Source organism: Parabacteroides goldsteinii (assembly GCF_020091425.1).
Taxonomy (GTDB): Bacteria; Bacteroidota; Bacteroidia; order Bacteroidales; family Tannerellaceae; genus Parabacteroides; species Parabacteroides goldsteinii.
This window is the reverse complement of record NZ_CP081906.1, coordinates 403,701-461,371: the sequence shown is the minus strand read 5'-3', so window position 1 is coordinate 461,371 and position 57,671 is coordinate 403,701. Positions and strand designations below refer to the sequence as shown.

Sequence of the window (57,671 nt, the reverse complement as noted above, 5' to 3'; positions counted from 1 at the left end):
CGGCCTCGAAGGTGTAGAAAGCCAGGTGTTGCCTTATGGCGTCGACAAACTGCATGTGTTCGATGCACCGGGCTTGTTCCCTTACACTTCCCTGCCCCACTCTTCCGTACTGATCAACTTGTTCAAGGAAGAAAAACCTCAGATCTGCCTGATGGGCGCTACCGTTATTGGTCGCGACCTGGGTCCTCGTGTATCATCTGCACTGACCAGCGGTCTGACTGCCGACTGTACTTCATTGGAAATCGGTCCTCACGAAGATAAAAGAGCAGGTATCACTTACGAAAATCTGCTGTACCAGATTCGTCCGGCATTTGGCGGTAACATCGTTGCTACCATCATCAACCCCGAACACCGTCCCCAGATGGCTACCGTTCGCGAAGGTGTGATGAAGAAAGAAATCCTGGACGCAAATTATAAAGGCGAAGTGGTAAAACACGACGTAGCTAAATTCGTTCCGGAAACGGATTATGTAGTAAAGGTGATCGACCGCCACGTAGAAAAGGCAAAACACAACCTGAAAGGCTCTCCGATCGTCATAGCCGGCGGTTACGGAATGGGTTCGAGGGAAGGATTCGACAAATTGTTCGAACTGGCTAAAGAACTTCACGCCGAAGTAGGTGCCAGCCGTGCAGCCGTCGATGCCGGTTTCTGCGATCACGACCGTCAGATCGGCCAGACAGGTGTAACAGTTCGTCCGAAATTATATATCGCTTGCGGTATCTCCGGACAGATACAGCACATTGCAGGTATGCAGGATGCAGGTATCATCATCTCTATCAACAACGACGAGAACGCTCCGATCAACACGATCGCCGACTATGTTATCAACGGCACAGTTGAAGAAGTGATCCCGAAGATGATTAAATATTACAAACAGAACAGCAAGTAAAGAGATGGCAAATTATTATACAGACATACCGGAACTCAAGTATCACTTGAACAATCCGATGATGGAACGTATTTGCGAACTGAAAGAACGCAATTACAGAGATAAAGAAGAGTTCGATTACGCACCGCAGGATTATGCCGATGCAATGGATTCATTCGATAAAGTGCTTGAAATCACCGGGGAAATCACCGGAGAGATCATTGCTCCCAACGCCGAAGGTGTTGACGAAGAAGGTCCTCACTGCGCTAACGGACGTGTGGAATATGCTTCCGGAACAAAACAGAACCTGGATGCCATGGTGAAAGCCGGCCTGAACGGAATGACCATGCCGCGTCGTTTCGGTGGTTTGAACTTCCCGATCACTCCGTACACCATGTGTGCCGAAATCGTTGCCGCCGCCGATGCCGGATTCGGAAACATCTGGTCTCTACAGGATTGTATCGAAACATTATATGAATTCGGAAACGAAGACCAGCATAACCGTTTCATCCCGCGTATCTGCGCCGGAGAAACCATGTCTATGGACCTGACCGAGCCGGATGCCGGTTCTGATTTACAATCCGTCATGCTGAAAGCTACCTTCGACGAAAAAGAAAACTGCTGGCGCCTGAATGGTGTAAAACGATTTATCACCAATGGTGATGCAGACCTTCACCTGGTACTGGCCCGTTCGGAAGAAGGAACGAAAGACGGACGTGGTTTGTCTATGTTCATCTACGACAAGAAGCAGGGTGGTGTAGACGTTCGCCGCATTGAAAACAAGTTGGGTATCCACGGCTCTCCTACTTGCGAATTGGTTTACAAGAATGCAAAAGCCGAACTTTGCGGCGACCGCAAATTAGGTTTGATCAAATATGTTATGGCGTTGATGAACGGTGCCCGCCTGGGTATCGCTGCACAATCTGTCGGTTTGAGCCAGGCTGCCTACAATGAAGGAATGGCTTATGCCAAAGAACGTAAACAGTTCGGCAAAGCGATCATCGACTTCCCGGCAGTTTACGATATGCTGTCTATCATGAAAGCGAAGCTGGATGCCGGTCGTGCACTGTTGTATCAGACTTCACGCTATGTGGATATCTACAAAGCGCTGGATGATATTTCACACGAACGCAAACTGACTCCGGAAGAACGTCAGGAACAGAAGAAATATGCAAAACTGGCTGATTCATTCACCCCGTTGGCAAAAGGTATGAACTCTGAATACGCCAACCAGAATGCGTACGACTGTATCCAGATTCACGGCGGATCAGGTTTCATGTTGGAATATGCTTGCCAGCGTATTTATCGTGATGTCCGTATCACTTCAATCTACGAAGGTACGACACAGTTGCAGACTGTTGCCGCTATCCGTTATGTAACAAACGGTTCTTATCTGGCAACCATCCGCGAATTCGAAACAATCCCATGTTCTGCGGAAATGGAACCGCTGAAAGCACGACTGGTAGAAATGGCCAACAAGCTCGAAGCATGCATGAACAAAGTGAAGGAAGCGCAAAATCAGGAATTACTGGACTTCGTTGCCCGCCGCCTTTATGAAATGGCTGCCGACTGCGTCATGGCTCACCTGTTGATCCAGGATGCAACAAAAGCACCTGAATTATTCAGTAAATCAGCCGTAGTATACTTGAACTATACAGAAGCCGAAGTAGAAAAACACAACAGCTTCATCGAAAAGTTCAACGCTGAGGAATTAGTAAACTACAGACAATAATAAGTATTGTCTCTCCATAAAAAAGCCGGATATCATCTTTATTCTGATATCCGGCTTTTTTCAGATATTACCGATGAGAAGAATGCCATAATATCCATTGCATAATCCCTCTTAATGATAAATAGATCAGGAATGCCATCCATAAGGCATGGTTTCCCATCACACCGTAAAAGAGATAATAGACCACAAAAAACAGTCCCGAAGCCACCAGCATCGAATAAAGCATCAACCGGGTAGCTGTTGCACCAATCAGGATACCGTCCCAAAGGAAAGCGGCAAAGCCAGCCAAGGGAATAGCCAAAACCCAATAATAATAACTTCCGGCAGCATTAATGACTGTTGTATCATTCGTCAGCAATCCCAGAAAATCTTGTCCACCTATCATATATAGAATCGTAAAAGACAACGACAATCCCCATCCCCAACGGAATAGCAAACGAATCATCCTTTGTAATCCAGTATTGTTTCGTGCGCCGATATAACGTCCGGTCATCGCTTCACCGGCATAGGCAAAGCCATCCATTATATAAGAAAATAGCGTAAACAGCTGCATCAACAACGTATTAACAGCCAATACGACATCTCCCTGCCGTGCACCTGTCGATGTAAAAAAGGTAGTAACAGCCACCAAACATAATGTACGGAAAAAGATATCGCTATTCACCTGAAAGAAACGCTTCATAGCTGTCTTACCGATTATCTCCTGCCAACGAAAAGCAATCTTCAGTCGCCCGTAATAACGAAGCCAAAGCAACGAAGCCATAAAAAGTCCGGCATACTGAGCAATCAACGTTCCCAACGCCACTCCTTCTATCTTCATATCCAGCAAATACACGAAAGAAAGGCTGGCAACGATATTCACCACATTCTGTGTAATCGCTATAAACATCGGGAAACGTGAATTTTGCATGCCGATAAACCACCCAGCAAAGCCATAAAGTCCCAATACGGCAGGTGCTCCCCATACACAAATATTAAAATAAACCGTAGCCAGTTCGCGCACCTCCGGGGTAGCATCTATCAAAAGAAAGGCTATTTTCCGGATCGGATATTGAAGCAGCAACAAACATAAAGCGATAAACAGCCCCACTCCCACTGCCCGTAACAAAACACGTGTCACCTCTTTCAGGTCACGCTGTCCAAAAGCCTGCGAAGTCATACCACTCGTCCCCATCCGCAAAAAACCAAACAGCCAGTAAATAATATTGAATAGCATCCCTCCTACGGCAATCGCCCCGATATAAGCCGCCGATCCTAAATGACCGACAATAGCGACATCAATCAGTCCCAATAAAGGCACGGTTATATTCGAAACAATAGAAGGTATTGCTAATTGAAGAATTTTTTTGTTCATGTTATTGTATATACCAAAAGCTTATTCTTAAATTTGTAAGCAAAGTTACGGATTACTTTATATATAACATTATAACGCAACAATGTTTCAATAACAGATAAAACGCGAACCCAAAGTGGTTGTAAAAACACAGGATGTTCGCACTCCCTGTTATTCTGATATTTACAATATTATTAATAACTATACAAATACCTATTATTTGTACACTTTATTATTCGCAAAATTATATGCTGAAAATGTTATCAATAAAGCTTTCCATAAACATGGAGTCGCATCCTTTACGGGTGCGTGGATTGAAACGACAGGTATATGCGAAAGGTTTTGTAGATGGCACCGTCGCATCCTTTACGGGTGCGTGGATTGAAACAATAAAAAAGAAAGTACTATATCTATCGCTTAGTCGCATCCTTTACGGGTGCGTGGATTGAAACAATGTCAACTCATTGAATGTAATCTGATAAGCCTGTCGCATCCTTTACGGGTGCGTGGATTGAAACATATTATGATTGTTTAAATGTAATCGGTAACTTTGTCTCGTCAAAAATCGGAAAAGTAAAATCGACATGATTCTAAAAAAAATAGCATTGTAATTTTGTGGTGCGAACTACTAATTACAATGCTATGACCGAGACTTCCCAATTAAAGAAGTATCTGATGTGGTACAAAGTTAACGAATTATTTTCAGATGGCCTAAATAAGACACAAATAGGTCAATCCTTAGGTCTTCACCGTCAAACGGTGGCCAAGTATCTGTCCATGACAGAAGAAGAGTTCATTTCCAGCCAGAGCTATGACCGTCATTACGGTCATAAACTTGACGGCTATGAATCTTATGTAGTCAATGAGTTGCGCAAGTGGCCTTTTTTGTCCGCTCCGCAACTCCATGACCGCTTGAAAGAGCATTTTTCGGATCTTCCCTGCGTAACCCCCAAAACGGTCTTCAACTTCGTCAACCGGTTGCGTTTAACGCACCATCTTCCCAAGGAGTTTGAAAAGAGTTACCGCCCCTACGAGAAGCAACCCGAGACTCCCTATGGCGAATACGCCCAATGCGACTTCGGTGAACGGTGGATGAAGACACTTCAGGGACAGTCTTTAAAAGTGTATTTCTTTGCGATGTGTCTGAGCCGCAGCAGGTATAAGTTCGTCTACTTTAGCCGTACACCGTTTACCACCGCTCTTGCTGTTTATGCCCATGAACTGGCTTTCGAGTTCTTCGGGGGAGTACCCCGAAAAATAGTTTATGACCAGGACAAGGTGTTTCTTGTCAATGAAAACCTTGGTGACCTGGTGCTTACCCGCGTTTTCCGCACCCTTGTCCGTGAACATGGCTTTGAACCCGTGTTCTGTCGCAAATCCGATCCCCAGAGCAAAGGTAAGATAGAGAATGTCGTCAAATATGTGAAATACAACTTCCTTCGCGGCCGCGAGTTGGTTGACATGGACCTGCTCAACAAGGAAGTCCTTGGCTGGTTGGAACGCACGGCCAACGGCACGGAACATCACGGCATACGTCGTGTCCCGTCTGAGGAGTTTGAGACGGAAAAAGGACACCTCATGCCTTATAAGGGAGTCCCGACTGTTCCTTGCGAAACCCTCTTGCCGCATCACGTGCGAAAGGACAACGTGATAACCTACCGGGGCAATTATTACAGCGTTCCCACAGGCACCTACCACGGCCATCAGACGCTGGTCTATATCGAAGAAAAAGAAGGCCGGCTATATATCTACAGCCATGAGACAGGCAAAACCCTTGCCGTTCACAAAATAAGCGGAGATAAGGGGCGTCTGGTAAGCAATACCTCCCACCGGCGTGACCGCGAAGCCTCGCTGGATGATTATGAGGCTTTTGTACGCAAAGAACTTCCCGCAAGCACGGTGATTGATACATATTTATTACAACTACGTGTGCATAAGGCCCGTAATTACCGCGACAACCTCCAGTTTATAGTCCGGCGCCACGCGGCATACTCGGACATCACGCTTACCGAAGCTTTTGACGAGTGCCTTAAAGCAGGTGTCTTCAACGGATGCAGCCTGATGGAGGTAGCCGAGACCCTCAGGATCCGTAAAGGAGAACCCCCCATTGAGGTCCGGACGGAAACCGAGCCGGTTCCCGGGGCTGATACATCCGCCATGATCCCCGAGAAAACAGACATATCCACCTTTAACACCCTTTTCGTATGATAACAAACGAACAAATCAAAAACCTGTGCTCGCGTCTGCGCCTGTACGCTCTGCCACGCCTGCTGGAATCAGAAGCTCATCTGGCGCAGGAGCAGGGAAAAAACCATGTCGAGTTCCTGCATGACCTGCTCTCCCGCGAGGTTCAGGAAAGAGACAGCAAGGACTTCCAACGGCGGCTGAAAGCGGCGGCCTTGCCGGCAAGACACGACCTCGACCTTTTCGACCACAACTACTCGCAAGGTATAACCGCACCAAGATTGCGTGAACTGCGCCGGCTGGGGTGGCTCGAACAGAATTACAACCTGATACTCATGGGACCTTCCGGAACAGGTAAGACCTTTATCGCCGCAGGACTTGTGTACGAAGCTGTGGGGCAGGGATACAAGGCGTATATGGTCACGATGGAGGATGTCATAAACACCATCAAGATGAAAACGCTGATGCCTTCGGCCATGAGCGCATACAACCGTCTGCTCAAAGCCGACTTGGTAGCCATCGATGACATAATGCTCTTCCCGGTGAAAAAAGAGGATGCCGCAGGATTCTTCAATCTGATCAACACGCTTCACGAGAAAGCCTCACTGATAATTACCACGAACAAGGCACCCACCGAATGGGCCAAAACGCTGGATGACGAAGTGCTGGCTTCAGCAATACTGGACAGGCTGTTATATCACTGCGAGGTCATAAAACTCACCGGGCAAAGCTACCGGATGGGAAACCGAAAATCCATTTTTGAAGAGGAAAAAGACACATCTTTGGCTGGGGGTACCCCCAGCCAAAGATGACCGACATTAAAATGTAATCAATAGTATAAACTGATAGTCTCTATTATTAGATGGTGATTTAACTTTACCGAAAAATGACGATTTAAAATTTGCTTATTACATTTAAAGTAATATTGCTGATTGTGTCGCATCCTTTACGGGTGCGTGGATTGAAACATCAAATAGCATAATTGTCGGTATCTCAGCACGACGTCGCATCCTTTACGGGTGCGTGGATTGAAACAAATGCAGAAGCAAAAGACAAAGAAGCCAAGGCGGTCGCATCCTTTACGGGTGCGTGGATTGAAACTTTGCCATATTATAATTTTATTGGTAATCCTGCGTCGCATCCTTTACGGGTGCGTGGATTGAAACAACATCTTAGGAGCCAAGATTGATGCTCAGACTGTCGCATCCTTTACGGGTGCGTGGATTGAAACCTGCAACGAGTACCCTGTACGAACAGTATCTATGTCGCATCCTTTACGGATGCGACACGTTCCTTTTTCAGAGCGTTCAAATCATCATCGTTTCAATCTACTTAGTGAGTTCGTTTCATTACTAAGAATTACTATACTAAGTATAATTATAAACAAAATACAAACGACCACAAAAAGAAAATGTCATTATTCATCAATAGACTGTTCTTATGTCATTTACCTCTACTAAATCAAATTAATTTGCCTTCCATTGTAAATTAAAGCATGAAAGCTTAGTTCATTAAAAAATAAAACATAACTTTGTGAAATAGGAATAACAGAGAAAGTATATTTCTCAAAATGTGGACACCTATATTATTATTCACAATTTGTTAACCTAAACTTATGGTATACACGAATAAAGAATACTGTCTTGAGGTTAAAGGAAGCATGGCCTGTTTTACCAGACCTGAAATGAAAGTCGAAAGAGTCAGCTATGATGTGATAACTCCCTCTGCTGCACGTGCTATCTTTGAAGCTATCTTTTGGAAACCTGCTATACGATGGAACATAACCCGGATAGAAGTTTTAAATCCCATTAAATGGTTTTCCTTTAAAAGGAATGAGGTCGGGAACCTGATGAGTCCTCGTGCATCCGGGTTATTCATTGAAGATAATCGGCAACAAAAATCCAGTTTATTACTGAAAGATGTTTGTTACAGAATTTTCGCGGAACTGGAATTTATACCTATAAGGAATAGAACAGAAGAAGATAAGTCGAAAGCGACAGCTGGGTCTTCTGACGAAAATCCAGGTAAATATAATGCAATGTTCGAGCGCAGAGCTAAAAAAGGACAATGTTTCAATCAACCCTATTTAGGTTGCCGTGAGTTCTCCGCTGATTTCACATACATCGAAAATCCGGTAAAAGGAAACGGAATACCCGAAGACCGCGATTTAGGATATATGCTATATGATATGGATTTCACAAACGAAAAAGATCCGAAACCAATGTTCTTCCGTGCAATAATGAAACAAGGAGTCTTGGTCGTTCCATCAATTAACAGTGAGGAGGTACGCCGATGATTCTGCAAGCATTATACGAATACTACCAGCGTAAAGCCGCTGATCCGGAGAGCACCATCGCTCCCCGCGGATTAGAATGGAAAGAAATTCCTTATCTTATTCTGATAGATAAAAAAGGAAAGTTTTTGGAACTACAGGACACCACCGAGGGGGTAGGAAAACAAAAACGAGCAAAAAAATATCTGGTTGTTAAAAGTAAAGGGCGTACTGGCAGCAACAGTTGGCAAACTGCAAATGTATTTTGGGACCATTTCGGATATGTATTAGCCCAACCTAAAAATACGGATGATAAAGGAATGCCAAAAGCACTGGATGATGCCGCTAAACAACATAAATCCTTTGTTCAGGAAGTCAGGCGGCTTGCTGAAATACATCCTTCCAATGAAGACATTCAGGCTGTAGCCGGATTTTACGATAACCCGGAGAATCTTCAACGTATAAAAACGGACCCGTTATGGGAAGAATGCATCAAAAAAGACGGGACAAACATATCCTTTAAAATAGCCGGACAAAATACTATCGTAGCCGAAAATCCGGATGTAACATCATCCACTGAAGATTGCTCGGAGAAGGATGAGCCGATAGGAATATGCCTTATTACCGGAAAAAAGGCTCCGATAGCTATACTCAATAGCGCCATTACCATACCCGGAGGCAAAAGCGGAGCAAAGCTGGTCGGCTTTCAGAAGAAATCAGGTTACGATTCATATTATAAAGAACAAGGTATGAACGCGCCTATTTCAAAAGAGGCTGAAGCTGCTTATACCACGGCATTAAATACGTTATTAGGAAAAGACTCCTCCAACAAATATCATTTACACGACACATCCGTTGTTTTCTGGTCGCAGAAACCGACAAAACTGGAGCAATGTGTCAGTTTCATGTTTGCACCTCCTTCAAAAGATAATCCGGATAAAAATACGGAAGTTATCAGAGACTTTCTTCAATCCCTTTCTTCCGGAGTATTGAATGATGAGGATGAAACACCCTTTTACATTTTAGGCTTAGCTCCTAATGCCGCCCGTATTTCCATAAGATTCTGGCGACAAGGAACAGTAGGTGAATTTGCCAGCCATATCAGACAACATTTTAAGGACCTGGAAATCATTAAAAGCTAGAATCAAAGAGTCTATTTTTCTCTATTCAATTTACTGACCCAGGTTGCATCCTTAAATAAAATGGAAAATCTGCCGCCCAGCTTAGCCAGCGATTTAAGCCAAAGTATATGGGACAACCAGCCATACCCAACCACATTGCAGATGCAATGTCTGATACGAATCAAAGCAGACCGGAATATAACGTCGATAAGAGCCGCTATACTCAAAGCCTACTTAAATAGAAAATTCAGAAATCATAATAATCCACCTAAAGAAATTCAAATGGCACTAGATTTAGAAAATAAAAACCAGGCGTACTTATGTGGCCGCTTGTTTGCTATCCTTGAAAAGATCCAGAGTGATGCTATCCCGGGAGCTAATTCTACGATTAAAGAACGCTACTACGGTGCAGCATCGACAACCCCGACAACTGTATTCGGCCGCTTGTTGTCTTTATCCAGACACCATCTTGCAAAATTTGATACAGGGAAATCTGTTTATTATGAAAAGTTATTGCAAAGTGTTATCACTGATCTGGATAGTAACGGGTTACCTAAATATTTATCAATGGACGACCAATCGCGTTTCGCAATCGGTTATTACCATCAAAGAGAAGATTTATATAAAACAACAACAGATAAAGAAAAAAATTAATACTATACAAATATGGAAACAGCAATAAACAATCGTTACGACTTCATTTATTTATTTGATGTACAGGATGGTAATCCGAATGGTGATCCCGATGCCGGAAACTTACCCAGAGTTGATCCGGAAACAGGGGAAGGCCTGGTTTCCGATGTCTGTCTGAAACGTAAAGTCCGGAACTTTGTCCAAATAGTAAAAGGAGGAGAAAGACCGTATGATATATTCATTAAAGAGAAAGCGGTATTGAATAATCTGATCACTGAAGCTCATAAACAGGAAGGGGTTAAAGATATAAAAGAGAAAGGAGATAAAACAGAGGCTGCCCGACAATGGATGTGCAGAAACTTTTATGACATAAGGACATTTGGAGCCGTACTAAGTACAGGCGAAAATGCCGGACAGGTTCGTGGCCCTATCCAGTTTACTTTTGCCCGTTCCATCAGTCCGATTGTTACTGCCGAACATAGTATAACCCGTATGGCTGTGGCAACGGAAGATGAAGCTAAAAAACAGAGTGGAGATAACCGTACTATGGGACGTAAATTCACTGTTCCTTACGGATTGTATAAAGCTAACGGATTTATTTCCGCTCATTTAGCCGTACAGACCGGATTCAATGAAGAGGATCTGAACTTATTCTGGGATTCACTGAAAAACATGTTCGACCACGACCATTCAGCAGCCAGGGGAATGATGAATGCCCGCAAATTGATCGTGTTCAAACACAGTACAGCATTAGGTAATGCTTCAGCCCATTCTTTATTCGGTTTAGTGAAGGTTCAACTTAAGGATGCCCAACGCCCACCCCGTTCGTTTGACGATTATATTGTTACCATCGACAAGGATAAACTACCGGAAGGTGTAGAAGTACTGGACATGATATGATAGAATACGGAGATGAGGACCTGTTGATGCTTTCCGGAATCCAGCATATAACTTTCTGTGAACGTCAATGGGCCCTTATACATATCGAACAACAGTGGGCGGAAAACAACCTCACTATTGAAGGAAACTGGATGCATCAAAAAGTAGATGATCCAACCTTGATGAACCGTAATAAAGGCATAGTTACATTAAGGTCTGTTACGCTTGTCTCCAGACGGCTGGGACTTTATGGAATCTCTGATGTAGTAGAGATGGTTGCTTCCTCCTCCGGACAAAATGCAATACAACATCCTAAATATCCGGGATTCTGGCAATTAATCCCGGTCGAATACAAACGGGGCAAACCTAAAAAAGATCAGATAGATGAAGTTCAGCTATGCGCACAAGCGGTTTGCCTGGAAGAGATGTATAACGTCAGCATAGAAAAAGGATTTTTGTATTATGGGGAAACCCGCCACCGGGAAGAGGTTCCGTTTACCGGAGAATTGCGGAAACTGGTTGAAAATAAATGTGTCCAAATGCACCGGTTATACGAACAAAAAGTCCTTCCGCCAGCAATATACAAAGCGCATTGCAAGTCATGTTCATTATGTGACGTATGCATGCCTAAAGTAATGACAAAAACACTGAAAGTGAATACTTACCTGTCCCAGTTATATGATTAAAATATGAGAAAATTATTGAACACATTATATGTAACTACTCCTGAAGCCTATTTAACTAAAGATGGAGAAAATGTAGTAATCAGGGTTAAGGAAAAAGATATATTCAGAATTCCGGTTTTGAATATAGAAGGTATTGTCACATTCGGATATATGGGTGCTTCCCCGGCATTAATGAAGATGTGTGCCGAAAGAAATGTAGGGTTATGTTTTTTAAGTGCTAACGGACAGTTCCAGGGTAGAGTCTCCGGTCCGACAAAAGGAAATGTCCTTTTGCGAAGAACACAATACAGGATTGCCGACGATGCAAATAAATCGCTGGAGATCAGCCGTCTGTTTATTGCCGGAAAGATAGCAAATTCCCGGACGGTTATCGACCGTTTCAAAAGAGATCATATTTCTTCCGACGAACAGCTTTCCTTGTTTTTATCCGTATCTGAAAAATTAAAGAGATCAAAGAATCAGGCTTTAGTTGCTGAGTCTTCCGATACATTAAGAGGTATAGAGGGAGAAGCCGCTACAACTTATTTCTCTGTATTTGATCAGATGATCATATCGCAATGTGAGGATTTTCCTTTTAACGGAAGGAACAGAAGACCGCCCAAAGACAAAGTAAATGCCCTGTTGTCATTTGTTTACACATTGCTGAATCATGAGGTACAGTCCGCATTGGAAACAGTAGGACTCGATCCATACGTAGGCTTTTTACATACCGATCGCCCGGGAAGAGCTAGTTTAGCGTTGGATATGATGGAAGAGTTACGAGCCTACCTGGCAGACAGGTTGGTATTGTCTTTAATCAATCGTAAACAGATATCCAGTAAAGGTTTTGTTGAACACGGAGATAACGGGATCGTTATGGATGAAGATATCAGAAAGGAAGTTTTACTCGCTTGGCAGAAGAGAAAAAAAGAGACAATAATCCACCCCTACTTAAATGAATCCGTACCAATAGGGCTTATCCCATATATTCAGGCGATGCTTTTAGCTCGTTTTTTGAGAAACGATTTAGATAATTATCCGGTCTTTTTAATGAAGTGATTTTATGTATGTTCTAGTTACATATGACGTAGAAACGATGACTTCCGACGGACAGCGCAGGTTACGTCAGGTAGCACGTCAATGCCTGAATTATGGCCAACGCGTCCAGAATTCCGTTTTTGAATGCTCTGTCTCGCCTGCTCAATTTACCGAGTTAAGATTAAAGCTATCGGATATCATAGATCATAAAAAAGATAGTATCCGTTTCTATTTCCTGGGAAATAATTATTCTAAAAGGGTTGAATACATAGGTGTCGTCACATCCTATAATGTAGAAGACGAACTTATAATATAACTGTTCGCGAACATTAAGCATTACCCCAAAAGCCGGGGTTTTCGCATTTATTGATTGTTAGTCTATTGCACATATCTATTGGTTCTATTTCATCAATAAAGAATCCAAAAAGTTTATTATCGCATAAAGATATTGGTAACAAACTGTAAATGTTTGTGTTATTTGTAATGCGGTCGTATCTTATAGAGGTACGTGGGTTGAAACGGGATAAACAATGTTACTTGTTGACCCGCAATTTGGTCGTATCTTATAGAGGTACGTGGGTTGAAACGTCGTAAGGGTAAAGGTAGACCAACCGGAAAGATGTCGTATCTTATAGAGGTACGTGGGTTGAAACTTTGTTCCATCTGTATACATGGTAATCGGCTCCTGTCGTATCTTATAGAGGTACGTGGGTTGAAACATCTGTTATAGAATTAAGGTCGATACCCGGGAAGTGTCGTATCTTATAGAGATGCGTGGATTGAAACAAACATTGATCGGGAGTTGATACACGGACATAACCGTCGCACCCGTAAAGGATGCGACGGTAGTGTTATTGTTGCAATTTCAATTCAGACACGTTTCAATCCACGCACTTATTATAACCAACTCAATCTGTAACACCTATCACACCAACAGCAACTCCTCCACCCAAGCGCCATCCAAAACCAACCCGGCATGTTCATCATAACACCTTCCATCCTCCAATATAAATATTCCGGCATACTCTCCCACAGTGCCCTGTTTACGGAACTGTTCGAAATCCCATTTTCTGACGGATACGCTATACTGTTGCAGCTTACGCAATAACCAGAATTCCGGACCAATCCGCTTCAGTTCTTCCAACAAGGTTGCGCCATCACCATAGCCGACTAAGATGGATACCGAGTCTTTATCGTCTATCAACCGGAATTGATCGGCCGCCGTAGCAAAAAGGAAATTCATTTCTCCGGCACCTTTATATAAAGAGTCTTTGATCTCTGCCTTATCAAAGGTGTTACAATTGCTATAGAATAACCGGAAATATTGAGCCATACAATCCGGGGAAAACAAGTCACTTCCATCGGAAATAGACAACATCTCCCGTAAAGCAGCCGCCCCCTTTCCCATCAAACCACGTAAAGTACTATTCTCCGGTTTGAAGACAAAGACCTGCCCCAACTCACCCTTCTTATTTAACTTGCCTTCCCGGTTACATCTTCCGGCAGCCTGTATGATTGAATCCAGACCGGCAAATGCACGGTACACTACCGGGAAATCAATATCTACCCCGGCTTCAACCAACTGCGTGCTTATCACACGAACCGGTTCATTGTCCTTCAATTTCTGCTTGATCAATTTTATCACTTCCATGATATGTACGGAACACATCATACGCGATAGATGCAAAGTTCCTTCAGGCATCCGCTGATAAAGCTCCCGCGCCTCTTTTCGGGTATTTACAATACATAATACACAATCATATCCGGACAGTTCGTCGGCAAGGTCATCGAAATTCGTGGTCGATTCCGGCCAATGCAATTCTACCCGCTTAAAAGCCTCAAACAAATGATCATGCATGGAAGTAATTTCTGTGACGGGACTCTTCAGCCCGCTAAAAGCCTTCTGCCCCGTTCCGATATGACCGGCAAAAACGGGTAATGTCGCTGTGGTAAACAAAATACTGGTTTTAAAAGACGATTGCAGGCTCTGCAAGATATCCAATATCGGCTGCAAAAATTCAACCGGCAACATTTGCGCCTCATCCAGAATAACAACCGAATTACAGATATTATGTAACTTCCGGCACCGTGAAGTCCGGCAAGCATACAGCGACTCGAAGAACTGTACATTCGTAGTCACAATAATCGGAGCATCCCAGTTTTCCGTTGCCAACTGGGAAGGAGACCGTTCGTCATTACTATCCGGCTGCAAATTACTATGATGCTCCACCACATTCTCCGCACCGAAAATATTCCGGAGCACGGCAGCCGTCTGTACAATAATACTCGTATAAGGAATGACAATGATAATCCTATCTTTTTTATAACGAACAGCATGGATGAGCGCCCAGGCCATCGAAGCCAATGTCTTTCCCCCGCCCGTCGGCACTGTCAGGCTGAAAAAGCCGGGAAGCTTTTCCGCCATCTCACGGCAACGAGACAAGATAGCAGCGCGCTTCTCATTGATGAAAGAGGCAGGAGCACCGGCCGTGAGCGATTCCATATATGTATCAAACCGATCTTTCAATAGTTCCATAGAATCATATTGCCCGCGACGAACAGCCTGCTCCGGCTGCATAAACCGCTCCGTATCCAGATAGTCGGCATCTACCAGACATGAAAACAACATGCGAATCCATTGGTGCATTTCTTTCTGAAAATCACTAATCATAGGCGCATTCAGCGAAACGACCGCTTCCCGCATCTCTTCCGGCGCATCATTCAACATCTCCTGGTAACAGTCTGTTTTAGACAGACGTTTATTCAAATTAGCCTCCCCGGAAGAAGTCCAGTCCAGCAATCCCGAATGATGTCCGGCTATACAATAGGCCAACGGCTGATAATAACCCGGTAATTTCTCTTTCGCCAGCATAGCTCCGGCTGAGGAATGATCGGGTTTATTCACCACTTTCTGCTCTGCCGTCATACCGGATGCACTACGGATATAAGGTTGAAAACTATCCTTCGTATATTTTCCCATATCATGCCACCAGCCATTCTGCTTTCCCCAGACCGCAGCACCGAAAACAGATGCGAACGATTCGCTTAAACCAGCTGTACCGACAGCATGTTCCTTAACTGTTTGTATCTGAAAAGCGTCATCCTCCACCTTGACATGCGCTATAAAATCCTGCTCATTTTTCATCTTACATAAAAGTTTTCACTAATTTATTTGCCATTTGCAATATTTCCACACAGCACATTGTATAACAACCAATTAAACTATTGCAAATACCGATTTCATTTGCAATGCCGTTTGCCATTTGCCATACATCATTTATTCCTAACAACCAAATAACACGTACCTCTCATCGTACGGCGCGACGGGATCTTATTCTTTTGAAGCAAGCGCCCGAAGTATGTCAACCGTTTAGTACCCAACCTTATGCCACTTTCATCTTGCAGATATTGAAGTATTTCAAGAGCAAAAAGTTCCTCGTATTCCTCGCCCGGCAATGGTGCACGAAAGTTTTGCAGGAACAATTGTTCCTCTATCGGTATCTGCTGGAACACATCATTGTTGCGGGTGGTAGAAGATTCTTCTTCGGACGTAAACCAATAGCGTTCGCCTGCCTTTAAAGCCGAGACTGCCTGCGCATAAAGCTGTTCATAATTAACCGATACGGAATTATCTGCTGTCCCGGTTATCCCGATACAAATAAAACGGCGGCTACCGGTCGGATCGGTCAGCAAGTCATAATTATTACAAGTGGCAATGAAAGAAGCATATCGGTGCAACGCCTGAATGCTCCGTTTATAAGGTTGGCGGGCATTGACCACCGGCTTTTGAAGAACATTCTTCAAAAAACTCTGATACGCAGCACTTACCGAATCGAACTCATCGATATTGATCAATGCAAAACGGGTAAGCAACAACTCAGCATCCCGTTTATTGCTGAAATCGATACTATCCGTATAATACATACGTAGCGAAGGGGGCAGCAGATTCCGACACCAGGTCGATTTACCGCATCCCTGAGGGCCGACCAGTAAAGGTAACGAACTATTGGCATGCAAATGATCCCGCCGGTACCAATGAGCGACCATGCTCAGGAACCAGATATAAAACAAATCGCGCCAGGCTGTATTATCTGTCGGCAACGTATCGGCCAACGTACGGATATGGTCTTTCCCATCCCATGCCGGCAAATGTTCCAGATAATCTTCCAACGGATAGAAAACCGGTACCCTGTCGGAATACACATACCGCTTCACATCACGATCCCAAAGTGCCAATCCTTCAGCCTGTGCATTCAGTCCGATACTGTTCAGAACCGTCTCCGTCACAGGAGCAAAACGGATATAATATGAACCTCTTGCCCGAAACTCTACTTCGCCGGCCAGCATATTCCGCCTGAACTCATAACGCCGTTTCATAAACTCATCCGTCTTTACAGACAATAATTGCTCGGGAGGCATCACCGGTTTCTTTCCAAAATTCTTCGAAAGCTGGTACACCGTATGAATGGTCTCCCGGATCTCCTCTTCAAACAGTTCCAGACGCTGGTATATCCTTGTCCAGCGAACCACATCCTCCTCCGGTATCCCGGACTGGAAACAATTTTCGGCCAGCTTTGTCAGGAAAGGCCTGACCTCTTTTCCGTCATCCAAACCTCCTGTTTTCTCCAATGCATCCAGCATACAAGCATTATAAAAACGGGAAATAATACGGCTACGGTCGAACCCGGGCATCATACGTAAAAGTGGGTCTTCTTCTTTCGATATGATTTCCCGGTATGTCGGTTCGTCCGGCATCTGTGTCGGTTGCTCCTGAACCAACGCAACAGCCGAAAAATTATAGTATAAATCAGGATCGAAGGAATGGCGGCATCCCCGCTCCAAAGAGGGAGTCTTTATCTCTATATCACATTGCAGCTGAGCCTGATAATAGGCTACAGCGCGCCGGTAGGCTACCGCATGAAACAATTCCGCCTGCTCCCTGTCCCGTGGCAATGTTCTGTCAGGCAAAACAAACGGTACCAATATTTTTACACTTTTTCCGCTGGAACCGGTAAAAGCAGCCAGTGTTTGAGGGGCTTGCGATGCCAATTCTCTTATTCTCGCCACCTCTTCCTTATTCGCCAGATTTCCGACCTCCACCAGAACCAGTCCGTTATACGACCGGAACTCGACCTTTTTATCTCTTTTCCCGAATAATGCGGAAAAACACAACGCCGGAAGATTCGTTGCATGTATGCTTTTATCACCAGGCATCGAACAAGCCAGGAGCTCCCTGTATTCATTCACCACCTTCCGGTACTCGCCGCTACGCATACCGCATAAAACAACGTGCAACGCCATATTTTTAAAGGTTTTACCCCCATTCTTTGTTTGTGTAATGTACATAGTATATTTTATTTTCACCCCTCTTATGATATGACAAATGGCAAACGCCATTGCAAATAAAAAAGGTATTTGCAATAGTTTAAATTTCTATTATACAATATATTGCAGGACAATATTGCAAATGGCAAATACTTTCCTGAAACTTTATGTACAACCTTATTTCAGCCTCGTAAACTCAATATCGCTCAGCCGATCTTTCAGCTTCGGACTAGGTTTGAAGCCTATCCCCTTCAGTTTAATGGATTCAGCGCGAATTTTAGACGGTTCTTCCACATCGCGATTCGGCTGGGCGGTCACCGAGAAGGTGCCCAGACCGTCGATCGTCACCGTATTGCCTTCTTTCAAGGCTTCCGATATCAAAAGAGTCAGATTTTCGATCATCCCTTTAACATCCCCATACGTGAAAGTACTGGCATCGGCCATTTGTTCTGCCAGCATATCGAGGTTTACATTACCATAACTTACGGTGGTAACCGAATACTTTACCTGCTCTTTGCCGGTAATATTATCATTGATTTTTGTGAGTTTGTACCTTACTGCCATGCGGTTCCCTTTCTTTTAGATTTAATATTACTACTAGTTACTTCAAAGGTTACTACCTTTTATCTCATTGATTACTAGTCAGTAAAACCAAGGTGTACAGGATAATTGAATAAGGTGTACAGGCTGGCCGACCAGGGTGTACAGGATAATCAGCCAGGGTGTACAGGATGATATTACTAAGTCAGGACTAAAGGTATAAAATATAAGGAGACATACAATAGTTTATCCTATATTTTTATCTTCTATTGCCGTTTATGTTAATAACAACACTTCGATTTTTCAAACTAAGACACAATAAACGTCACCTGGAAACCGGGCACAGGCCGTTCAGCCAAACAAAGGTCCCGGCCTTGCCGAACCATCATCTGCCGGGAAAGTGACAAGCCGATACCCGAACCATTCTTTTTGGTTGTAAAGAACGGAACAAAAATCTCCCGCTCGACATCTGCCGGAATAGGCGCACCGTTATTGCTGATCCACAACTCCTTATTCCAACGCACATCCATAGTCGTCGCCCCGGCTTCGCAGGCATTCTTGACCAGATTGATCAACACCTGGCGCAACATATTCTCATCCGTAAACATCGTGACAGCCAAAGGGATGGAAATATGCCACTCCAAATCCGGATAAAGCGTCCGAATTCTTTCCACGAAAGCGGCCAATGGGATCTCCACAAGAACCGGCTCCTGCAACTCTGCCAGTTTCCGGTAACTGTCCACAAACAAGGCAAGCCCCCGGCTGGTCTCATGAATGGCACGGACTCCCTCCTCGTAAACTGTCCCCGCAATCGCAGGATTATCCAAATAGGCCTGGCTGATGCTGGCAATCGGTGTCGTAGCATTCATGATTTCATGGGTGAGCACACGAGTCAGACGCTGCCACGATTCCACTTCGTTGCGGGCAAGCAGCACGCCTATATCCTTACCTGTTTCGTTAAGGGCTTCCTGCAACGCCCGTTCTCCGAAGAACAGACCTTTTACAGGAAGACGGAACGTGAACTCTTCGTTGCGAATCGCCTCACGCATCAGATGCGCCCGGTCTCTCAGCAACACCTGATGACGATAAAACCATCCGAAGAAGACAACAACGACCACCAAAAAAGAGACTATCAGAATCATAGTTTTTTCATTTTAGCATACAACGTCTGCCGGGTAATCCCCAACAGTTCGGCAGCCCGGCTGATGTTGCCGTGGCAACGCTCCACGACCTTATGCACATGTTCCGCCTCGACTTGTTCCAACGAAACCACTTTCCGGCCGGCATCAATCGCATCTTTCAGGACACGGATCAACTCCTGGTTGTCCCAAGGCTTGGTAACAAAGTCTGCCGCTCCCATCTTCAACCCGCGCACCGCCAATTTGATATCAGCGTATGCCGTCACCAGCACCACCGGAATGGCCGGATGCTTCTTATGGATTGCCCGAAGCCAAAGCAAGCCGTCTTGTCCGGAGTTTCCCCCTTGCGTGAAGTTCATGTCGAGCAAAATCACATCCACCTCCTCTTGTGCCAATACCGTAAGAAGCGTGTCGGGAGAAACAAGCGTCAATACTTTATCAAACTCACCGGCCAAACAGATCCTGACTGCCGTAAGAATCGCCGGATTATCATCCACCACCAATATCGTCCTGTAATTCGCCATATCCGATTCGTTTAGATTACCTTCATTTATCAGAGGCAAAGGTACGGAAAAAGGCTGTATGAATATCATACAAACAGGTGTATGATTTTCATACAAACTGCTCTAACCGCGCTTTACATCCATTGCCGAATGCCGGCAACCTTATACATTTGCAACAAATAAAACAATGAACAAAGATGAAATCGTACTTCACTTTTCTCAGCCGCAACAAGCTCTACACGGCTATCCAGTTCTTCGGACTGGCCATCGCATTGGGAGTCGTCCTCCTCTTAACGTTATACGCTAAAACCGAATTCAATATCGGTAACAGACAGCCATACTCCCACCAATTGTATGCCATCGGCTACGGCGATGGCATCGGTATGACGGTCGGTACCGCCCCGGAATTATTCCCTTCCATTCCGGAAATAAAAGAATGGACACGCCTCATCAACAACGAGCTGACAGACTTGACCATAGACAACAACTACTACCAGGTGAACAGCCTTGCCGTCGATTCCAACTTCTTCCGGCTGATGGACTATCCGCTCATCGGATGTGAACGCGACAAGGTACTGAACGGAACAAACGAGGCCATCATCTCCGAACCGTTCGCCCGTAAAGTATTCGGCAATGAAGATCCTATCGGACGCACAATCATGTACCTGAACCAGACACCGCTACGGGTCGTCGGGATTCTCCCGACTTTCGATCCGACAGAACTGTTGAAGCCGGTTGACCTCCTGGTCCCTATCAGATTGGTGGAAAAGACTTATTCCTGGATGGATAACTTCGGTTCAACCCAAACATTTGTCACATTGACAGAAGATGCAATCCCCGGCATCGTCACCCGAAAACTGCTCGACAGCTATAAAAGTTATTGGGATTATTGGAAAGAAGACAACAGCACGAACAACTTTACATGGGGTTCATCACTCACACGCATGGACGAAATATACTTTTCACCCTTGAACCATTACACTCCTTTCCGCAACGGGACACGGAAACAGGTTCAAATCTTATTGGCCATCGCGATGATCTTGCTCCTTTCGGCCGTCTTCAACTACATCAACCTGACCGTGTCGCAAACCGGCAAGCGGGCACATGAGATGGCGACTCGCCGGTTGATGGGCGATTCTGCCGGGCAAATCGTGTTGCGCTACCTCGCCGAGTCGGCAATCTTCACAACCGGGTGCTTCATCGGCGGATGCCTCATCACCGTCATTGCCAAACCCTATTTCGAATACTTGCTCTCTACCCAAATCGCCATGTCGCTTTCTCCCGCAACGGTGGCCTACGCCCTGCTGTTATTAGTTGGAATCACCGGTATATCAGGATTAGTACCGGCACTCATCATTCGCAAATACAGCCCGATAGATATTGTAAAGGGGAACTTCCGCTTGCAGAACAAGCAACTATTCAGCCGCCTGTTCATCATCGTGCAGAACGTGATCAGCACGTTCCTCATTACGTTGGGACTGACAATGGCCGTCCAAATACACTACCTTGCTACCCTGCCGACCGGTTATAATACCGATCTGGTCTTTGTACGGGCCTGGGATTTAGGACCGACCTACGACAAACAAGCCATCCTCCAGAAACGTTTGCAGGCATTGCCCCAGGTGGCAGAAGTGGCGTTGGCACGGAAACTGCCTTTCGTCAGCGGCCACGATGGCGTACGCCAGCCGGACGAAGAGGGAATGTCATGGCTCCACCTCTCGGATGTAGACAGCACTGCATTCCGGATGTTGGGCTTCGAAGTGACGGAACGCTGGTCGGACCCGCTACCCGGCATGGTTTGGGTAACGGAAGAGACCTGCCGCCGTTATAACCTTTCGGCCGACAACCCCCATTTCGGAAAGAACGGTGACGAGGGCGGCTACCGGTATAACGTCTGTGGTGTTATCCGTGATTACCGTTCACTCATGCCGTTAAACACTCCGACACCCGATTCGCACGGAGCGGTCGGAGTGATGGACCCGCAAGGCTATGTGATCAGCCAAGTCGTCCGGACCCAAGGTAACCGGTCGGAAGCTTTGGCCGCCATCCGCCATACCTGTCGGGAAGTGTCCAAAGAGGTGATCGGGATGCCGAAAGACCTGGAAGCCGATTATATAGATGATTATCTGGACAAAGATTTGACACACGAGAAGAACATCGTGATGCTCGTCCTTTGCTTCATGGTCATCTCCATCCTCATCTCTGCCATGGGATTGTTTGCCATGTCGATAAGCTACACCGAACAGCAAAGCAAGCGGATTGCTTTGTGCAAAGTGATGGGAGCCGAAACAAGCGGTGCGGTATGGGAACTTTCCAAACGATTCATGATGCTCTCGTTGCTTGCCGCCTGCTTCGCCCTGCCCATCAGTTTGAAAGCGGTTCAAATCAGTTTGGAGTCATTCTATAACCGCATCGCCTTCCCGTGGCACCTCATAGCCGCGGCTGTTTTGGCAACCATAGTTATCGCTTTCGTGTCAATCATCAGTCAAACTTTGAAAGTCGCCCGCCGCAACCCTATAAAAAGCATCCGGACGGAATAAAAGCAACAGTATATAACAGGTAACATCATTATAAAAAACGAAACGAGTCATGATTAAAATAAAGAATCTCAGCAAAAGCTTCCGGACGGAAGAAATAGAAACCATCGCACTCAACGGCGTAAGCATGGAAGTGAAAAAGGGCGAGTTCGTCGCCATCATGGGTCCAAGCGGATGCGGCAAATCGACCTTGCTGCATATTCTCGGTCTGCTGGACAACCCGGACGAAGGCAGCTACCTGTTGGATGGGGAAGAAATGGGACACTTGAAAGAGAAAGACCGAACCCGTTACCGCAAAGGACGTATCGGGTTCGTCTTCCAGAGTTTCAACCTCATCGACGAGCTGACGGTGGAAGAAAACATAGACCTCCAACTGAAATATCTTGGCGTACCTAAAGCCGAACGCAAACAGCAGGTACTTGACATCCTGCGCAAAGTACGCCTCAGCCAACGCGCCAAACATTACCCGCAACAACTCTCCGGAGGCCAACAGCAACGAGTAGCCATCGCCCGCGCCGTGGTAGGCAAACCTAAATTGATTTTGGCCGACGAGCCGACCGGCAACCTCGACTCCAAGAACAGTCTCGAAATAATGAAACTGCTCAGTCAGTTGAATGCCGAAGGAACGACTATCGTCATGGTGACACACTCACAGCACGATGCCACATACGCCGACTACATCATCAATCTTTTTGACGGACAAATTGTCAATGAGTTGGATGGAATACTTTGATGCCTATAACATTCTCTCAATGTCATATAGGATTATTCCCCAATTTCGTCTGCTATCTGCAACAAACGGCAGGACATGTCGCTTCATTCCCGGATTACCAACGATTATCATGAATTCTGTCCTCTATCCGAATTTCTTTCTGTTTACAGATATGTGCGTTTTCGGCCGGATAACCGATAGCAAGATAACAGGTAAACTCATATCCATCGGGGGCTTTAACCAGTTGTTTTACATGTTCCGGTTCGTTGCCGATGGGAATACGGAAAGCACATGCCAATCCTTCTGCCGTTGCTGCCAACAGCATATTTTCAACGGCAGCCCACGCCGAAGCGAAATAGTTGAGCGAACTTTGGTCGGCAGGTTGACACAGAGGATAATCCTTTTGCCGGAAAAACGGCAGAACAAGGCAATTGCTCTGCATAAGCATACGTTGCTGCTTGGGCAACGCATCGGTAAACATGGCGTGCTCATCTTTGTCCATCACACCGGCAGCAGCGTTAAGTCCTGTCTGCTGAATATTTTTAGTGTTTTGTGCCACAGGCGATACGAGTCGGGCAATATTCTCTTGTCCTCTCACCACAACAAATTCAAACTGACGCAAATGGTCATTGGTAGGAGCTTTAAATGCAGCCGACAATACCTTCTTCAATACTTCGTCCGTAACTTCTTTATCAGAAAAATCCCGGATAGTTCTTCTTTTCTCTAATATTTGATAGAAATCCATAACAATACATTTTATTGGTTATACTTATCGTTTCCGGCAACAAAGTTATCCGGCTTTCTTGTTACATATTTGTGATATTGTTTCGTATACTTGTCGTATATTTGCATTCGGATCATTTTAAGCATACCTTTATGGAAGATACTGCTATTCCTTACGAATTGCCCGAGGTGGAAAATCATTCGTTTTTCTTTATAGACCAACGGGTAGAAACGGGTCTCGAGGCCAAATTGCATCAACATGATGCATGGGAATTGTATTATGTTGTCCACGGGTATGGTAACCGGATGGCAGGCGACACTTTACAACCCTTTGAAGCTGGCGATGTGGCATTGATACCTCCGTCCATGCTCCACCGCTGGGAGTATACGCCGGATTCAGCGGACGAAGAAGGCCATGTCCGTTATCTGATGGTAGCTTTCAGTCATTCACTGGTAGAACGGTGCATGCAGGTATTTCCCGAACTGCGCAACCATCTGAAAAACATTACATTTCCAGTCAATGCACTGAAGTTCGGTTCCGAAAGTTCACGAACCATCCGCCGGATATTATCACGGATGAACAACCTGGACGAGTTGGGACGCTTGTGCGAAATGTTCCGTCTGCTTCCGGTCATTTTCAAATCGTCCGATCATACGTTTGTAGGCAGGCCGATGCGCATCGAACGGGATGTACGTCGTATGCAGCAAATATGTAGCTATGTGATGGCTCACTACGTCCACACTATTTCGTTGGATGATATTGCCGCCGAAGTAGGTATGAACCGCTCTGCTTTCTGTTCTTACTTTAAGCGTTGTAAAGGAATAACTTTTTCGCAGTATGTAACTCAATACCGTTTAAATACAGCCTGCAAACTTTTGAAACATTCACAGAAGCAAGTATCCGAAATATGTTTCACGGTAGGATTCAATGATTTACCTCACTTTGTCCGGGTTTTCACAAATAATATAGGAGTCTCTCCCAGCAGGTACAGAAAACAATTTCAATAATTATCTTATATCGTTTTCCCTTTTGTCTGTTATCTTCATTTGTCTTCACAACTGATTGGACTTGCTTGTGCCGAAGCATTTGTCGGGGGAGTCAAAAACGAAGGCTGCGGGATTCATATCCGACAGCCTTCCACATTAACCCTTAACTTTAATCAACTGGATTACCAGGAAATTCGTTCCGGCAGTTTCAACATAATAATACGTTAGTAACCGGAATTCTGTTTCAGGTTCGGATTCTTATCCATGCTGTCCTGCGGGATCGGCAGATAACGGTTCTTGGCAGCAAACTCACGGTTTTCAATCAGGTCCTTGCCTGTTACGACGGCACGTTTATAAGGATCTGTCTCGTTGTAATCGATTGTACCGACGATACGGTTTAACGGGCCGTTCAATAATGTTTCGGCCAACATCTTTCCTGCGGCATCTTTCCAACGCAGAATATCTGCACGACGCAAGCCTTCACCCGCCAATTCAATGCAGCGCTCACGACGAATCAGCTCACGCAATGTTTCTTTCGTGCTGTATCTGGCTCTGTCCACAACAGGCATGCCGGCACGGGTACGGATCTGATCCAGATAATCATACACCTGGGCGGAAGGGCCGTTCAATTCATTCTCAGCTTCGGCATACGACAACAAAACTTCGGCATACCGGAACACGATCACACAAGTTCCGGTACTCCACATATTGGGATACTGGTCGATGGGGTCCAGATATTTCGCCCAAGTCAGACTGGATTTCGAAGCATTGTCGGTGTAGGTGGGATAGTTCTTATTATCCGACTTATCCGCCAGTGTTTTATCCAGCGTGTTCAGCACCGAACCTCTCCAGTCCTGTCCCGGATAAAGAATACTCATCGCCATACGGGGATCGCGGTTGGCAAACGGATGGGCCGCATCATACAGGTTCGACTCTTCCTTCGTTTTACCGTCTGTCATTTCATACATATCCACCAGGTTCTGGGTGGGGACGATAGAGGACCAACCGCCGTCTACATTATTATACATCTGGCCGATAACTCCCAAACCGAATGTATTAGGGATACGCTGGTCGGCAATGATCACCTCTTTCGAATCTGTGCCAGTGAGCTTGAACAAATTGGAATAATCGGGTTCCAGTTCATACTGCTTCAGGTCAATGATGGCCTGGGCAGCCTCTTTAGCCTTCTGCCATTCTCCATAATACAAAGCCTCACGCATTTTTATTGCCAGTACACCGCCTTTGCCGATGCGTCCGCGGGCAGCCGGTGTCGTATTAATACCCGTCAAAGCATCTTCCAGGTCTTTGGCTATCTGCTGACGAACTTCTTCTTCGGTATTACGGGGCACCTGGGCTTCTTCGGCTGACTGATAAGAGCCGATGATAGGCACGCCGCCATACCACCAGTTCATCTGGAAGTATTTATAAGCACGAATCGCTTTCGCCTGTGCAACCAGGTCATTCTTTGTTGCTTCCGACTTGAATGTTACATTGTCGATATTCTCCAGCACGGTGTTACAACGGCGGATAGTCGTGAAGCTATAAAATGAACTGCCGGGGTTGGAGCTTGACAAAGAACCGTCACCCCAGGGGCGCCAACCTTCCCACGGAAAGTTGTTGTAAGCAATATCTGAACCACAATCGAGATAGAGAATGGCGGTCGGATCCCACAGACCGTTATAACATCCCACCACGAAACTTTCAGCATCCGTTTCGGTCTTCCAGGTGGTGGAAGGAGACAATGCATCATGTGGAGCCGTATCCAGAAAGTCCGAGCAGGATGTAGATAAAAACGCTGCTCCGGCCATTAAATATATTGATAATCGTTTCATAAAATTCAACTTATATTAGATAGTCATTAATAGTTTAGAACGTAACATTTACTCCGAATGAATGGGTAGTAGACAAAGGATAGCTTGACAAACGGGTGCTGACTGTCTCCGGGTCTACATTCAACGGCATAGAATCGAATGTCAGCAGGTTCTCAGCCGAATAATAAATCCTCAGGCTTTGAATACCGGCTTTTTCTATCAGGCTTTTCGGGAAGGTGTAGCCTAACTGTGCAGTCTTCAGACGCAGATAGCTCGTATTCATGATCCAGAAGTCAGACATGACAACAGATGCTTCACTCGGTGACTTACGGGCTTCTGCTACACGGGGCATACTTGCTCCTTTATTTTCGGGTGTCCATGAGTCCAGCCAGGCTGTTGAAGGGTGGCCGGCGCTGCCGGAAAATTCACCGAAGGCTTCTTTGGTATAAGCGAAACCGACGTTTGCCGCACCGGTAAAGTTCAGCGTCAGGTCGAAGTTCTTATAAGCACCGTTCAGGTTCAGACCGAATGTCATCACCGGATCTTTTGTCTTATAGAGTTCACGGTCTTCGGCTGTGATCTTACCGTCATTGTTGGTATCGACATACTTCAGGTCACCCCCTTTAAATTTCAGGCCGAACGGATATCCGTCCTGACCGGCATATTTATCCATCCAGGCTTGTGCCTCTTCGTCCGACTGGAAGAAACCGTCTGTTCTGTACACGAACCAGGAATTAATAGGAGAACCGACCTGACGCATGAAGTCGCCATCAGACATACGGTTAACACCTCCCAGGTTTTCTATCTTATTCTTGTTATAGGCAAAGTTGCCGACTACACCGAACTTCCAGTCACCCCATTGGTTAGTGTAGCCCAACTGCATTTCGACACCTCGGTTACGCATGGCACCTACATTATCTTTATAAGCACCCAGCGCAAATTCCGTCGGTACCGGAACTTCCATGATGATATCGGTTGTCTTGCGATCGTAGTAATCGAAAGTAAAGCTGATCTTATTATTGATCATTGCATCTATCCCGATACCCCATGTCGTTGACTTTTCCCACGAAAGGTCTGCTATTTTATAATTACTCTGATAATAACCGGTCGTCAACGCACTTCCGAAAGGATAGTTGGCACCCAGGTTATACGTATTCAACCAGGGATAAAAGTCACCGCCTGTCGGTGTCCCGTCGCTCAAAGCATCCTGGTTACCAAGCATACCCCATGATCCGCGAAGTTTCAGGCTATTCAACCAATTCCTCGTATTTTCCATGAAGCTCTCTTCGCTGATACGCCATGCTGCGGAGAAGGAAGGGAAATATCCCCAACGGTGTCCGGGGGCGAAACGGGAAGAAGCATCCGAACGGAAGTTTGCTTCCAGCAGGTATTTACCGGCATAGTCGTAGTTTACACGACCGAAATAAGAAAGCATATTCAATTTGCGGGTAAAACCTTCGTTGGTTTGGGTAGCCGTAGCACCGGCATTCATATCATCCAGTTCGTTATTCGGGAAGTTTTCGCGGTATTCCTTGTTGTAACGCACATCATATTTCTCGGCATGATATCCCAACATCACTTTCAAACCGTGATTACCGAATGTCTTGTCATAGTTCAGCAAAGCATCGAAATTGTAACGTGACCAGTTGGTGAAACGTTCTTCCAGGCTGTTCGGACGACTGGCCTGTGCCGGGTCGGTATCCAATTTCATAACGAATGCCTTGAAGTGCTGGTCGTCATTTACATACGAACCGGACACTGTTGCCTTCAGTCCGTCTATGATCTGGTAGTCGACTGCAAGAGAACCGGTAAAGTTCTGGTTGTATTTGTCCACAGTCTGTCCGGAGTCCAGCCAGGCGATAGGGTTACCGTCATTTGTTGCACCATATGTTCCATCCTCATTATAAACCGGAATCATCGGGCTCAGAATATTCAGCTGGCGGATAATCTGGTCCGACCAACCGCCGCCATAATTGGAGTTGGGGTCTTTATAGTCGTTCTTTATATATGACATATTCAAGCGAACCGTCAGTTTCTTCGTGATATTCATATCCAGGTTCGTACGGCCGTTGAATTGTTTACGTTCCGAGTTAGGAAGAATACCGGTTTGTCCCAGATAACCGACAGAAGCCATATATTTCGTATTCTCGGTACCTCCGCTGATATTTACATTGTGTTTATGCAATACACCGGTTTGGTAAGCGGCATCATTCCAGTCTGTGTTCGGATGTCCGTATGGGTCGGAGCCATCCTGAAACAGGCGGATGTCTTCATCACTATAGCGGTGAGGCTGTCCGTTATCATCGTCGATCCGGTTATACAGCATCGCATATTCGGCCGAACTGACGCGGTCTATTACAGCAGTCGGGCTTGAGACCCCGATATATCCGTTGTAAGTAATACGCGGAGCACCGGTCTTACCACGTTTGGTCGTTATCAGAATAACTCCGTTGGAGGCTTTCGAACCGTAGATGGCGGCAGAGGAGGCATCCTTCAGGACAGAGATACTTTCGATGTCGTTCGGGTCGATACTGTCCATCGAACCGCTCTCGATCCCGTCGATCAGGATGTAGGGAGATGCGTTATTCAACGTTCCGACACCACGGATACGGATATTACTTCCATCTTCACCGGGACGGCCTTCACCGGCTGTGATCGTCACACCCGGCATCAATCCCTGCAAACCGGAGGATACATTCGAAATCGGTCGGCTTGTCAGTTCTTCGCTTGCCACAGAGGCTACGGCTCCGGACAGGTTGGCTTTCTGCTGGGTACCGTATCCTACCACCACGACTTCGTCCAGCTTTTGCGTATCTTCAGCCAGAGTAATTTTAAGAGTCGATTGTCCTGTGTACTTAATTTCTTGTGTCAGATAGCCGATGAAAGAGATCTGGATCACATCCCCGGCTTTTACATCCAGTACGAAGTTACCATCCATGTCGGTGACAGTACCGTTCGTTGTTCCTTTTACGACAATAGAGGCACCGGCAACAGGGCCGAAATCGTCGTTAACTGTTCCTTTTAAACTCTTTTGTTGCTGAGAAATGTCAACTTTGGATGTTGCCGTACTGTCGGAAGCATGTGCTGTCCCTCCGGAGCACAATGTGGCTGACAACAACAAAAGGCCGACTGGTCTTACGATTTTCAACATAACAATTGCTTTTTGTTTAATAATACTAGTAACTTTATAAATAAGATTTAAGGAGATTAACTCACTTTACTTATAGATTCACCTTATTCATGGTATTAACATTTACTCTTTCTGTAAAAATCTTATCCCTATGAAACCACAGTTCTTACAGAACTATGGCTTTTCTTATTTCACAAATAGCATGGTTTCAGCATATTAACTCTAAAGAGACAATCATCTACCTTTATAATGGATTAACTTTAGTTTAAACGTTATTATTATTAAACGATCTCCAACGACTTGACTATTACTGAATAATCTGCACAATTTAATGTTTTATTATAAAATTAATATTACATTTGCAGGGTCGGTATTAAATTAGTTCTGTAAGAACTCAATACAAAAACGCCACATATCTTATTTTAAAAAAGGCAAAGCAAATGATCAATACAGATACCGCCATCCGCCACGCTAATAATCTTTTATATAAATAACCAATTATAACAAATCCGGCGACAATCACCATATATAGTAAGTCCATTATAAGAATACCTTTTACAAAGCCGGATAGAATTATATAAAAACTTATCTGTAACTTTATCGCCATATCTATTATAACCTTAGATAACATGACAAATAAAACTCTATTAAGTACCGTGGTTCTTGCCTCTATGGCACAATTCGCGGCAGCCGGTAATGCCGGTGAACAATCGCATCCCAACATTATTCTGATCCTATGCGACGATATGGGATTTTCAGATTTGGGATGTTACGGAGGAGAAGTTAAGACTCCGAACATTGATTTTTTGGCAGAGAACGGAGTGCGTTTCAGCCAGTTCAAAAACACCGGACGCAGTTGCCCCAGCCGTGCCGCCCTCCTGACCGGACGTTACCAGCATGAAGCGGGAATGGGATGGATGACGGCTGTCGACGAGCACCGGCCCGGATACCGCGGACAGATATCTGCCGATTACCCGACTATCGCCGAAGTCCTCAAAGCAAACGGATATGCGACCTATATGAGTGGGAAATGGCATCTGACAGTACAGGGCGCATTCGATAAACCGAACGGTAGTTATCCCACACAACGAGGGTTCGATAAATATTACGGTTGCCTGAGCGGCGGCGGAAGCTATTACACCCCGACTCCCGTCTATTCGAATACGGACCGTATCACGACATTCCCCGACGACTTTTATTATACAACGGCCATTACGGATTCGGCCGTCAGTTTCATCCGTAGCCATCCGGCCGATGTCCCGATGTTCATGTATCTGGCGCATTATGCCCCTCACAGGCCGTTGCAGGCACCCAAAGAACGGGTGGAAGCATGCCGGCAACGGTATAAAGTAGGATATGACGTCCTGCGCCAACAACGTTTCGATCGACAGAAAGAGATGGGATTGATGAATGCCGGAGAAACCCTCCCCATCCATCAGAAAGAATTTGAAGGAGGACGCCCGGCCTGGACAAGTCTCACTCCCGAACAACAGGAAGCATGGATAACCGAAATGGCTACCTATGCCGCCATGATTGAAATAATGGACGATGGTATCGGGAAAGTTATTGCTGCTACCAAAGAAAAAGGGCTCTATGAAAACACCGTCTTCCTCTTCCTGAGTGATAACGGTTCAACCAATGAAGGGGGTTTTATTGCCCAATTACTGGCCGACCTGAACAATACGCCTTACAGAAGTTACAAACAATGGTGTTTCCAGGGAGGAACCAGTACGCCTTTTATCGTTATGTATGGCGATCCGCAAAAGAATGTTCTCAAAGGGAAGTTCAATCGCGAATTCAGTCATATTATAGATGTAATGCCGACCTGTCTGGATATGGCTTCGGTTGAATATCCCGGACAATTCAATGATAAAAAGTTGAGTACCACCGAAGGCAGAAGCCTGATACCCGCCGTCCAAAACAAGACGTTGGAACCACGCGACTTGTTTTTCGAACATCAGACCTCATGTGCAATCATTTCGGATGGCTGGAAACTGGTTCGTAACAGCGGCAAACAGTCCTGGGAGTTGATCGACCTGATGAACGATCCGTTTGAAGAAAACGATCAGGCAGCCTTATACCCGGAAAAAGTAAAGGTATTAGAGAGTAAATGGAACCGATGGGCCGAAGAAAAACATGTCTTTCCTTTTGAATACCGTCCCTGGACAGAACGCATTAATTACTATAAATCGCTCCATCCGGATCAAAGCGGAAAGGATTAAATGTTACAAAAGTCTCACTATGGCACACAGATGCCACAGATTAAGCAGATGAACACGGATAAGTGTGCCATAGTGAGACCTTTTACTACTTATCAAATCCCTTCTTCAATTCTTTTATGGCTGGCAAAGCAAACGAGATCAATCCGATCATTCCCACCAGTCCTCCACCGATGATAAATGTATTTCCAATACCGATCGTATCCGCCAGAAATCCGGTACTCAACAATCCGATCATCGAAGGCAACAGACTAACACTCATATAAAACGAGAACACACGTCCCATCACCACCGGATTGATACGTGTCTGTACCACCGTCGTAAAGGAGGCCATATAAAGAGAACCGGATATACCGCCGACCGCCGTCAATACGACAAACAACGGGTAACCTGAAACCGGCAGAATACCGGACAGTCCGAACGTAACTCCCAACAGGATATACATCCAGTTTATCAATGAAATCTCATTCAGCTTAAACTTCTTCATCCCCAGAAAAGCACCGCCCAGCAAGGCGCCTATTCCCCAGGCTGCTTCAACCAGACTGATCTGAAAAGCATTCCCTGAATAATGGTCCAACGTCATCAACGGAAACAAAACACTGACCGGCATAATAAAGAAGGTAGCAATGATAGAAAGGATAAACAACCACGACAATCCGTTTTGTGCACGGACCTCTGTCAAGGCTTCCTTCGCTTCTTTCAAGAGATGTACTTTCTGCGTTTTTTCCGTATTATCCGGATCGGGGATTTTCACAAACAAGAGTGAAGTACATGCCAGAGCCGCACCAATCACATCCAGCAGCAAGATATTCGTCATCTCCATAAAAGAGATGAAAAGCGCAGCCAGGGCCGGCCCGGCAATATTACAGGCAGACTGGATAATCTGGTTGATGCCGGCAATACGAATCAGTTCCGACTTCGGAGCCAGCAAAGGGACCGACGCCTGCATGGCCGGCATATGAAAAGCCGAACCTACCGAACGTAAAGCCAACAAAATATAAATATGTTCGATCTTCGCTATATCCAGGTAGAACAGGACAGCCAGGATCAATGTACAGAAAGCGATAAAGCTATCTGCCAGTATCATCACCCGCTTCCTTTTCCAACGGTCGATAAAGATACCGGTAAACAGTCCCAATACTGATTGCGGAAGCATGGCTGCTATGGCAGCAAAAGCCAACACTTCTGCCGATTTCGTTTCAAAACTAAGCCATAGGATGATTGCAAAATTAACGATTGAACTGGTCAGGATAGAGAAGAACTGACCGGTCCATATAATGGCGAATACTTTTTTCCAGTTATTCATAACTTCTTTTATAATATAACAATAATAGATACAGGATTCCCCCACGGTTCCGGGAAATCGGCAATATAAACTCAGAAGACAAAAGGATCTTATCCGTTTATCACACCAAATAAATGATGCCTGATTTAGAAGTTATTGAACACATAAAGATTATTTTATTTTCTGCAAGTATACGAATAAAATATGAATTACCAAACGATGATTAATAACGATGTTGTTTTTTCGCTATACCTCCCAGCATTTCCACCAGCGGTTGGCGCAGATATATACAATATACTGGCGTACCTGATAATTGGGGAATTTCCGGCGGGTATCATCGGCGTACTTCTTCACCTGCTCCACATCTTCAGGTCGGGGATCTGAAAATTCCAACATCTTTTCGGCATCTTTAGCCTTGAAGTATTTGAACTCTACGACACGGTCGTCGGTATAATAATCCGTGCCGGGAATACCGGTCATCTCGAAATCGGAACGCCCCACCGAATTGTTTTGCTCAATGGCAAAGGTGTAACAATTACTCAGATAACGAGAAACCAATTCATAGAATGAACAACGGATGAAGTTTTCATTTATTTTATCAAAGACCTGGGCGGGGAACTGTCCGAGGTATTGTTCGAAATAATTCTGCACGAGCGGTTCCAGGCGGCGGTCGCCGTCATATTTCCGGTAGGTAGGCACATAACGTTGTGCATTTCCTTCTATACGGTTCAAATCGTTGTAATAATCCATATAGACACTGCGCATAGTCATATTCGGAAGCGATGTCACATAGTTATCTCTGATCGTAGTCATACCCAGATAGAACAGGCTGATCGGATAAAACTCTTTGTTGAAGAACTTTTGCTTGTTGAATTTGCTGGACAGGTCGGCTACGTTATAGGCCAGTTCATCATCGATAATCAGCGCGTCGAGCATCGCTTTCGCATTGTCGAGCGACATAGTCAAACGGCGGATCCAGTTGATATCCGTACGGAGGTTCTCATCAACCATTTCTTCGGGAATACTGCCGCCATTGACAGCAAATTTCTTAAAGAAATAGGTCAGGATAGTGGCATTAAACAACCGTTCGGCTTTCGGTTTAAAGCGATAGCCATCGTAGTTGTTTACGATAAGTTGCCATATCTCGTCATAACGGTCCTGGCTGCCCACATACTTATCGAGCACATAACGCAAATACGTTTCCGTTTCCGCATACGTAAAACCAAGCATATTCAAGAATGAAGGTTCCAGGGTCAATATTTCGGCTATATTGTAACCACTGGTCAAGTCGTCCATTGTGACGGGCAATACGCCGGTACAGAAACAGGTGCGGATGCTTCCTTCACCGATACCTGCCTTTATCACTTTAAAGAAGGTGCGAAGGAAACTGTCTTTAGTAGTCACCTGTTCATACAGCGGATCGTTGTAAGCTGTAAGCAGCTGGTTGGTGAAATTATCGTATTCGTCTATCAGCACGTAGACTTTAGGCAAGCCATGTTCACGGGCATATCCTAAAGCTTCTTCCAACATTTTTGAGGCATTACCTTTAGTAGTAAACTGAAAGTCGCCGAACAAATCCCGGTTATGTGTCACCATAATCTCGACCGGAATACAATTCAAATCATTGAAGTTCCGTTCCAATCCGTCCATATCGTTCGCCATTACCATCTTTGAGAAGTCATAGCGCACAATCATATATTGGTTATGTTCCGGGGTAGGATGGCTACCGATCCAGGTTCCACCGAAAAGTTCATCAAAGCGTGCCGCCCTGGTACGATCATAATAACAGGCCAGCGTAGAGATAAGCAGACTCTTGCCAAAACGGCGCGGGCGGAGGAAAACAGGGGCATTATAATATTCCAGTTTACTGATATAGTTGGTCTTATCCACATAATAAAAACCACGTTCGCGTAAATCGACGAAATCGGCAACTGCATAAGGTATCGTCATTGTAGCCATACTCGCTTTGTTTTATATTCAACAAGAGCAAAGGTACGAAAGTTTTCGGTACAACAAAACGAAGGCTGCGGGATTCACATCCGACAGCCTTCTACACTAACCCTTAACTTTAACCAATGAAAAACAATAATCTACTTAATTAGTTTTTTAGCGAAGCGATTGCGGCTTCGTAATTCGGTTCGTTGGTAATTTCAGGAACCAGTTCCTCATATACCACCTTGCCTGCTTCGTCGACTACTATCACGCCACGGGCCAGTAACCCTTTCAGCGGACCGTCAACCATCAGCATCCCGTACTTATCTTCAAAGCACGAACAGCGGAATGCAGAAAGTGTAATCACTTTATCAATACCTTCCGTAGTACAGAAGCGTCCGTGCGCAAAAGGCAAATCTTTCGATACAGCCAACACCACAGTATTTGGCAAAGAAGCAGCTTCTTTGTTGAAACGTCTCACCGAAGCAGCACATACGGCTGTATCCAAACTCGGAAAAACATTGATTACAACGTTCTTTCCTTTCAGTTCTTTCAGTGATAATTCAGATAAGTCACTTTTTACTCCTTTGAAATCGGGAGCCTCTGCTCCGACTGCCGGTAATGTTCCGTTTGTATTTACTTCCAGATTACCTTTAAATGTTATCTTTGCCATCTTTGTAGTATTTTATATTTTTGTTACTAAAAAGCGACGTACAAATATAGGCCGCTTTGTATGACTAAAACAAACGTTAATGAAGAATGTTTTTCCTTTTAACTCTTTTTAATCACTTGCCCTAAGAACTGTTTTTCTATCTTTGCCGCAAAATAGAACGACATGAACTGGTTAATTATTTGCGGACTTCTTATTATCATTGTTTTACAAATCTTATTCCGCCCGAAAGAGGATAAATCCGATACACAAAACGAACTGAAACGCTTGCTCGATGAAATGCAACGTTCTTTCGAACGCATTGAAAAAAACTTCCGGGAAGACTTCCGGCTGAACCGCGAAGAGGGCCGTATCGTTGCCCGCGACAACCGGGAAGAACTGACCCGCTCCATGAACGAATTCAGGGAGGCTTTCGACCGGGGCATCGCTTCTTTCAACAACCTCCAACGGGAGAAGTTCGCCAACCTCGACGAACAGCAGCGCCTGCTGGTTGCCAACACCGAAAAGCGCCTGGATGAAATCCGCGTCACGGTAGACGAGAAATTGCAGAAGACACTGAACGACCGCATCGGCCAGTCTTTCCGCCTCGTTACCGAACAACTGGAAAGCGTGCAGAAAGGTTTAGGGGAAATGCAGACACTGGCGCAGGACGTTGGCGGCCTGAAACGAGTACTGAGCAATGTGAAGACACGAGGAAACATCGGAGAAATACAACTGAGCATGTTGCTGGAACAAATTCTGGCACCGGAACAATACGAAGCGAACGTACACACCCGCAAAGGTTCGGACGCGGTCGTGGAATTTGCCGTCAAGCTCCCGGGGCGCGACGATATCCGCGAATACGTTTACCTCCCCATCGACGCCAAATTTCCCAAAGATATCTACGAACAATTGCTGGACGCTTACGACAATGCCGACCCGCAGGCTATCGAAACGGCAGGCAAGCTGCTCGAAACAACCATTAAAAAGATGGCAAAAGACATTTCCGACAAATACCTGGCTCCCCCCGCAACGACCGATTTCGGCATTATGTTCCTTCCCTTCGAAGGCATTTATGCAGAAGTAGTGCGCCGCTCCGCCCTGCTGGATGAATTGCAACGGACCTATAAAGTTGTCGTAACCGGTCCTACCACCCTTGCCGCTATCCTGAACAGCCTGCAAATGGGTTTCCGCACACTGGCCATCCAGAAACATTCCGGCGAAGTATGGACCATACTCGGTGCGGTAAAGAAAGAGTTCGAAAAGGTAGGCGGCATGCTGGAAAAAGCGCAGAAGAACCTGCAAACGGCCAGCGGCCAGATAGAAGAAGTACTCGGAACCCGTACCCGCGCCATCCAACGCAAGCTGAAAGACGTAGACACCCTGAGCGGCCGTGAAGCCCGTGCAATCATACCGGAATTGGGACCGTTGACGGAGGAAGAGGAAGAATCATAAAAAATACCTATCTTTGCCATCTCAACAGAATGGATATATGAAGAATGATGGCTTTACTTTCCGCAAACGGCTACGGAGTTTCCGGTATGCGTTCAACGGGATACGTTTGTTGATCACGAAGGAACATAATGCCTGGATACATTGTTTTGCAGCTGTATGCGTGGTGATTGCCGGTGTTCTTCTGGGGTTGTCGCGCATGGAATGGGTTGCTGTCGTAATCGTGATCGGTGTCGTGCTGGCAGCCGAAGCCGTCAACTCAGCCTTGGAAGCTATTGCCGACTTTGTATCGCCCGAATATAGCGAAGCAATCAAACGGACCAAAGACCTGGCAGCCGGAGCCGTATTGTTAATGGCTATTGCCGCCGCAATAGTAGGCGGAATCATCTTTTTTCCCAAGCTGATTGCTTTATGTTGAATCCGTACGTTTTAAACAAAACAGAACATTTTAAACAAAACAGAACAAACAATAGTTATTTCAAATATTCACTATTAATTTTAATTACACATAACAATGAAACTTCCCGAAGACCCGACGATGCTTTTCAGCGTAGTTAACATGAAACTGCGCGACAAATATGCATCCCTTGATGAATTATGCCGTAAGATGGACGTAGACAAGGACATGCTTGTCCATAAACTTGCCGTTGCCGGCTTTGAATACAGTGCTGAAAACAATAAGTTCTGGTAACTTCCGTTTCTACTTTGCATCAACAAAGAAAATATGAAACGAACGACCTATCTTTTTACCTTTCTTCTGGCATTCATGGTCTGCTTCAACAGCCATGCACAAGAAGTCAAACTAAGCGGCAGCCGTAATGCCGTCCGTAAATCGGGCGACGTGCTGGCCTGCCTTACTCCTGCGGCGAGCCTGGCAACCGTGCTGATCCTTCAGGACTGGCAGGGATTGAAACAGGGTGCACTGGCCGGTGTAAGTACGGTCGGCATGACCTATGCACTGAAGTACCTGGTAAAGAAAGAACGTCCCGACGGCAGCGACAACCATTCGTTTCCTTCCATGCATACCTCCGTATCGTTTACAGGCGCTGCTTTTATCCAGCGCCGTTACGGTTGGAAATGGGGTATCCCGGCGTATGCCGTAGCGACCTATGTGGGATGGAGCCGTACGTATGCCAAGAAGCACGACTGGTGGGATGTGGCCGCCGGAGCCGCCATGGGTATCGGCAGTGCCTATATCTTCACCCGTCCGTTTGCCCAAAAGCACAACCTGACCCTCAGTCCGCTGGCCGGTGACAAACATTTCGGCATTTATGCTTCCATGACCTTCTGAGCATAACTGATATAACGGAATAGAAAAAAGCAGCCCGGACGTGTACTCGCTACAAATCCGGGCTTAATTACAAGTCTATATGTGACTAACTCTATATTCTTTGAGGTTTTAATCATTCGTAATGTAAAGCATCTGCCGGTTGCAGCTGTGCCGCTTCGTTGGCCGGATACCAAATACCGGCAATAATCATCCCGGCGATCAGCAGGAAAGTGACCAGCATCCCTCCCGCAAAACGCAGGAGGCTGTTATCCATCAGGTTCAAATCGATCAGATTGGCAAAAGCAATATTCAGACAGATGACAACGGCCGGAATAAACGCAAGCATCAGCAACACGAGTCCCTCGCCCAACACCGTCATTCTCAACTGCCCCCGGGTAGCCCCTAATGCCATCCGGAGTCCCATTTCCCCCTGCCGCTGACGGGTACGGAACCAGAAAGTACCGACAATCCCCAAAAAGATATTCACCAGCAGGAAGAGCAGGATGGACAAACGCGTTTTCATCTCCCCTTTTCCGTCCCGCAAAGCATCTTCCCTTATATTGGAAAGCGGGATAATATTCTGAAGGTAGAGGTTACCAATCTCCACCTGGTCACTCTTCTCCTGCATAAATGTATCGGCAAAGTTCCTGTCGGCTTCCGGTTTAACCCGCACGGATACTTCCATCCAGGGTAACATCTCTGCCGAGACGGTCTTTACCTCTGCCTCACTTTGGTTAATATAAATCCTTGCTCCCACCTTGCTAAATTCCGACCGGCGGACCTCCTGGCTAATTCCGCCGATGGTCATCGTTCCGGAATTATTATTTGTATAAACAGTCTGTTTTACTGCGTCCTTTACACTTTTCTCCGGAAAAAGCCTCTCTGCCGCATCCCGGGTTATAATAACCTTCCTACCGCCTATCCCCTCTTTCAGTTCTTCAGGATTTCCGGAAATAGCGGAACCGATACGATATACATCGAAATACTCCGGAGTAACAAACTGAATACGGCAGGAAACAGCATCCGAAAGCGTATCCCGGCGAAGAGGCTGGTAATTATCCATGCTATTATAAGGAACGCCAAACCTGGATAAAGCCACTTCTTCAACGCCCGGCATCCTGCGTATACGCTCCATCGCCTCCCACAAATCTTCACCGGCTTTGGCGGAGTGTTCCCCAGGTGTCAAATACCCTTCGGCCCCCTCTTCCCGGGCGTTAAACTCAAACTTATAGGTATGGTCGAGGTCGAAACCGACCGGTGCACTGAACGTATATAATACGACCAGCAAATAATCTACAATATACCACAGGCAAACCGTCACAAGTAACAATTCCCCCAACAACCAGCTATTACTTTTCCGCTGGTTCCATATTAATTTAATGATATGTTTGATCATCTTCGTACTATTTTAACGGTTTAGTTTTCATTCAAAGCTTCTACCACCTCTTTGCGCGACATCCGGTAAGCAGGTATTCCGGCAGACAGCAGGTTCAGTATCAGGCAGAACAGGAATGCATAGAGGAATATCACCGGATTAAGCAACTCAGAAACAGACAGCATCGGTGTCCCTCCGAACACGGAAGAGATGGAGCCGAAGCTATTACTCAGCAACCAGGTTCGCAACAAAAAGATGGCAATGTAAGAGAAGAGCAGTCCGACCACCCCACCCAGCAAGGTCAGAAACATATTCTCCGACAGTATCTGCACCAGCAGACGGCCTTTGGTCGCTCCGAACGCCTTGCGTATGCCAATCTCCGGCAGACGGCTGCGCATCCGTGACAAGGTCATGCCGGAAAGATTGATTGCAGGCACCAACAGCAGAATCACGATAATCAGCAAATACTGCACGATCGTCCTTGTCTTGTCAGGTCCGATAGCCCTCACTCCTTTAATCTCCAATTCAAGCTGTGTATCCGGCTGGTCGTATAATACGAGCTTATAATCCTTCAACGAACTGTTATATTGCGCTTGCAGGTTGCTTATTTCTTTCCTGATTGTATCGAAATCGGATGCCGAACGGGCCAGGATAATCACCTGGAACCATCCGTTATATTCTCCGCCCAGGAATCATCGCTCAAATCGGCAGCCGAAGCCGTATAAGGAATCCACGCCTCCGCATATGCCGCTTTGGCAATTGTAGAAATATCCTTTACCACCCCGCCAACCGTGTAAGGCTTATAAGCGATCATAATCGTTTTGCCGGCAGCATCGGCCGTGCCATATAACCGGCGGGCGGTCGACTCGCTGATGACTACCTTCTTTATACCCGAAGACACTTCCTCTTTCGTATACGGACTGCCGGATATAAATTCGAAGTTGAAGACCTTCCAGAACACATCGTCGGTAAACATCATCAGGCAATCTTTCTTCTCCTTCCCGCCCGGCAAAGAAGCCAGCAAGCTGCGGCAGGGAGAGATAAACGACACAGCCTCGAGTGTTTTCAACGGTAGGAAACACGCTTTGACCGTACGCAAGGAAAGATAACCGTTCCCGTACTGCTCCCCTTTATAGGTCCGTCCGCCCCACCGCACATACATCGTCCGGTCGCGGTTGTCCTCGGGAGAATAGTTTTCGACACGTACCTGATACGTGATCACCATCACCATGATCAGGCAGATAGCCAATGCCGTCCCCAGGATAGAGATCAAGGCCAGGAGTTTGTTCTCCTTCAGCATGGCAAGTGCTTGTTTTAAATAGATTTTATACATAATGTCAGTATTTGTTTATTCGTAATGCAAGGCTTCCGCCGGTTCGAGACGAGCCGCCTTACGGGACGGATACCAGATAGCCAATGTGATGGTAACGGCCAGCAACAACCAGGTCAGCAGGCTGACAAGCAACAGGCGGCCGACAGTCACCTCCATCACCTCCGTACTCAGCAGGCCGGCAAAGGCCACGTTCACACAGATCAGCAAGGCGGGTACGGCAGTTATGGTCAGTATCATCAATCCTTCGCCGATAAGCAACTGTTGCAGGCGGCGGCGACTGGAACCGACGGCCATGCGAAGCCCCAACTCGTTACGGCGGCGGTTCACACGGAACCAGAACGTCCCGATCACAGCCAGGAATACATTGATCAGCAGAAATATGTTGATCGCAATGTCCAGCTTTCCCCCGCTCGTATTCATCGAAGTCTCCAGATAGTTCGTACGCACATCGGGATAATATTGCACGTTAGCCAGCCAGAAATTGCCTGCCGCCAGCCGGTGCTTCATCTCTTTCTTAAAACGGACGGCATATTCGGAAGCACTCTCCGACGCGGCATTCGGACGGACACGGAAACAGATCTGCATCTTCCCCAGCTCCTGTTCACTCATCCGCAGGATGCTCCGCTCTTTCATCTCTTTAAAGACAATCGAAGGCGGCTGGCTGAACTCTTCCCGCTTAACGGCTTCCGTCACTCCCTTCACACGATAACGCAGGGTATCATCCTGAAGGATTAGCAACTCCCGGCCGTCCACCTGGGTCGAGCTGAAACATTTCATTGCCATCGGCTCACTGAGCAGGATACCTTCCTGAATAGCGGAAGCCAGTTCGTCCGGCGAACCGCCATCGGTCGTATGTATATCGAACACACGGAAATAACCGGGCGTAACGCTGAAGTCGAGAGCAGTACGGAAAAGAGAGTCTTTCTCCTGAAAATAAGTACCCGAATTGGACATATAGGTATAAGGCATCGAAGCCTCGTTCGCCAGGCCTACCACCTGCACGTCGGGATGCGCCTCCAACTGGCGGATGATACGCATGAAATCCTCTCCCGCCCCCTGGCTCCCCTGTTCGTAGGCAATATAGGAAGCGCTGGTGGAAGGGCGCACAGCCAGCGTCACCTTATAGACATCCTCAAACGAGTATCCCATCGGTTGCGCCTGTGTGATCCGGCTCATCGTCATCCGGTCGACGGCGTACCAGAGCAGTACGAAGACAACAAGCAGTTCTATAAACACCCAGGTATTGCTGCGGCGTTGTGTCTTGATCAGTTTCAGTATATGTAACAGCATATCTATTCCTTTTAATAGTGGTTTAACGACTCAGTAATATTCACACGGATCGCACGCCAGGCAGGGATCATCGACGACATCAGGTTCAGCAGGAAGCAGACCCCGAAAGCATAGCCGAACACCGCCGGACTCAGCAGCATCCCGACTGTCAGCTCCGTCTGCACACTGCCCTGCACCATCGCAATGATACCCGGCGTAAGCAGCAACTGCTGAAAGAGCGCCACCATCCCATACGATACCAGCAGCCCGACCAATCCGCCCGGCAGCATCAGCAACAGGTTCTCGATCAGTATCTGCGTCAGCAGCCGGTTCTTACGCGCCCCGAAAGCCTTCCGCACCCCCAGTTCGGAGATGCGGTCCTGCATCCGCGAAGCGTTCAGGCCGGACAGGTTCAGCGCCGGAATCAGCAGGAAAAGAAAGATCAGAAACAGGAGCATCAGGTAAACTGCCGTCACGGAACCGCCCATCACAAACTGGCGGATCACATGTGTCAGATGCGTCTCCACCCCGTTCATCATACTGAGCTTTCCGTCGGCCAGGGTCGTATTATAGCGGTCGATCATCTCTTCCAGTTCACGGCTCACCTCGTCGACTCCCATCCCGTCGGCAGGCAGGATACAGACCGTCAGCAAGCCGACCGATACATCGCGCTCGTCGGAAGCCCCCATGACCAACGGCATCGAGGTATAAGGCACCCACATATCGGCATACACGGAGGGAGTCACGGCGGAGACATCCTTCACCACGCCGCTAACGGAATATTCGGTATCGTCCAGCAGGATACTTTTCCCCGTCACGCCGGTCGCCGTCGAAAAGATACGGCGTGCCAGCGATTCGGAAACGACCACCCGGGGGAAACCCGACTGGAACTCCTCCTCACTGAACGGTTTCCCTTCGACGAAAGAAAAAGAGAAGAGGCGCCAGAAGCTATTGTTCGTACCCATCACCTGCACCTTCTGGGGGTCGTCTCCCCCGGGAATCTGCACATAGGTGTCGCCATAAAGCAGGCTGGTGATGGCCGTATTGGTCATAAGCGCCACCTCCTTTGCCGACTTCAACGGCATCAGGCATTCTTTGGCCGAACGGACGCCCCAGAAAAAGTTACTGTTTCCTTTCCCCCGTTCATATTTCATCTGGTCGATATACAAGTATTTGCCGCGGTGCACTTCAGGTGTGATGTCAGCTGTACGGATATGGTACACGATCGCTATCACCATCACCATCGAAATGGCAAGTCCCGTCCCGATGATATACACCCCGCTGTAGAAGCGGTTTTGCCTCATCAGGTTCCAGGCTTGTTTGAAGTATTGTTTATACATGATACGGTTTTATTTGTTATGCCGGACTAAAAGCAAATGCCGTGCCACAAATATAACAAACTGAATATAAGAGATTAACACAAACCCAACAGTGTTCAATACTGAACACTCGTTCCAATATCGAACACTATAAGCAGAAGCTGATAACCGCCATCAAAAACTATCGCACAGGCAACTCAACCTTCTCACAGAGCTCCAAATACTTGCCTCTAAAGATAAGCAAAATCAGTCCCAGCTGCGTCAAGTATTTGGTCTGTGCCACCAATGGGTCGGCAGCATAGCGCTGCAACTGTCCGACGGCCTCGTTGCGCAGGTCTTCAAAATCGCCGTCGGAGGCGGCAACCCTAAGATATGTCACTTTAACAATATAGCTGTAAGCGATGAGCGGCTGATGAAGTCGGTCGGGCATCATGTAAAAGCCGTCATAACCTTTAGTCGCTTCATATTCCGGTCGTATTATATAACCGTTCACCATCCCCAGGTAAGCCATCAGAAAACTTTTCACATGCGCTTCGCCTTCGATAAAGTCACGTATCTGGTCTTGCCGTTCCAATTCAGAGGCGAGATAGCGGAAGACGGGTTCCCATTCGCCTTTGTAGGCCATGTTCACTACCAGATCGGACAGGGCGGACAGGTCAAGCGGGATAACATTGTTTACGTTGTAAGCTTCAATCAAGAGGGAATAAACTTGATGACGAACGGTGAAGTTTGGAATTCCCAGCATGAGCATCTCATGTTCAGCCACATGGGGAAACAGCAAACCGAAGTAATAGAGCAGGCTTTTGAAATTATCCGGCCAGACAAGCGATTCCACGGGATAACCGATATCAATTCCGGCAGATATCATCCCGTTGCCCACCACCTCTTCCATAATGGAGGCATACATTCCGGATAGCCTATTGGTACGAATAAAATGGCGCAACCCGGCATAATCGGAATATACATTTCCGTCGACCATTTGGTAAGGTACTTCTTTATGAGGTATGTAATAATTAAGAAAGTAGAGCGTCAACACCGGATTGTATATTCGTACTTTTATAGCATCCTCCGAAAAGCAGCAACCACCACACCACAGCGTAATAATCTCCATTATCTTGTCAATGGGATCAGATAATAAAAGCTCGGAGTCATAATACTCCAGCATATCTGTTAATTCAGACTCATAAAAACCCATAAGTCCGTTAAAATACACATCGTCACTCATATCCGTCCCAAAACCAACACTTTTTCTCACAATAGGAGAAATGCCGGTGATAAAGGCCCGCTTAATCGCCCGATCGCCTATAGTCCCCGCCTTAATCCGGGCAAAGAAACGTTGGAAAAAGCTATCCTCACTTATTAATATATTATAATCACCCTGTCCCTTACGGGCCAGGATATCATTGGCGAAGTTGTCATATTCGTCAATAAAGAGATAGATAGGAAGATTGAGAGTGGTTGCCTTTGAAATTAGATAAGCGAACTTGGCATCGGCCGAAGGTTGCGCCATCAGTTCGTCGCGGAAGCCAGGTGCAAAGAAACGGGCATAGTTGTCGGCAAACTCCATAAAGCGAAAGCCACAATGTTGTTCGAACGACTCGAATACTTTATCCGGCATCGGGTTCACATCCGAGAAGTCAAAACTCAGGATCTGGTACCTTCCCTGCTCGGCTGTCGGGTTATCGAGAATGTGACATCCGACAAACACTTCTCCGAAGCGGTCTTTACGATTGATATCATAATACCAGGTTAGCATATTGATAAACAATGACTTCCCGAAGCGGCGGGGACGGGCCAGAAAGAAGTAAGACTCCGCCTGCTCAATCCGGGGGATATACTGTGTTTTATCCACATAGTAATAATTATCCCTCTGAATGCGGGCGAAGTCTGTCAACCCGTACGGTATATTCTTTGCTTCCATATCTGACTGTATTTATTGATCGACAGGAACAAATGTACGGATTTATTGTGACAGAAGGCAGAAAAAGTTTAAGTAATACCAAACATTCCCTATCCCCTATTCATAATGCAGCGCCTCAGCCGGCTCGATCTTTGCTGAGCGGTGTGCAGGATACCAGGTAGCGAGAAGGATCACCGGCAGCAATAATAATAGCGACAGCGCGGTGTCGAGCAAGAAGCGGCCCACTGTCAGGTCCATATTCTCCGTGGCGAGCAAATCCATCCGATAGATATTCAGGCAAACCAGCAGGGCAGGCACGAATGCCACGGCAAACAGACAGACGCTTTCCCACAGCAGCCACTGTTGTATTTTCCTCCGCGAAGCTCCCAAAGCCATCCGCAGGCCAAGCTCCTCCCGGCGGTATTCGATGCGGAACCAGAACGTACCGATTACCCCTAAAAACAGGTTCAGCAGAAAAAAGACTGTCAGCAAGACACGGTATTGTATCGTTTCCGAGATATGATAGGCATCGAGCAGATTCTGCCGCACCTTCTTGAACGGCACGATCGAGGAGAAAGAATAATTCCCCGCATCCATCTGCATCCAATCCTTAAAGGAGGCTTCGAAGGCCTGCCTGTCAGCATTCGAACGGAGGCGGAAACAAATACCTATACGACTGAAGAGTCGGTTTTCTCTCATCCGCCCCCAGCTATTTTCCGGCATCAGGCTGATTATTACCGGGAAAGGACGCGTATACTCATGCTGCTTCATATCGGGCAATACGGCCATGACGACTGATCCGATCGAATCTTTCTCATCCCAATATACTCTCTTTCCGGCAGGTGAAATATCGCCGGGGAACAACCGACGGGCGCCAAGCCGGGTAAGAATCACTTTCTCCCCCAGCCTTTCGCCCAGTTCCTGCGGCGTCTCCCCATTGAGTCCGTAGAGGCGGAAAACACGGAAATAGTCTTTGGTTACGTGGTAGATATTTGCACCAGTCTTCAGGGTATCGTTCCACAAGGTCGTAGAGGAACTCCCACCGTAATACGGATAATAAAACTGCCCAAGGCAGAGACATTCGATATCCGGATGGTTACGGATACGGTCGACGATACGCTGGAAGTTGCGCGAAGGTTCTTCGCTGCCCTCTTCGTAAGCGATAAACGAGGGACTACTTTGCGGAGTCATGGACAGTTTGACCAGATAGGTATCGGTAATGTCGGCACCAACGGGGGTACGCGCTGTCAGATAAAGTACGGAAAAGAAATCGACCAGCACCCATATCAGGATGAAGATAAGGAACAGTTCGAGAACGATCCAGCCGTTACTGCGCCGCTGGTTATATATCAGTTTAAATAAATGACTTGTCATAACTTATTTATTTATCATTAATAGCCTTTACAATAGAAACACGCGTAGAAAGCCATGCCGGCCACAAAGCCGACAGCAGGTTCAGCAACAAACAGAACCCGAAGGTGATAAAGAACACCGGAAGATTCAGCAACATGCCGGGCGAAAGACTCACCTCGCCAGTCATCTGTCCGACACCAAACAACAGGTTGCGCAGCAGAAACACCAACAGGAAGGAGAACAGCAAACCTACTATTCCCCCCAGGAACGTGTAAAGGAAATTTTCGGTCAACACCTGCACGATCAGCGTCGCGCGGCTTGCCCCGAAGGCCTTGCGCAATCCCAGTTCGGGAATCCGCTTCACCATGTCGGAGGAAGAAAGCCCCGAGAGGTTTACGGCAGGGACAAGGAGGAAGATGCACAACAGTAATCCGTATTGCATCAGCTGCTTCGAAGGCGATGTGCGCCAGTCGAGCCTCGACAGGATGAAAGTGCGCCATGTCTGCACATCGCCCCTTTCATTGGCAATATATTCCCAGTCTTTCAGCGTCGTGTTATAGCGTTTGCGGTTCTGGTCTATCTCTTTCCGGAGCGCAGGCAGATCGTCGATGCTCCTGCAACGGATGCAGAGTTCAAGCCTTCCGAGTATGCCTTCCGCCCCATCGGAGATCATTAGTTTGGGATATAAAGTGAAAGGAACCCAAGCATCTGCATAGGTGATGATATTGACGGCGGAGATGTCGCGTACCACCCCTGCAACGATATACTCGACATCGTTCAGAAGGACGCCCTGCCCCGCTACGTCCGGCTTGCCAAACAGCTGCCGTGCCATCGTCTCGCTCAGAACTATCCGGCGCAGTCCGCTTTCAAAATCAACCGGCGTATAAGGCTTCCCGTCGATAAAGGTGAAACGAAACATCTGCCAGTAAGCGGCATCGGTTGCCGACAGTTTGATTTCAAACTTGTCTTTTCCTCCGGGAATACGCAGCAACATCTCACCGACAGTGTAAGTGAATATTCCCGGACTGATGTAGGCGCTGACCAGCTCCGGAGTCCGGAGGGGATAGTAGACCTCGCGGACGGTCTTGAATGACAGGCTGCCCGTCCAGTTGCTCTGCCCGTCTTTGGAGACCGACGTCGCCGCATCGAGGAGGCAGAGGCGGCCGCGGTTCACCTCCGGTGCAATGTCGGCGGTACGGATATAATACACGATCGCCATCATCATGACCATCGAGATTGCCAAAGCCGTCCCCAGAATATACACGAAACTGAAGAAACGATTCTGTTTCATCAGATTCAAAGCTTGTATGAGATATTGTCTGAACATATTACTTATCTTTGTCGTTTAACATTAATCTATGTGTGTTATGGATAAAGAGCTACCTAAATCAAAAATGACCGTTAAACCCGGCAAACTATTCGTCAAACTGAGTAAAAGCCAGTTGCCCGAACAAAAGCCGTTCTATAAAGGAACGTTGCCCAACCATCCGACGCTCACTATCGAAGATATCGCCGCCCGGGCCGTTAAAGCCCGCTCTTCCTACCGCCACGGAACGTTCGTCGAAGTGTTCCGTACGATGATCGAAGAGATGTACGGTGCCATCCATGACGGCTTCAACGTCGACTTCGGCCTGGGACGCACGGAACTGACCGTCACCGGCCGTTTCAACGCCCCTACCGACAAGTTCGACCGCGCAAAGCACGCCATCCGTGCCAACTTCCGCCCCTCTCCCCGTCTGAACCAGCTGATCGACTCGTTTCCGGCCGAGGTAAGCAACTTCAATGCGAACGCCCCGCTGCCAAACGAACTCAGCATCTACAACGAACGCCATGAAAAAGGACATGCCTACGAGTTCTGCTGTATCCCTTCCGACTACACCCTTCCGCTCTTCATCCACGGACAACGCGTGAAAGTAATGGGCGACCATCCGGATGTCGGCATCGTGATCCGTCAGGAGGAGGGCGACAAACGTTACTTTATCGAACCCCGGTTCGTCTTCATCAACCAGACGATGCGCCTGGCTTTCATGATCCCCGAAGCACTTACGCCGGGAAGATGGGTGGCGGAGGTGCATAGCCAGTACACACCTACTTACCACCTGTACAAGAAGCCTCGTGTCGGCACTGTCGCCTTTACCGTGCTAGACACTACCTCACCGGGATGATGTAACCTGCCTCATCGGCGTGATGTAATCTACCTCATCTGGATGATGTTAACCACCTCATCAAGGTGAGGTGATCTGCCTCATCGGCGTGATGTGAGGTCTAGCATTAGGCTCCCCGTTCTCCCGGCAAACGGGGAGCGGGGAAGTCCACAGCCTCTGTCTGCCCTGCCTGTAACACACTCCCTGCCTCTTCCCGAGAGGGGAAGGGTTACTATTGAACCTGTCGTCCGTCGAAAAAGCGTACCGTGCGACTCGTCTGCTGTGCCTGCGCTTCGTTGTGGGTTACCATCACGATGGTGCGGCCGTCTTCCTTATTCAGGCGGTGTAGGATATCCATGACCTCGATACCCATCTTTGAATCCAGGTTACCGGTCGGCTCATCCGCCAGGATAATCTCGGGATTCCCTACGATGGCACGGGCGATGGCTACACGCTGGCACTGACCGCCGGACAACTGTGTCGGGAAGTGGCGCATGCGGTGGCTCAGTCCGACCTTTTCGAGAACGGCTTCGGCAGCCTTGCGGCGTTCGGAAGAAGATACGTTGCGGTAGAGCAGCGGGAGTTCCACGTTATCCAGTACGTTCAACGAATTGATCAGGTGGAAGGACTGGAAGACGAAACCGAGCGTCTTGTTACGGAAGGCGGCCAGTTGTTTGTCGTTCATACTGACCGTATTGGTTCCGGCGATCTCGACCGTACCGGCTGTCGGGGCATCCAACAGTCCGATGATGTTCAGCAAGGTGGACTTTCCGCAACCGGAGGGGCCCATGATGCTGAGGAATTCTCCCTTCTGGATATCCAGATTCACATTCTCCAAGGCAACTGTTTCGATCTCCTTCGTACGGTAGATCTTCTCGAGGTTTGTTAATTTGATCATGATGTTTGATATTTAAATTGTTATTATTGTTCTTTATTCATAATGCAACGCCTCCGCCGGTTTCATCCGTACCGCCTTGTACATCGGGAACCAGATGCCGAGGCTGATCATACCCGCCATCAGCAGGTAGGCACCTCCGAAGGTGACCGCGAAACGCCACCAGGTATAAGGCAAACGGATGGTATCGAGCATATCGAAATACAACATATTCAGGATAAAAACCAGCACCAGCGGGACAGTCAGCACCAGCAACATCAATCCCTCGCAATTCATCAGGCTACCAATCCGGCTACGGTTGGAACCCAGAGCCATACGAAGTCCGATCTCACCCTGCCGTGCCTGCGTCCGTAACCAGAACGTTCCGATAATACCGAAGAAAACATTGATGAGCATGAAACTGACCAGGGCAGACTTCTTCTTCATGGCGTCTTCAGATTTCTTCAGTATCCCGGTGCGCATCTCGCTAAGGGGGACGACGCTGGAAACATAGATGTTATTCACCGTCAGCCGTTCGCCCATTCCTTGCAGGAACCTTTCCATGTCTTCCGGACGGAAACCGGATTTCATTCGCATCAGGCAGTCGATGCCTACCGCCTGCGCCTCTTCGATCTGCCTGATCATTTCTGGCTGCGAAGGGATATAATAAAAGAAAGGGATACTCTTCTTATACTCCGATTCGCGGACAGGGCCAGAGACAGCCAGGATTGCCATCTCATCGGTGTTGTCGGGATGATACTTGACGGCCTTGCCCCGGGCGGAGACGTCCGCTCCGTAAAAGAGCCGCTCCAGGTCGGAGGTGATAACGCCGCCTGTCCGCTGTCCGATCTGCGGGCCCAGCAGGTTGCCTTCGGTATCTTTCATTCGTAGCACCGTGAAATATTCGGGACTGACGGTAGACTGGCGGAAGTTCGCCTTGATGAACGTATCCGCATCCGCCCGGTAAAGTTGCGACCAGGAACGGTTTTCGGTGTACACACAGCCGACATGGGAAATGGAGACCTCCTCTACCTCAGGCGCTTGTCGGAGCAGTCCCGCCAGACGAAGCACGTCCTCCCCCTGGCGGGTGGTCAGCAACGAATCGTCCACATATCCCGGAGTGCCCGGCGCGAGGATACCCAACTGTACCTTATACGTATCTTCGATGTCGAACCCCAGGGGCGAATAGTAAGTGTATTTATCGACCAGCAGCGAATCCGTCATTACCCACAGGATACTGACCACGACCAGCAGTTCGGCAAATATCCAACCGTTGCTGCGGCGCTGGTTCCAGATTATTTTCAGTATATGCTTTATCATCTTCCTTTCGTATTTATATCGTTACATCTCTTCGGATTCTTCGCCTTTCAATGAAGCGGCTATCTGCTGGCGGGCGATACGCAGGGCGGGAATACCCGCAGAAAGCAGGTTCAGCAGCAGGCAGAACAGCAGGGCCACCAGGAAAAGTCCGGGTTTGAACAGCATATCGCTTTGCAGTACCGTGTCCGCCTTTTCCAGCAGGAAGCTGCGACAGAGGGGCAGCAGCAGGAACGAGAGCAGCAAGCCGATCACGCCGCCAACCAGGGTGATCACCCCCTTTTCGTAGAGGACCTGGCGGACCAGGTCGCCGTAAGTCGCCCCGAATGCCTTGCGGATTCCCATTTCCGAACGGCGTTTCTGCACCGCCGACTGGGTGACGCCCATCAGGTTAAGGGCCGGTACGAGCAGGAGGAAAAGCAGCAGGCCGCCCATCTCCGTGAGGTAGTCCTTCAGTTCGACCTTGATCTGCCCGCTCGTACCGATCGCTTTGTCGAAACGGCTGATAGGGTTATGGAAAAAGTTGATCTGCACCTCTTTCTTTGTGGAGTTGTAGCGGGCCATCTGCCCCTTCAGTTCCTGACGGATGGCGTCGAAACCGGACGTCTCACGGGCCAGCAGGCAGACGTTGAAGGCCCCCGACATATTCTCCATAAACGCCATATCCGACAGAACCCGGTTGGTGGTATAGGGCGTCCAGACCTGCCCGTAGGCGGTGTCGGCGGCACGGCTGACGTCTTTCACGACACCGCAGATCGTATAGGACATGCGGTCGATGATGACGGGTTTGCCGACAACCTGGGTAGTACCGTAAAGTTGCTTGGCGACGCTTTCACAGACAACGGCCTGTGGGATGGCGGAGCTGAAGTCGGCTTCCGAGAAAGGTTTGCCTTCCAGGAAAGAGAATGCGTATATCTTCCAGAAACCGGGATCGGTATAGTAGATCGTATAGGTCCTGAACATCTGCTTGCCCGGCAAAGAGAGCGGGGAAAAGCGGGTGGCCCAGGCACAGGCGGCCTCGGGTGTCTTCAGGGAATAGAAGCATTCGCGAACGGCTTCGACCGACATGTTGCCGCGGCTCCAACTATTCTGAGCCTTTACTTCGGTACCGTTTTCGACATAGAGCATGCGGTCGCGGTTTACTTCGGGCACGAACGAGGTCAGTTGTACCTGGAAGACCAGGATGACAACCATGATCATGGCTATCGAAAGGGCCGTGCCGAGTATGGAGATCAGGCTGATGAGGCGGTTCTCACGCAGCATGTTCAAGGCTTGTTTGAGGTATTGTTTGAACATATTGTTGTTGTTTGTGTTGGGGCGGTTCGCGAACCGCCCGTACGGGACGTTATTTTATTTTAAGTTTGTTCTTGTCCTTATAGCTTGCCATGTCGGAGACTACTACCTGGTCGCCGGGTTGCAGGCCGCTGATCACTTCTACGTATTCGTAGTTGCTGTCGCCTAGCTGCACCTTGCGTTTCAAGAGTTGGTCGCCATTGACTACAAAGAGGTCGTATTCACCTTTGCCGACATAATAAGAGGCGTTGGCGATGCGCATGACGTCATCCTTGACGGCGTTCATGACATATACGTCGGTCTTGAGACCGGAGCGGAGGCGGCGGTGGTTGTCTTCTTCCAGTTGGACGGTGAAGGAGATGACGCCGTTCTTCGACAGCGGGGTGACGTCGCTGACGGTGCCCTCCAGTTTGTCGCTGCCGATCTTGACAACGGCTTTGCTGCCGGCGGCGATGCGGTCACCATAGGTGTCGGCTATCTCACCCTCGATCTTGAAATGCGAGAGGTCGGAGACGATGGCGATCTTGGTGCCTTCGCTTACCTGGGCGCCGATCTCGTTGTTCACGTAGGTCAGGATCGCCTTGCGGGGGGAGCGGACCTGGGCATCGTCGAGCGTGCGCTTGGTTTCGGCGAGGCTTTTGCGGAAGATGTTGAGTTCGAGTTCCTTCACTTTCAGGTCGGCTTCGGCAAGGGCCTGTTCGTTGATGTATTTCTGTTCGTCTTCCTTGAGTTTTAGCTGGCTGACGTTGTAGTCGAGTTCTACCTGGCGGACTTTGTCGGTGGTGCCGGCACCGAGGCTGTCGAGGTAGCGTTCGTTACGCAGTTCGACGGCTTTGCGGTCGAGTTCCATGCGGGAGACTTTCAGGTTCATCTCCATTTCAGAGAGTTTGCTATGGCCGGTGAGACGGAGTTTTTCCAGTTCGAGTTGTTTCATCTGTTGTTCGTCCAGTTTCTTCTTGTATTCTGTTTCGGCACTTTGCAGGTCGAGTTTGAGGATCGGTGTTCCTACATCGACAGAGTCGCCACCTTTTTTGTATATCTCGACGATACGGGTGTTGATGGGGGAATTGATGATCTCTTCGAAAGCGGGTATCACCTTGCCGGAGGCGCTGACCGATACTTCGATGACGCCCTGGTCGACGGTGGATATAGTCAGGTCTTTACGGTTCAGGCTGGTTTGCAGGAAAGATATGATCACGGCAATGACGGCTACGGCCGCTCCCACGCCTCCCCCGATCTTTATGATTTGTTTGCGTTGTTCTTTTCTTCGAACTTCTTTTGATATCTCTCTGTCCATATTTAGTATTGTTTTTATTTTCCGCCACAGTAGAGGCAAACTCCGTGCCAAAAAGCTAAACTACTGATATTGTGCACCTACGATAAAACAAACAGTGTTCAATATCGGACAGTGTGTTCGGTTTTACAGAAAACATTCCGGCTCTCCGCGTTGTTCTTTATCGACAAAGAAGGTAAAACACTTATTAATTGCTAAAACAAGAAAGATATGAGTACCAGATCTATTATTTTATCGCTTTTCGTCGCCCTGGGGTTCGTCCTCACCGGTTGCGACAATAATGATGACAATCACAAAAATGCCATCGAACCGACCGAGCCGGTAATGCAGGCTTTCAATAAGAAATATCCCGATGCCTCCAACCCGCTCTTTACAATTGAAGGGAATTATTATGTAGCCGAGTTCACGAACAATGGTGTTTCGACCGAAGCATGGCTCACCGAACAGGGCAAGTGGATGATGGACAAGGCAGATACACCTTTCAACCAGCTCCCGGAGGCGGTGACCGGCGCATTCAATAACGGTCTTTATGCGGGCTGGAAAGTGGATGATTCCTATACGATCAACCGGGATAGCATGGCTGTCGTCTATAAGATTAATGCCGAAAAGGGGAACAGCGACATGGACCTGTATTATTCGCAATACGGCAACCTGATCAAGGCCGTGAACGACGAAGGGAGCGAGGATGCTCCGATCGTGATCCCAGCAGAGGTACATACGTTGATGAACCTTACTTTCGCTACCTGCGACCTGCTGGATATACAGAGCAACAGCGAAGGATATATCCTGAATATGCTGGACGGAAAGGTTTATAAGGTCGCCCAACTGAATAAAGATTACCGGTGGCAGAGTACCACATACCAGATAACCGAACAAGAGGTACCGGAGGTTATTATGGCTGCCTTCCAGTCCACAGGCTATGCCGGAGATACAATCGAAGCAATCAATGTCAAGATCGAGGTAGCCGGAACATTCTATACCTTCACCGTCGATCATAACGGACAGAGCACAGATGTCACATTCGATGCGATAGGGAATGTTGTTGGATGAAACAGCGTTAGAAATAATTGAACCTACTTTTCCCTTGATGGAAAAGTAGGCAAAAGATCAAGGCTGCACCTGCTTCGCTACTCCGCATCCTACGTTCGCTGTCGTCTGTGAACTCGCTGCGCTCAAACAGCACAGCCTCCGGACGCTCTCTACGGCTGCTTCGTTTTACGCTCATCAGCTGATGCCTTTCATAGAACGCTTTGCGTTCTTCTGGGATGGCCGATACCACCTGTTAAATCCGAAAGTATTTGTTTATAAGTATCGGTATCGGCCATCCTAAGAGGAAGCACAGCTTCCTTGGAAAGGCCTAAGCGGGTGAACGTCCGCGGAGGTGAAAGACGGAACGGTTAAGAAAATCCGTTGTCTGAGCGCAGCGAGTTTCGGATTTTCGAGTGGAGTCTTTCACCGGAGCAGTGAAGCCGGTTGAGCCTTGAACTTTTGGTTACTTTTCTTTCAAGAGAAAAGTAACATTCAAATTTGATAATAACCGAATCTCCCTATAACAAGAATCCCCTTGGCATGTTTGAAGTGCCAAGGGGATTCTTATTCCTATTATATCAATAAATATATACTGACTTACCGGCTTATCAACTCGATCCGTGCACTCTTGACACCCGGGGAGGATGCTTCAAAGTAAATCGTTCCCGGTGTTTCTTCCGTTTGTACGATGGCTGTCAGCTGGCCGCTGAACAGTTTCATCTGCGGAGCCTGGAAGGATTCGAGGCTGGCGGGGTTACCGTTGGCTGCCGCCTTGTAGGTTCCGTTGCCACGTACGTTGAACTTGATCTGGTTGGTGGCATCCGGACAAAGATTTCCGTTCTTGTCGACCACTCTTACGTTGATGAAAGAGAGGTCTTTGCCATCGGCCGTCAGGTTGGTACGGTCGGCAGACAGTTCGATATGATGGGGCTTGCCGGCTGTGTGTACTTCCTCTTCGGCTACGGCGTTGCCATCCTTATCATAGGCTACCACTTTCAATGTTCCCGGCTCGTATTTAGTATCCATCCACATCAGACGGTAACGTTTCTGACGTTCGAAACTCTTCTGAGCAGCTTCGGTATAGCTGCTGTCGATACCGATACTCAGGTCTTTCGTACGTTTGCCTTGGCTCTTTCCGTTGATGAACAGTTCGGCAGAAGGATAATTGGTATACACGAATACCGGAGTGACTTCGCCTTCGCGTCCCGGCCAGGTCCAGTGAGGCAGGATATGCAATGTCTTTTCCGCTTTGTTCCAATGACTGCGGTACAGATAGTAACGGTCCTTTGGAATACCGGCCAAGTCGATGATACCGAACAGGGAGCTGTGGCTCGGCCAGTTGGTATAATACGGCGTCGGTTCACCCAGATAGTCGAAACCGGTCCATACGAACTCACCGATACAGTAAGGCAGGTCTTCATGCTGGATAAAGTCGTCTTCCGGCAGGTTTGACCAGCCGCAATGTTCTACATCGTAAGAAGAGCTCTGATGATCGTCGTAGACTGCCATCGCCTTACGTTCAACCGGGAACTTATAAACACCGCGTGAACTTACCGTAGAAGCAGTCTCGCTTCCCAGGATGATTTCCTGCGGCAGTTTCTTATAATTAATCTGATATTTAAACGGACGGTAGTTGAAACCGGCCACTTCCATAACAGCGGCAAAGTTATTATTCACAACAGCATCCGGGGCATCCATGCCCTGGGTAACGGGACGTGTCGGGTCTTCGCGGTGACAGATGTCCTGAAGGAAACGGGCAATCTTGGCGTCACCTTCGATCCACTGGTTGGGCACTTCGTTACCGATACACCACATAACGATACTCGGGTTGTTACGGAAGTTATGAAGCAGGTTCACCATATCTTTTTCCGCCCATTCGTCGAAGAAAAGGTTGTAGCCGTTCTTACATTTGGCCACGTTCCATTCGTCGAAACTTTCAGCCATCAGCATCATACCCATTTCGTCGCAGGCCTTCACCAGGTCGGGAGCCGGCATATTATGGGAAGTACGGATCGCATTACAACCCATATCTTTCAGGATACGGATCTGGCGACGGATAGCCGCATCATTGACGGCAGCACCCAACGGACCCAGGTCATGATGGTTACATACGCCTTTAAAGACAGTCTTTTCGCCGTTCAGGAAGAACCCTTTTCCCGGAATGATTTCGATGGAACGGATACCGAAAGGTGTCGTATATTCATCTTTCAACTCTGTCCCGTTTTTGTACAG

Annotated in this window: 45 protein-coding genes, 1 pseudogene and 1 CRISPR repeat array (2 of these 47 cut by a window edge); of the genes and pseudogenes, 20 read left to right on the top strand and 26 right to left on the bottom strand. The window is 47.4% G+C overall.

Annotation, left to right across the window (positions count from 1 at the left end; all coding sequences use genetic code 11):
* Positions 1-889, top strand: the 3' portion of a protein-coding gene (locus K6V26_RS02800; RefSeq protein ID WP_224264547.1) for an electron transfer flavoprotein subunit alpha/FixB family protein. It extends 131 nt beyond the left edge of the window; 889 of the gene's 1,020 nt are visible here — the last part of the coding sequence; its start codon lies beyond the left edge, outside the window; the stop codon is at positions 887-889.
* A 4-nt stretch (positions 890-893) separates the two neighbouring features.
* Positions 894-2,600: an acyl-CoA dehydrogenase family protein gene (locus tag K6V26_RS02795; protein WP_224264546.1), complete on the top strand. Its 1,707-nt coding sequence runs from the start codon at positions 894-896 to the stop codon at positions 2,598-2,600.
* A gap of 67 nt (positions 2,601-2,667) precedes the next feature.
* On the opposite strand, the gene K6V26_RS02790 is transcribed toward K6V26_RS02795, so the two are convergent.
* A complete protein-coding gene (locus K6V26_RS02790) occupies positions 2,668-3,954 on the bottom strand; it encodes an MATE family efflux transporter (RefSeq protein WP_224264545.1) in 1,287 nt (428 codons plus the stop codon).
* Between the two features lie 654 nt (positions 3,955-4,608).
* Between K6V26_RS02790 and istA the strand changes: the two genes are divergently transcribed.
* The 8 genes and pseudogenes from istA (at position 4,609) to cas2 (ending at position 13,041) form a co-directional block, all read left to right on the top strand.
* Positions 4,609-6,141 carry an IS21 family transposase gene (gene istA, locus K6V26_RS02785; RefSeq protein ID WP_224263457.1) on the top strand — a complete coding sequence of 511 codons (1,533 nt, stop codon included), beginning with the start codon at positions 4,609-4,611 and terminating at the stop codon, positions 6,139-6,141.
* A complete protein-coding gene (istB, locus tag K6V26_RS02780; protein WP_224263458.1) occupies positions 6,138-6,929 on the top strand; it encodes an IS21-like element helper ATPase IstB in 792 nt (263 codons plus the stop codon). The genes istA and istB overlap by 4 nt, the downstream gene beginning before the upstream one ends.
* A 124-nt stretch (positions 6,930-7,053) precedes the next feature.
* A CRISPR array of direct repeats spans positions 7,054-7,348; the repeat unit is 32 nt; unit sequence GTCGCATCCTTTACGGGTGCGTGGATTGAAAC.
* Positions 7,349-7,732: 384 nt separating this feature from the next.
* Positions 7,733-8,413: a type I-C CRISPR-associated protein Cas5c gene (cas5c, locus tag K6V26_RS02775; RefSeq protein WP_224264544.1), complete on the top strand. Its 681-nt coding sequence runs from the start codon at positions 7,733-7,735 to the stop codon at positions 8,411-8,413.
* Positions 8,410-10,164, top strand: a pseudogene (gene cas8c / locus K6V26_RS02770) (type I-C CRISPR-associated protein Cas8c/Csd1). Before cas5c ends, cas8c begins: the two are co-directional and overlap by 4 nt.
* A gap of 12 nt (positions 10,165-10,176) precedes the next feature.
* Positions 10,177-11,043, top strand: coding sequence for a type I-C CRISPR-associated protein Cas7/Csd2 (gene cas7c, locus K6V26_RS02765; protein ID WP_122328478.1), 867 nt, complete (start codon positions 10,177-10,179; stop codon positions 11,041-11,043).
* Positions 11,040-11,708: a CRISPR-associated protein Cas4 gene (cas4, locus tag K6V26_RS02760; protein ID WP_224264543.1), complete on the top strand. Its 669-nt coding sequence runs from the start codon at positions 11,040-11,042 to the stop codon at positions 11,706-11,708. Before cas7c ends, cas4 begins: the two co-directional genes overlap by 4 nt.
* A 3-nt stretch (positions 11,709-11,711) precedes the next feature.
* On the top strand, positions 11,712-12,746 hold the full coding sequence (cas1c, locus tag K6V26_RS02755; protein WP_224264542.1) for a type I-C CRISPR-associated endonuclease Cas1c: 1,035 nt from the start codon (positions 11,712-11,714) through the stop codon (positions 12,744-12,746).
* Positions 12,747-12,750: 4 nt separating this feature from the next.
* Complete coding sequence (cas2, locus tag K6V26_RS02750) at positions 12,751-13,041, top strand: CRISPR-associated endonuclease Cas2 (RefSeq protein WP_005651106.1); 291 nt, start codon at positions 12,751-12,753, stop codon at positions 13,039-13,041.
* Between the two features lie 609 nt (positions 13,042-13,650).
* On the opposite strand, the gene K6V26_RS02745 is transcribed toward cas2, so the two are convergent.
* The 5 genes from K6V26_RS02745 to K6V26_RS02725 form a co-directional block, all read right to left on the bottom strand.
* On the bottom strand, positions 13,651-15,870 hold the full coding sequence (locus tag K6V26_RS02745; protein ID WP_007653600.1) for a CRISPR-associated helicase/endonuclease Cas3: 2,220 nt from the start codon (positions 15,868-15,870) through the stop codon (positions 13,651-13,653).
* Positions 15,871-15,998: 128 nt separating this feature from the next.
* Positions 15,999-18,071 (bottom strand): BT4734/BF3469 family protein, encoded by a 2,073-nt coding sequence (locus K6V26_RS02740; protein ID WP_007653603.1) that lies wholly within the window; start codon positions 18,069-18,071, stop codon positions 15,999-16,001.
* Positions 18,072-18,227: 156 nt separating this feature from the next.
* Positions 18,228-18,614, bottom strand: a complete 387-nt coding sequence (locus K6V26_RS02735) for an HU family DNA-binding protein (RefSeq protein ID WP_010800245.1) — start codon at positions 18,612-18,614, stop codon at positions 18,228-18,230.
* Between the two features lie 284 nt (positions 18,615-18,898).
* Complete coding sequence (locus K6V26_RS02730) at positions 18,899-19,732, bottom strand: sensor histidine kinase (protein WP_224264541.1); 834 nt, start codon at positions 19,730-19,732, stop codon at positions 18,899-18,901.
* A complete protein-coding gene (locus K6V26_RS02725; protein WP_007653607.1) occupies positions 19,729-20,253 on the bottom strand; it encodes a response regulator in 525 nt (174 codons plus the stop codon). The genes K6V26_RS02730 and K6V26_RS02725 overlap by 4 nt, the downstream gene beginning before the upstream one ends.
* A 176-nt stretch (positions 20,254-20,429) precedes the next feature.
* Between K6V26_RS02725 and K6V26_RS02720 the strand changes: the two genes are divergently transcribed.
* Positions 20,430-22,772: an ABC transporter permease gene (locus tag K6V26_RS02720; protein ID WP_195586037.1), complete on the top strand. Its 2,343-nt coding sequence runs from the start codon at positions 20,430-20,432 to the stop codon at positions 22,770-22,772.
* Positions 22,773-22,821: 49 nt separating this feature from the next.
* Positions 22,822-23,502: an ABC transporter ATP-binding protein gene (locus K6V26_RS02715; protein ID WP_007653611.1), complete on the top strand. Its 681-nt coding sequence runs from the start codon at positions 22,822-22,824 to the stop codon at positions 23,500-23,502.
* A gap of 94 nt (positions 23,503-23,596) precedes the next feature.
* On the opposite strand, the gene K6V26_RS02710 is transcribed toward K6V26_RS02715, so the two are convergent.
* Positions 23,597-24,226 (bottom strand): nitroreductase family protein, encoded by a 630-nt coding sequence (locus K6V26_RS02710; RefSeq protein ID WP_010800248.1) that lies wholly within the window; start codon positions 24,224-24,226, stop codon positions 23,597-23,599.
* Between the two features lie 131 nt (positions 24,227-24,357).
* Between K6V26_RS02710 and K6V26_RS02705 the strand changes: the two genes are divergently transcribed.
* Complete coding sequence (locus K6V26_RS02705; RefSeq protein WP_224264540.1) at positions 24,358-25,212, top strand: AraC family transcriptional regulator; 855 nt, start codon at positions 24,358-24,360, stop codon at positions 25,210-25,212.
* Positions 25,213-25,415: 203 nt separating this feature from the next.
* Here K6V26_RS02705 and K6V26_RS02700 read toward each other — a convergent pair whose 3' ends face one another.
* Together K6V26_RS02700 and K6V26_RS02695 are read right to left on the bottom strand one after the other, a co-directional pair.
* Complete coding sequence (locus tag K6V26_RS02700) at positions 25,416-27,023, bottom strand: RagB/SusD family nutrient uptake outer membrane protein (RefSeq protein ID WP_010800250.1); 1,608 nt, start codon at positions 27,021-27,023, stop codon at positions 25,416-25,418.
* Between the two features lie 34 nt (positions 27,024-27,057).
* On the bottom strand, positions 27,058-30,153 hold the full coding sequence (locus tag K6V26_RS02695) for a SusC/RagA family TonB-linked outer membrane protein (protein WP_224264539.1): 3,096 nt from the start codon (positions 30,151-30,153) through the stop codon (positions 27,058-27,060).
* 608 nt (positions 30,154-30,761) lie between these two features.
* Here K6V26_RS02695 and K6V26_RS02690 point away from each other — a divergent pair.
* The gene (locus K6V26_RS02690; protein WP_224264538.1) at positions 30,762-32,354 is read left to right on the top strand and encodes an arylsulfatase; all 1,593 of its coding nucleotides are present in this window, start codon (positions 30,762-30,764) and stop codon (positions 32,352-32,354) included.
* An 85-nt stretch (positions 32,355-32,439) separates the two neighbouring features.
* On the opposite strand, the gene K6V26_RS02685 is transcribed toward K6V26_RS02690, so the two are convergent.
* The 3 genes from K6V26_RS02685 to tpx form a co-directional block, all read right to left on the bottom strand.
* A complete protein-coding gene (locus tag K6V26_RS02685) occupies positions 32,440-33,657 on the bottom strand; it encodes an MFS transporter (RefSeq protein WP_046147887.1) in 1,218 nt (405 codons plus the stop codon).
* A gap of 225 nt (positions 33,658-33,882) precedes the next feature.
* The gene (locus tag K6V26_RS02680; protein WP_224264537.1) at positions 33,883-35,595 is read right to left on the bottom strand and encodes an ATP-binding protein; all 1,713 of its coding nucleotides are present in this window, start codon (positions 35,593-35,595) and stop codon (positions 33,883-33,885) included.
* A 139-nt stretch (positions 35,596-35,734) separates the two neighbouring features.
* Positions 35,735-36,241, bottom strand: a complete 507-nt coding sequence (tpx, locus tag K6V26_RS02675; RefSeq protein ID WP_007653626.1) for a thiol peroxidase — start codon at positions 36,239-36,241, stop codon at positions 35,735-35,737.
* A 162-nt stretch (positions 36,242-36,403) separates the two neighbouring features.
* Between tpx and K6V26_RS02670 the strand changes: the two genes are divergently transcribed.
* From K6V26_RS02670 to K6V26_RS02655, 4 genes are all read left to right on the top strand, one after another.
* Complete coding sequence (locus tag K6V26_RS02670; protein WP_007653627.1) at positions 36,404-37,672, top strand: DNA recombination protein RmuC; 1,269 nt, start codon at positions 36,404-36,406, stop codon at positions 37,670-37,672.
* Between the two features lie 37 nt (positions 37,673-37,709).
* The gene (locus K6V26_RS02665) at positions 37,710-38,087 is read left to right on the top strand and encodes a diacylglycerol kinase family protein (protein ID WP_044245694.1); all 378 of its coding nucleotides are present in this window, start codon (positions 37,710-37,712) and stop codon (positions 38,085-38,087) included.
* Between the two features lie 96 nt (positions 38,088-38,183).
* Complete coding sequence (locus tag K6V26_RS02660) at positions 38,184-38,360, top strand: DUF4250 domain-containing protein (protein WP_010800257.1); 177 nt, start codon at positions 38,184-38,186, stop codon at positions 38,358-38,360.
* 75 nt (positions 38,361-38,435) lie between these two features.
* Entirely contained in the window at positions 38,436-38,960 is a 525-nt protein-coding gene (locus tag K6V26_RS02655) for a phosphatase PAP2 family protein (RefSeq protein ID WP_374692926.1), read from the top strand.
* A 112-nt stretch (positions 38,961-39,072) separates the two neighbouring features.
* On the opposite strand, the gene K6V26_RS02650 is transcribed toward K6V26_RS02655, so the two are convergent.
* From K6V26_RS02650 to K6V26_RS02615, 8 genes are all read right to left on the bottom strand, one after another.
* Complete coding sequence (locus K6V26_RS02650; protein WP_224264536.1) at positions 39,073-40,335, bottom strand: ABC transporter permease; 1,263 nt, start codon at positions 40,333-40,335, stop codon at positions 39,073-39,075.
* Positions 40,336-40,355: 20 nt separating this feature from the next.
* Complete coding sequence (locus K6V26_RS02645) at positions 40,356-40,973, bottom strand: ABC transporter permease (RefSeq protein ID WP_224264535.1); 618 nt, start codon at positions 40,971-40,973, stop codon at positions 40,356-40,358.
* A complete protein-coding gene (locus tag K6V26_RS02640) occupies positions 40,970-41,647 on the bottom strand; it encodes an ABC transporter permease (protein ID WP_224264534.1) in 678 nt (225 codons plus the stop codon). The genes K6V26_RS02645 and K6V26_RS02640 overlap by 4 nt, the downstream gene beginning before the upstream one ends.
* A gap of 15 nt (positions 41,648-41,662) precedes the next feature.
* A complete protein-coding gene (locus tag K6V26_RS02635; protein WP_224264533.1) occupies positions 41,663-42,937 on the bottom strand; it encodes an ABC transporter permease in 1,275 nt (424 codons plus the stop codon).
* A gap of 11 nt (positions 42,938-42,948) precedes the next feature.
* The gene (locus tag K6V26_RS02630; protein ID WP_262905178.1) at positions 42,949-44,154 is read right to left on the bottom strand and encodes an ABC transporter permease; all 1,206 of its coding nucleotides are present in this window, start codon (positions 44,152-44,154) and stop codon (positions 42,949-42,951) included.
* 262 nt (positions 44,155-44,416) lie between these two features.
* Positions 44,417-46,156, bottom strand: a complete 1,740-nt coding sequence (locus tag K6V26_RS02625) for an AAA family ATPase (RefSeq protein ID WP_224264532.1) — start codon at positions 46,154-46,156, stop codon at positions 44,417-44,419.
* A gap of 96 nt (positions 46,157-46,252) precedes the next feature.
* Positions 46,253-47,509 (bottom strand): ABC transporter permease, encoded by a 1,257-nt coding sequence (locus K6V26_RS02620; protein ID WP_195586047.1) that lies wholly within the window; start codon positions 47,507-47,509, stop codon positions 46,253-46,255.
* Positions 47,510-47,516: 7 nt separating this feature from the next.
* Positions 47,517-48,815: an ABC transporter permease gene (locus tag K6V26_RS02615; RefSeq protein WP_195586048.1), complete on the bottom strand. Its 1,299-nt coding sequence runs from the start codon at positions 48,813-48,815 to the stop codon at positions 47,517-47,519.
* Between the two features lie 31 nt (positions 48,816-48,846).
* On the opposite strand from K6V26_RS02615, the gene K6V26_RS02610 reads away from it, so the two are divergent.
* Positions 48,847-49,653 carry a DNA-binding domain-containing protein gene (locus tag K6V26_RS02610; protein ID WP_224264531.1) on the top strand — a complete coding sequence of 269 codons (807 nt, stop codon included), beginning with the start codon at positions 48,847-48,849 and terminating at the stop codon, positions 49,651-49,653.
* A gap of 211 nt (positions 49,654-49,864) precedes the next feature.
* Here the strand turns inward: K6V26_RS02610 and K6V26_RS02605 are convergent, their stop codons facing one another.
* Genes K6V26_RS02605 through K6V26_RS02590 form a run of 4 tightly spaced genes read right to left on the bottom strand, consistent with a single transcriptional unit; the run spans position 49,865 to position 54,413 of the window.
* Positions 49,865-50,530, bottom strand: a complete 666-nt coding sequence (locus K6V26_RS02605; RefSeq protein ID WP_007653641.1) for an ABC transporter ATP-binding protein — start codon at positions 50,528-50,530, stop codon at positions 49,865-49,867.
* Positions 50,531-50,563: 33 nt separating this feature from the next.
* Positions 50,564-51,826 (bottom strand): ABC transporter permease, encoded by a 1,263-nt coding sequence (locus K6V26_RS02600; protein ID WP_224264530.1) that lies wholly within the window; start codon positions 51,824-51,826, stop codon positions 50,564-50,566.
* Between the two features lie 21 nt (positions 51,827-51,847).
* The gene (locus K6V26_RS02595; RefSeq protein WP_224264529.1) at positions 51,848-53,119 is read right to left on the bottom strand and encodes an ABC transporter permease; all 1,272 of its coding nucleotides are present in this window, start codon (positions 53,117-53,119) and stop codon (positions 51,848-51,850) included.
* A 49-nt stretch (positions 53,120-53,168) separates the two neighbouring features.
* Positions 53,169-54,413: an efflux RND transporter periplasmic adaptor subunit gene (locus K6V26_RS02590; RefSeq protein WP_224264528.1), complete on the bottom strand. Its 1,245-nt coding sequence runs from the start codon at positions 54,411-54,413 to the stop codon at positions 53,169-53,171.
* 207 nt (positions 54,414-54,620) lie between these two features.
* Here K6V26_RS02590 and K6V26_RS02585 point away from each other — a divergent pair, with 207 nt between their 5' ends.
* Positions 54,621-55,460 carry a PepSY-like domain-containing protein gene (locus tag K6V26_RS02585; protein ID WP_224264527.1) on the top strand — a complete coding sequence of 280 codons (840 nt, stop codon included), beginning with the start codon at positions 54,621-54,623 and terminating at the stop codon, positions 55,458-55,460.
* Between the two features lie 7 nt (positions 55,461-55,467).
* Here the strand turns inward: K6V26_RS02585 and K6V26_RS02580 are convergent, their stop codons facing one another.
* Together K6V26_RS02580 and galB are read right to left on the bottom strand one after the other, a co-directional pair.
* A complete protein-coding gene (locus K6V26_RS02580; protein WP_224264526.1) occupies positions 55,468-55,635 on the bottom strand; it encodes a hypothetical protein in 168 nt (55 codons plus the stop codon).
* A 401-nt stretch (positions 55,636-56,036) separates the two neighbouring features.
* Positions 56,037-57,671, bottom strand: the 3' portion of a protein-coding gene (gene galB / locus K6V26_RS02575) for a beta-galactosidase GalB (protein ID WP_224264525.1). The gene runs 876 nt beyond the window's last position; only the last 1,635 of its 2,511 coding nucleotides appear in the window; its start codon lies beyond the right edge, outside the window; the stop codon is at positions 56,037-56,039.

Excerpts from the sequence above, each read along its gene's own strand:
- K6V26_RS02595 (WP_224264529.1), bottom strand. The coding sequence starts at position 53,119 with ATGTTCAAACAATACCTCAAACAAGCCTTGAACATGCTGCGTGAGAAC.
- K6V26_RS02630 (WP_262905178.1), bottom strand. The coding sequence starts at position 44,154 with ATGGTGATAGCGATCGTGTACCATATCCGTACAGCTGACATCACACCT.
- K6V26_RS02715 (WP_007653611.1), top strand. The coding sequence starts at position 22,822 with ATGATTAAAATAAAGAATCTCAGCAAAAGCTTCCGGACGGAAGAAATA.
- cas4 (WP_224264543.1), top strand. The coding sequence starts at position 11,040 with ATGATAGAATACGGAGATGAGGACCTGTTGATGCTTTCCGGAATCCAG.
- cas7c (WP_122328478.1), top strand. The coding sequence starts at position 10,177 with ATGGAAACAGCAATAAACAATCGTTACGACTTCATTTATTTATTTGAT.
- K6V26_RS02600 (WP_224264530.1), bottom strand. The coding sequence starts at position 51,826 with ATGATAAAGCATATACTGAAAATAATCTGGAACCAGCGCCGCAGCAAC.
- K6V26_RS02670 (WP_007653627.1), top strand. The coding sequence starts at position 36,404 with ATGAACTGGTTAATTATTTGCGGACTTCTTATTATCATTGTTTTACAA.
- cas1c (WP_224264542.1), top strand. The coding sequence starts at position 11,712 with ATGAGAAAATTATTGAACACATTATATGTAACTACTCCTGAAGCCTAT.
- K6V26_RS02790 (WP_224264545.1), bottom strand. The coding sequence starts at position 3,954 with ATGAACAAAAAAATTCTTCAATTAGCAATACCTTCTATTGTTTCGAAT.
- K6V26_RS02705 (WP_224264540.1), top strand. The coding sequence starts at position 24,358 with ATGGAAGATACTGCTATTCCTTACGAATTGCCCGAGGTGGAAAATCAT.
- K6V26_RS02710 (WP_010800248.1), bottom strand. The coding sequence starts at position 24,226 with ATGGATTTCTATCAAATATTAGAGAAAAGAAGAACTATCCGGGATTTT.
- K6V26_RS02700 (WP_010800250.1), bottom strand. The coding sequence starts at position 27,023 with ATGAAACGATTATCAATATATTTAATGGCCGGAGCAGCGTTTTTATCT.
- K6V26_RS02685 (WP_046147887.1), bottom strand. The coding sequence starts at position 33,657 with ATGAATAACTGGAAAAAAGTATTCGCCATTATATGGACCGGTCAGTTC.
- K6V26_RS02625 (WP_224264532.1), bottom strand. The coding sequence starts at position 46,156 with ATGGAAGCAAAGAATATACCGTACGGGTTGACAGACTTCGCCCGCATT.
- K6V26_RS02695 (WP_224264539.1), bottom strand. The coding sequence starts at position 30,153 with ATGTTGAAAATCGTAAGACCAGTCGGCCTTTTGTTGTTGTCAGCCACA.
- K6V26_RS02590 (WP_224264528.1), bottom strand. The coding sequence starts at position 54,413 with ATGGACAGAGAGATATCAAAAGAAGTTCGAAGAAAAGAACAACGCAAA.
- K6V26_RS02620 (WP_195586047.1), bottom strand. The coding sequence starts at position 47,509 with ATGACAAGTCATTTATTTAAACTGATATATAACCAGCGGCGCAGTAAC.
- K6V26_RS02585 (WP_224264527.1), top strand. The coding sequence starts at position 54,621 with ATGAGTACCAGATCTATTATTTTATCGCTTTTCGTCGCCCTGGGGTTC.
- K6V26_RS02635 (WP_224264533.1), bottom strand. The coding sequence starts at position 42,937 with ATGCTGTTACATATACTGAAACTGATCAAGACACAACGCCGCAGCAAT.
- istB (WP_224263458.1), top strand. The coding sequence starts at position 6,138 with ATGATAACAAACGAACAAATCAAAAACCTGTGCTCGCGTCTGCGCCTG.
- K6V26_RS02745 (WP_007653600.1), bottom strand. The coding sequence starts at position 15,870 with ATGAAAAATGAGCAGGATTTTATAGCGCATGTCAAGGTGGAGGATGAC.
- K6V26_RS02690 (WP_224264538.1), top strand. The coding sequence starts at position 30,762 with ATGACAAATAAAACTCTATTAAGTACCGTGGTTCTTGCCTCTATGGCA.
- K6V26_RS02660 (WP_010800257.1), top strand. The coding sequence starts at position 38,184 with ATGAAACTTCCCGAAGACCCGACGATGCTTTTCAGCGTAGTTAACATG.
- cas5c (WP_224264544.1), top strand. The coding sequence starts at position 7,733 with ATGGTATACACGAATAAAGAATACTGTCTTGAGGTTAAAGGAAGCATG.
- K6V26_RS02680 (WP_224264537.1), bottom strand. The coding sequence starts at position 35,595 with ATGGCTACAATGACGATACCTTATGCAGTTGCCGATTTCGTCGATTTA.
- K6V26_RS02650 (WP_224264536.1), bottom strand. The coding sequence starts at position 40,335 with ATGATCAAACATATCATTAAATTAATATGGAACCAGCGGAAAAGTAAT.
- K6V26_RS02605 (WP_007653641.1), bottom strand. The coding sequence starts at position 50,530 with ATGATCAAATTAACAAACCTCGAGAAGATCTACCGTACGAAGGAGATC.
- K6V26_RS02580 (WP_224264526.1), bottom strand. The coding sequence starts at position 55,635 with ATGAGCGTAAAACGAAGCAGCCGTAGAGAGCGTCCGGAGGCTGTGCTG.
- K6V26_RS02610 (WP_224264531.1), top strand. The coding sequence starts at position 48,847 with ATGTGTGTTATGGATAAAGAGCTACCTAAATCAAAAATGACCGTTAAA.
- K6V26_RS02730 (WP_224264541.1), bottom strand. The coding sequence starts at position 19,732 with ATGATTCTGATAGTCTCTTTTTTGGTGGTCGTTGTTGTCTTCTTCGGA.
- cas2 (WP_005651106.1), top strand. The coding sequence starts at position 12,751 with ATGTATGTTCTAGTTACATATGACGTAGAAACGATGACTTCCGACGGA.
- K6V26_RS02795 (WP_224264546.1), top strand. The coding sequence starts at position 894 with ATGGCAAATTATTATACAGACATACCGGAACTCAAGTATCACTTGAAC.
- K6V26_RS02665 (WP_044245694.1), top strand. The coding sequence starts at position 37,710 with ATGAAGAATGATGGCTTTACTTTCCGCAAACGGCTACGGAGTTTCCGG.
- K6V26_RS02725 (WP_007653607.1), bottom strand. The coding sequence starts at position 20,253 with ATGGCGAATTACAGGACGATATTGGTGGTGGATGATAATCCGGCGATT.
- K6V26_RS02655 (WP_374692926.1), top strand. The coding sequence starts at position 38,436 with ATGGTCTGCTTCAACAGCCATGCACAAGAAGTCAAACTAAGCGGCAGC.
- K6V26_RS02735 (WP_010800245.1), bottom strand. The coding sequence starts at position 18,614 with ATGGCAGTAAGGTACAAACTCACAAAAATCAATGATAATATTACCGGC.
- tpx (WP_007653626.1), bottom strand. The coding sequence starts at position 36,241 with ATGGCAAAGATAACATTTAAAGGTAATCTGGAAGTAAATACAAACGGA.
- K6V26_RS02640 (WP_224264534.1), bottom strand. The coding sequence starts at position 41,647 with ATGTATAAAATCTATTTAAAACAAGCACTTGCCATGCTGAAGGAGAAC.
- istA (WP_224263457.1), top strand. The coding sequence starts at position 4,609 with ATGTGGTACAAAGTTAACGAATTATTTTCAGATGGCCTAAATAAGACA.
- K6V26_RS02615 (WP_195586048.1), bottom strand. The coding sequence starts at position 48,815 with ATGTTCAGACAATATCTCATACAAGCTTTGAATCTGATGAAACAGAAT.
- K6V26_RS02740 (WP_007653603.1), bottom strand. The coding sequence starts at position 18,071 with ATGTACATTACACAAACAAAGAATGGGGGTAAAACCTTTAAAAATATG.
- K6V26_RS02720 (WP_195586037.1), top strand. The coding sequence starts at position 20,430 with ATGAAATCGTACTTCACTTTTCTCAGCCGCAACAAGCTCTACACGGCT.